The sequence below is a fragment of the Segatella sp. genome (assembly GCF_977051555.1).
The window spans coordinates 1-53,228 of record NZ_CDRSSE010000019.1 but is presented as its reverse complement, the minus strand read 5'-3'; the positions used below and the strand labels follow the sequence as shown (position 1 = coordinate 53,228).

Here is a 53,228-nt window from a genome sequence, read left to right as displayed (position 1 = left end):
GAATACCCCACTGGAAAAATACAGAGACTTACTTCCTGATAGATGGAAAAAGCAGTAACAGCATTTGTTTAATCAGCTGTTACTGCTTTTTTTGAATTATGCAAGGTATAAACGCGGAGCCGCTTACGAGCCGCTTACGGATAGCGTGATGGATTTTCCCGTTTTTGAAGTATCTATCACGCTATTCAAGTATCTGTATATTAGTACGTTAATGGTCGTAAGTGATGTAAATCGTGATGGATGATAGATAATGACATAAAATTTGTTCATATGAAGGCTGCGCTGGGTAACTGATATGGCTGCATCGGGTAACTGATATGGCTGTATTGGGTAACTGATATGGCTGCATCGGGTTACGGATATAACTGCATCGGGTTACGGATATGACTGCATCGGGTTACGGATATGGCTGTATCGGGTTACAGATATTACTGCGTAAGCTAACGGAGACGTATCTGTAAGTTTATCGAGACGTCTGCATCAGCTAACTTAGACGTCTGAACTCGCTTACTGAACTACTTGAATTGTCTTACTGAACTACTTGAGTTGCTTGACTGAAGTGTGATACAGCTACCTTTGGAAATCATTAAAAATCTGAGCAATACATAATAAATATAATAGCGGAGATATTGATTACAAATATCACCATATAATCAAGGGTCTATACGCCACCTTTTCATCGTGGCATATAGCCCATTCAACACTCAATATTCAACAATCTCTAACTTTTTCTGAAACTTTTCACAGAAAACTCTTGCAGGTTTGAAAATAAAGTCGTAACTTTGCGCTAGAGAATTTTAAAACAGATGGTTATGAAGTACTTAGACCCTAAGGCAGACCTTACGTTCAAGAAGATATTCGGCAATCATCCTAAAAGACTGATCAGCCTTCTGAACGCACTCCTGCCACTCAGCGAAGAAGAGCAGATACACGAGATAGAGTATCTGCCTACAGAACTTGTGCCCCAACTCGAAGGGGGTAAGAATACCATAGTGGATGTACTCTGCAAAGATGCCAGAGGCAGAAAGTTCTGCGTGGAGATGCAGATGGAATGGTCTGACGCTTTCCAGCAGCGAGTACTGTTCAATGCGTCTAAGCTCTATGTGAGTCAAGCTAAAAAGGGAGGAAAATACAGTGAGTTGCAACCCGTATATTCCTTGAATCTTGTGAATGATATCTTTGCGCATGATACTCCGGATTTCATCCACAACTATCGCATCGTGCATGATAAGGACAGCAGCAAGGTAATTAAAGGCTTACATTTCACCTTCATTGAGCTCCCGAAGTTCACACCTCATTCTATCGCCGACAAACGTATGATGGTCTTGTGGCTCCGCTTCCTCACAGAAATCAATTCCAACACGAAGGAGATTCCTTCCGACCTGCTTAATGATCCGGAGATAGGAAAAGCTGTAGAGGAACTGGAGATATCCGGCTTTACAGATGCCGAGCTCAGAGCCTACGACAAATTCTGGGATTCCGTAAGTGTTGAAAGAACCCTCCTAGATGACAGATACCAGAAAGGTATGGAGAAAGGCAGAGCTGAAGGCATAGAAGAAGGCAGAGAAGAAGGCATGAACCTGCGAAGCCTTGAGATTGCCAGGAAGATGCTGGCAAATGGAATGGATGAAGCATCGATTATGGATATGACGGAGCTGACGGCAGAGGAGATAAAGCTGCTGAAAGCGGAGATGTAAATAACGAATATCGCCATATAATCAAGGGGCTATACGCCACCTTTTCATCGTGGCATATAGACCCTTGTCGTTTTCCTGTGAAGTGCTGTGAAAGAGGGTGTGTCATTATTCATCAGATTACGCAGAATAAACGGAATGTTCTTGCTCCGCGTGAGGATAAACAAAAAGAGTCACAAGTAAAACTTGCGACTCTTTTCTGCGCTTCAAGATGGGCTTGAACCAACGACCCCCTGATTAACAGTCAGGTGCTCTAACCAACTGAGCTATTGAAGCAATTTGCTATGAAAGAAGATGAGTTACGAGGCTAACCTGAAACTCTCTTGCGCTTCAAGATGGGCTTGAACCAACGACCCCCTGATTAACAGTCAGGTGCTCTAACCAACTGAGCTATTGAAGCGTTTTTTCAGCAAAGAACGTGGCGTTCCTTATTTGCGTGTGCAAAAGTACTAACTTTTCTCCATTCTGCCAAATTTTTCGCTGACTTTTTTCGCTTTTTCTCTAAAAAAGTGTATTTTTTCTTGTCTTTGTGCCACTTTTTGCCTCTTTTATGGTGTTTTTAGCAAAGAAATGAGTACTTTTGTGGTCGAAATCTTCTCTTGATGGCGAATGCCGGAAAGAGGGGAGAAAATAATCAATAAGTTGAATCATATACAATTAAATAAGGTAACAATGAAAAAAATACTGTTCTCCTTGCTTATGGTGCTCCTGGCAGCTCCAACTTTTGCCCAGGTTGACAAAGACCATGACTTCAAAGCTGCAAAGAATATGGAAATATTCAATGCCATCTACAAGAATCTCGATTTGATGTATGTAGACACGCTCGATGCAGAAGTTGTGGTCGGTAATGGTATCAATGCCATGTTGCGTAGTCTCGACCCTTATACTACCTATTATCCTGAGCAGAAGATGAAGGAACTCAAGAACCTGCTCACCGGCAAGTATGCGGGTGTGGGTGCGGTGATACGTTACAACTTCCAGTTGCAGCGCGTCTGTATCAGTGAACCTTATGAGAATATGCCTGCTGCAGAAGTAGGACTGAAGAAGGGTGATATCATCCTGAGTATTGATGATGAGGATATGACCAATAAGGAGGTGAGCTATGTCAGCGATCATCTTCGCGGTGACCCGGGTTCTTCCTTTATGCTGAAGGTAAAGCGCCCAAGTACCGGTAAAACCTTGAAGGTGAAGGTAACCCGCCGTACCATCCAGTTGCCGTTCTTGCCTTATTATGGCATGCTGGAAGGTGGTATCGGTTACATCAACTTCAATTCCTTTACCGAGCAGTGTGCCAAGGAAGTGCGCCGTGCTTTCATCGATTTGAGAAAGCAGGGAGCCAAGAGCCTTGTCTTCGATTTGCGTAATAATGGTGGCGGTTCGGTAACCGAAGCGGTCAATATCATCAATATGTTCTTGCCTAAAGGTAAGACGGTCTTGGAGATGAAGGGAAAGCTGCAGCGTTCTAATCATGTTTATAAGACTACGGTTGAACCGATTGATTCCGTTATGCCGATGGTGGTATTGGTGAACGAGAATTCTGCCAGTGCCAGTGAAATCATGAGCGGCAGTCTCCAGGATTATGACCGTGCTGTAATATTAGGTACGCGCACGTATGGAAAGGGATTGGTGCAGACAACCATGGACTTGCCTTATAACGGACAGGTAAAACTCACTACTGCTAAATATTTCATTCCTAGCGGCCGATGCGTTCAGGCACTCAACTATAAGCACGATAAGGGCGGTTATGTGGAGCATGTTCCCGATTCTCTTACCAAAGTGTTCTATACCGCTGGTGGCAGGGAAGTGAGAGATGGAGGTGGCGTGAAACCGGATGTAGAGGTAAAGCCTGATTCTTTGCCAAACATCGCCTTTTATCTGGCTGGTGCCCGCGACAGTAATGAGGTGATGCTCAATTATGAGATAGATTATATCGCCAAGCATCCTACTATCGCTCCAGCGAAGGAATTCTCGCTGACCGATGCCGACTATGACGAATTCAAGGCACGTGTACTGAAGGCTAATTTCCAGTATGACCGTGAAACAGAAAAGTATCTCAAGGACTTGGAGAAACTCGCTAAGTTTGAAGGTTACTACGATGATGCCAAGTCAGAGTTTGAGGCTTTGAAGAAAAAACTGAGTCATAATGTGGCAAAGGATCTGGATTATAACAAGGATTACATCAAGCATCTGTTGGAAAATGACATCGTTTCTGCCTATTATTTCCAGCGCGGTGCCATCCAGAATTCCATGCGCTATGACAAGCAGATTAAGGAAGCAGTAAAATTGCTGAAAACTCCATCAGAATACGAAAAAATACTGCATCCGGTGAAGAAATAAGTACAAAAACGTGCACAATCAATTAAAAATGTGCACGTTGCGAATAAAAAGTTGCATTTTTTTTGGTTAATCACAAAAATATTTGTAATTTTGCAACGTTCAGTGGAATGAGGGGCTCACAAGAGTTCCTCATTTTATTTTAATAAGGTATATATGATTGATAAAAACGTCGTAAAAAAATTAGTTGAAGAATGGCTCCAAGATAAGGAATATTTCTTGGTGAGCATTGAAATCAGTCCCGACGATAGAATCGTTGTTGAGATTGACCATGCCGATGGAGTATGGATTGAGGATTGTGTTGCCTTGAGTAAGTATATTGAGGATCATTTGAACCGTGACGAGGAAGACTATGAGCTCGAAGTTGGCTCTGCAGGCTTGGGTCAGCCGTTCAAAGTTCCACAGCAGTATATCAATTTCATTGGCAAGGAGGTTGAGGTACTTGATGCCGCCGGCAAGAAGGTAAAAGGTATCCTGAAAGCTGTTGAAGGAAATGACTTCACAGTTGGCGTTGAAGAAAAGGTAAAGGTTGAAGGTAAAAAACGTCCGGTAAAACAGGAGGTTGACCACGTTTACCAGATGGATAAAGTAAAATATACAAAATACATAATTAGTTTCAATTAAGTTATGGCTAAAAAAGAGCAAGAATTGACAGCGAGTATGATTGATACATTCCGCGAGTTTAAAGAAACAAAGAATATCGACCGTACTACATTGGTAAGTGTATTGGAGGAGAGCTTCCGTAATGTACTTGCCAAGATTTTTGGTAGTGACGAAAACTTTGATGTCATCGTAAACCCTGATAAGGGAGACTTCGAGATTTATCGCAACCGTGTAGTTGTTGCTGATGGCGAAGTTGAAGATGAAAATAAGGAAATTACACTTTCAGAGGCTCGTAAGATTGAGCCGGATTACGAGGTTGGTGAGGATGTAAGTGAGACGGTTGACTTCAACAAGTTTGGTCGTCGTGCCATCTTGACTCTTCGTCAGACTTTGGCTTCCAAGATTCTTGAGTTGGAGCATGATTCACTCTACAACAAGTACAAGGATCGCGTAGGTCAGGTTATCTCTGGTGAGGTTTATCAGGTTTGGAAGCGCGAGGTTCTGATTGTAGACGATGAGAACAACGAGCTCATGTTGCCTAAGACTGAGCAGATTCCAGGTGATACTTACCGCAAGGGTGAGACTGTTCGTGCGGTCATCCTCCGTGTAGACAATGAGAACAATAATCCAAAGATTATCTTGAGCCGTACTGCTCCTATCTTCCTGCAGCGCCTGTTGGAGGCTGAGGTTCCTGAGATTGCAGACGGTCTGATCGCAATCCGCCGTATCGCCCGTCTTCCGGGAGAGCGTGCTAAGATTGCTGTTGAAACATTCGATGAGCGTATCGACCCAGTTGGCGCATGTGTAGGTGTTAAGGGTAGCCGCGTTCATGGTATCGTTCGCGAACTTTGCAACGAGAACCTCGATGTCATCAACTACTCTAGCAATACCAAGCTCTTCATCCAGCGTGCGTTGGCTCCTGCCAAGGTTTCTTCAATCAATGTTGATGATGAGAACAAGAAGGCAGAGGTTTACTTGCAGCCTGAGGAGGTTAGCTTGGCTATCGGCCGTGGCGGTATGAACATCAAACTGGCTTCTATGCTTACAGAATATACCATCGACGTATTCCGTGAGGTAGACGAGAATGAGGCCGATGAGGATATCTACTTGGATGAGTTCTCTGATGAGATTGACCAGTGGGTTATCGATGCTATCAAGGGCATCGGTCTTGATACTGCCAAGCAGGTACTCAATGCACCTCGCAACTTGCTGATTGAGAAGGCCGACCTCGAAGAGGAGACCGTTGATCATGTACTCAGCGTGTTGCGCGCCGAATTCGAACAATAATTCCCTTGCCAGCGAGTGCTTGCAGGGAATCTAACTTTAAAAATAGGAGAATAAATAATTTATGAGCATCAGATTAAATAAAGCACTACGTGAATTAAATATAGGACTTCAGACGGCAGTTGAATTCCTAGAGAAAAGAAAAGACCTGGGAGATGTCAAGGCAGAACCGAGCTTCAAACTCACCGACCAGCAATACAAGGCATTGAATGATGCCTTCAGTCAGGATAGAGAGGTTCGTGATCAGGCTGAGAAACTCTTTGCCAAAAAAGCAAAAGATAAGAAGCGTGCGCCAGAGCAGAAGGACAATCGCGCTGAAAGCTTGTTGGAGTCTAATGGACAGCAGCAGTATAAGCCGCTGGGAAAGATTGACTTGGACAATATCGGTAAGAAGCCTGCTGCAGAGTCTGTTGCGGAAAAGCCTGAGACTGCTGCCGTCAGTCCTGAGCAGAAGAAAGACGCTCCTAAGGCTGAGCAAAAGAAGGAACAGAAGCCACAACAGGCTTCTCAGCATAAACAGCAAATGAAACAGGAAAATCATCAGAAATCACAGCAGTCAAACGCTCAGATGAATAAGCAGAATGCTCCTCAGGGAAAGAAAGAGCATCATCATGCTAAGAATGAAACTGCACAGCATTCTGCTGGCGCAGCAGACAACAGCGTGTTTACTCTCAAGAGTGAGAAGAAGTTTACTGCTAATGAGCCTAAGGTGTTGGGCAAGATAGATTTGTCTTCCCTCAACCAGAGCACTCGTCCTAAGAAGAAAACCAAGGAGGAGCGCCGCAAGGAACGTGAGGAGAAAATGGCTCAACAGCACAATGAGCGCAAAAAGCGTGTTCGTATCAACAAAGAACGTGTTGACATCAATGCCGAAGCTAAGAATAATGGCGGAGGCAATGGCAACAATGGCGGTAATAACAAGAAGAATAAAAACCGCAACAGAAATAATAACAATAATAATCGCGGCAATAACAACAACCGCGGCAACCAGCGCCAGATTGAGGTGGACGACGAGGCTGTAGCACGCCAGGTAAAGGAGACTCTCGCTCGTTTGACCAGCAAGAGCCAGAACAAGAAGGGTGCTAAGTACCGTAAGGAGAAGCGTGAGGCTGTGCAGGAGAAGTTGCAGGATCAGGCTCGCCAGGAACAGAAGGAAAGCAAGACCCTGAAGCTCACTGAGTTCGTTACCGTTAGCGAGTTGGCTACGATGATGGACATCAGCGTTACTCAGGTTATCTCTACCCTGATGGGTGTAGGTATCATGGTTTCTATCAACCAGCGTCTGGATGCAGAGACCATCAACATGGTGGCTGAGGAGTTCGGTTTCAAGACCGAATACGTGAGTGCCGAGGTTCAGGAGGCCGTGAGCGAGGAAGAGGATGATGAGAACGACTTGGTTCCACGTGCTCCAATCGTAACCGTCATGGGTCACGTAGACCATGGTAAGACCTCTTTGCTCGACTATATCCGCAATACCAATGTGATTGCCGGTGAGGCAGGTGGTATTACCCAGCATATCGGTGCTTACAGTGTGACATTGAAGAGTGGCCGCAAGGTTACATTCCTTGATACTCCAGGTCATGAGGCGTTTACCGCCATGCGTGCCCGTGGTGCTCAGGCTACCGATATCGCCATCATCATCATCGCAGCCGATGACTCTGTGATGCCTACTACCAAGGAGGCTATCGCCCATGCACAGGCTGCCGGTGTGCCAATGGTATTCGCCATCAACAAGATTGATAAGCCAGGTGCTAACCCAGACCGTATCCGTGAGGACTTGGCAAACATGAACCTGCTCGTTGAGGAGTGGGGTGGTAAGTATCAGTGCCAGGAAATCAGTGCCAAGAAGGGTATCGGTGTTCACGATTTGCTCGACAAGGTGCTCCTCGAGGCTGATATGCTCGACTTGAAGGCTAATCCTAACCGTCGTGCTACAGGTACCATCATCGAGTCTTCTCTCGACAAGGGTCGTGGATATGTTTCTACCGTATTGGTTGCCAACGGTACCTTGAAGGTTGGTGATATCGTACTCGCCGGTACTTCTTGGGGTCGTGTGAAGGCAATGTTCAATGAGCGTAATGCCAACATCAAGTCAGCTGCTCCTGCAGAGCCAGCTATCATCCTCGGTTTGAATGGTGCACCTACAGCAGGTGACCAGTTCCACGTAATCGAGACTGAGCAGGAGGCTCGCGAAATCGCCAACAAGCGTGAGCAGTTGCAGCGTGAGCAGGGCTTGCGTACTCAGAAGCGCTTGACCTTGGGTGATATCTCTCACCGTATCGCACGTGGTGAGTTCCATGAGTTGAACGTCATCGTGAAGGGTGATACCGACGGTTCTGTTGAGGCATTGAGCGACTCATTCATCAAGCTTTCTACCGAGAAGGTTCAGGTGAACGTAGTCAACAAGGCTGTGGGTCAGATTTCTGAGAACGATGTGATGCTGGCATCTGCTTCAGATGCTGTCATCGTTGGGTTCCAGGTTCGTCCATCTGCCGATGCTCGCAAGGCTGCCGACCGTGAGGGTGTTGAAATCAATACTTACTCTATCATCTACGATGCTATCGATGATATCAAGAGCGCGATGGTAGGTATGCTCGACAAGGTGAAGAAGGAAATCGTTACCGGTCAGGTTGAGGTTAAGCAGACCTTCAAAATTTCCAAGGTGGGTACTATTGCCGGTGGTCTTGTTACCGAGGGTAAGGTACACGCTAAGGATAAGGCTCGCGTTATCCGCGATGGTATCGTGATCCGTACTGCTGAAATCGGTGCCTTGAAGCGTTACAAGGACGATGTCAAGGAGGTGGTTACCGGTATGGAATGCGGTTTGAGCCTCGTCAACTACAACGATATCCAGGAGGGCGACGTTATCGAGACCTTCACAGAGATCGAGGTAGAGCAGAAATTGTAATATAGCATATATTATATATAATAAGGTAGGGATGAGTCCTCAGCGGCTTATCCCTATTTAGGGTTAAAATAACGAAAGGTTATTCTAAATAAAATGGCAGAGAAAGAACAAGAAAAGAATCAGTTTGTCAAGCAGGTGGCTGAGCAGAAGTATGAATTCGGCTTTACCACCGATGTACATACTGAAATCATAGAAAAGGGTCTCAACGAGGATGTTGTGCGCCTGATCTCGCAGAAGAAGGGAGAGCCAGACTGGATGCTCGAATTTCGTCTGAAAGCCTACAATTACTGGAAGACGCTCAAGGAGCCAAAGTGGGGGCACGTGCACGTGCCACCTGTTGACTATCAGGAGATTTCATACTATGCAGACCCTTTGGCAAAGAAGCCAAAAAACAAGGAGATTGATCCTGAGTTGGAGAAGACATTCGACAAACTCGGTATTCCTCTGGAGGAGCGTCTGGCTTTGAGCGGTACCGCCGTAGATGCCATCATGGACTCTGTGTCGGTGAAGACTACCTTCAAGGAGAAACTCCGTGAGAAAGGTGTCATCTTCTGCAGTATCGGTGAGGCTGTGAAGGAGCATCCTGATTTGGTAAGAGAGTATCTGGGAACCGTGGTTCCTTATCGTGATAACTTTTATGCAGCCTTGAACAGTTGCGTATTCAGTGATGGCTCATTCGTTTATATTCCTAAGGGCGTCCGCTGCCCGATGGAGTTGAGCAGTTACTTCCGCATCAATGCCCGTAACACCGGTCAGTTTGAGCGTACATTGATTATCGCCGATGATGATGCCTACGTTTCTTACCTGGAGGGTTGTACAGCGCCAATGCGTGATGAGAACCAGCTCCATGCGGCTATCGTAGAGATTATCGTCAAGGATAATGCAGAGGTGAAGTACTCTACCGTTCAGAACTGGTATCCTGGTGATGAACATGGTAAGGGTGGTGTATTGAACCTTGTAACCAAGCGAGGCGACTTGCGTGGCGTGAACTCTAAGTTGAGTTGGACTCAGGTAGAGACAGGTTCTGCGATTACCTGGAAGTATCCTTCCTGCATCTTGCGTGGCGACAACTCTGTAGCTGAGTTCTACAGCGTAGCTGTTACCAACAACTATCAGGAGGCCGATACCGGTACCAAGATGATTCACATGGGTAAGAACACCAAGAGTACCATCATCTCGAAGGGTATCTCGGCAGGTCATAGCCAGAACTCCTATCGAGGTCTGGTTCGTGCTACATCCAATGCTGACAATGCCCGCAACTACAGCTCCTGCGACTCCTTGTTGCTGGGAAGTGATTGTGGAGCGCATACCTTCCCATATATGGATGCCCATAACGACACAGCCGTGTTCGAGCATGAGGCAACCACCTCGAAGATTTCAGAAGACCAGCTCTTCTATTGCAATCAGCGAGGCATTCCTACCGAGGAGGCTGTCGGCTTGATCGTAAACGGTTATGCCAAGGATGTGCTCAACAAGTTGCCTATGGAGTTTGCCGTTGAGGCACAGAAACTCCTGAGTGTTTCACTCGAAGGAACTGTAGGATAAAAAATGAATAGAAAGTGAGGCTTGTGATGAAAAACTGTATCTTGTTATTGCTGTTGGCAGTGCATTTGAATGCTTTTGGTCAGATCCTTTCCAAGATAAGACCTGTAAATTTGACTGCTCAACAAGATTCGATTGTAAGAGGTTTTGCTTCTGAGTATAGGCCGATATATACTGTCGATGGGCATTTTTATGGCTATTTTAAGTTGGATGCTTCTGCTCCATCTTCAACGGCTTCTATCATGCTGCAAAATAACAGTGTTTCAGCTTTCTCACATGATATTATACTCTCTGGTGAATGTAGCTTCGTGGTGTTAGACCCTCCTCCTTTGTTTGAGCAATGGGGGTGGACCAAGCCACCTACATTGTTAGAATCAGTATGTGATTTATTAATTGACACAATTTTATAACAATTATGTTAGAGGTAAAGAATCTGCATGCTACTATTGCAGGCAAAGAAATATTGAAAGGTATCAACCTGACTATCAACGATGGTGAGATACATGCTATCATGGGACCTAACGGTTCCGGTAAGTCAACCTTGAGCGCTGTGCTTACAGGTAACCCTCTCTATACCGTAACCGAGGGTGAGGCTATCTTCAACGGCAAGAACCTTCTGGATATGAAGCCAGAGGACCGTGCCCGTGAAGGCTTGTTCCTCTCTTTCCAGTATCCGGTGGAGATTCCTGGCGTATCCATGACCAACTTCATGCGTGCGGCTATCAATGCCAAGCGTGAGTATCAGGGTTTGGAACCATTGAATACAAGCGAATTCATGAAGCTGATGCGTGAGAAGCGCGAGTTGGTAGAATTGGACAGCAAGTTGGCTCGCCGTTCTGTAAACGAAGGTTTCTCGGGTGGTGAGAAGAAGCGCAACGAGATTTTCCAGATGGCTATGCTGGAGCCAAAGCTCTCTATCCTCGATGAAACCGACTCTGGTCTCGATGTGGATGCGATGCGTATCGTGGCCGACGGTGTGAACAAGATGCATACCGACAAGACTTCTGCCATCGTCATCACTCACTACGAGCGTCTGCTCGATATGATTAAGCCAAGCGTGGTTCACGTACTCTATAAAGGTAGAATCGTGAAGACTGCCGGTCCTGAACTTGCCAAGGAGATTGAGGCTCGTGGCTACGACTGGATCAAGGCTGAAGTAGATGAGAAATAAATAAGGAGGATGGCTATGCTTTCAGAAAAACAATATTTAGACTTGTATCAGTCTTCTTCGAGAATAATCAAGAAGAACAGTGCTGAGGTGCTCAATGCGGTGCGCGATGCTGCATTCGAGGACTTCCGTCGCCTGGGCTTCCCTTCCCGAAAGGTAGAAAGATACAAGTATACAGATATGAGCGCCATCTTCGAGCCAGACTATGGCTTGAACTTGAATCGCCTGGAAATTCCGGTAGATCCATACGAGGCTTTCCGCTGCGATGTGCCTAACCTGAGCACTTCGCTCTACTTTGTGGTGAACGATGCTTTTTATAATAAGGCATTGCCAAAAGTAGAGTTGCCAGAGGGTGTTATCGTAGACTCTTTGAACAAGATTGCTGCAGAAAACCCCGATTTCATCGGGAAATACTACGCTAAGATTGCCAAAACCGATGAAGATGGCATCACCGCACTGAATACTTTCCTCGCACAGGATGGCTTGCTGATTTATGTTCCAAAGAACGTAAAGGTGGAGCGAACCATTCAGGTTATCAATATTCTCCGTTCGGATGTAGATTTGATGGTAAACCGCCGTGTGCTCATCGTGATGGAACAGGGCGCTGAGGCTAAGTTCCTCTTCTGCGACCATGCAGCTGATGACAAGAATTTCCTCGCAACCCAGGTTATCGAGGCATTTGTTGGCGAGAATGCCAGTCTCGACCTCTATTGTCTGGAGGAGACTCATTACAAGAACCGCCGTGTCAGCAACGTTTATATCGAGCAGCAGGCTAACAGCCGTGTAAACCATAACGTCATCACCCTTCATAATGGTATCACCCGCAACCGCCTCGACCTCGTATTCAAGGGCGAGGGAGCAGAGTGCTTCTGCAATGGTTGTGTGATTGCCGACAAGAACCAGGTGGTTGATAACAATACGCTCATCGACCACCAGGTGGGTCATTGCACCAGCAACGAGCTTTATAAGTATGTGCTCGATGGTGAGGCACGTGGTGCTTTTGCCGGCAGAGTATTGGTTCGTCATGGTGCCCAGAAGACTGTTTCTCAGGAAACCAACCAGAACCTCTGTGCAACGAAGACTGCCCGTATGTTCACCCAGCCGATGCTGGAGATTTATGCCGATGATGTGAAGTGTGCGCACGGAAGTACTGTAGGTCAGCTCAACGATGCCGCATTGTTCTATATGCAGCAGCGTGGTGTGAGCCGTGAGGAGGCTAAGTTGCTCCTTCAGTTTGCATTTATCAACGAAGTCATCGACAAGATGGAGCTGGAGCCATTGCGTGATCGCCTACATCATCTCGTAGAGAAGCGATTCCGTGGTGAACTCAATAAGTGTGAGGGCTGCAAGCTTTGCAAGTAGATAATATACTTTTAAAGGAGTTAAGTTCTTAAAATTATGTATGATATCAATCAAGTAAGAGCAGATTTCCCGATTTTATCGAGAAAGGTCTATGATAAGCCATTGGTGTATCTGGATAATGCGGCAACCACGCAGAAGCCATTGTGCGTGCTCGATGCCATGCGCGACGAGTATCTCAATGTAAATGCCAATGTGCATCGTGGTGTTCACTATCTCTCTCAGCAGGCTACCGACCTTCATGAGGCAGCCCGCGAAACCGTGCGCAAGTTTATCAATGCGCCTAAGGTTGAGGAAGTCATCTTTACCCGTGGCACTACAGAGAGTCTGAATCTCGTGGTTTCATCGTTCTGCGATGCCTTTATGAGCGAGGGCGACGAGGTGATTATCTCTACCATGGAGCATCACTCCAATATCGTGCCTTGGCAGTTGCAGGCTGCCAAGAAGGGAATCGCCATCCGTGTGATTCCTATCAATGATAAAGGTGAGATTAACATCGATGAATTCGCTAATTTATTCACCGAACGCACCAAAATCGTGAGCATTGCGCAGGTGAGCAACGTGCTCGGTACGGTGAATCCGGTAAAAGAGATGATTAAGATAGCTCATGAGCACGATGTGCCTGTCATGGTGGATGGCGCTCAGAGTACTCCTCATTTTGCTGTGGATGTACAGGATATGGATTGCGATTTCTTCGCTTTCAGCGGACATAAGATTTATGGTCCTACCGGTATCGGTGTGCTTTACGGCAAGGAAGAGTGGCTCGACAAGTTGCCTCCTTATCAGGGCGGTGGCGAAATGATTGAGAGTGTAAGTTTTGAGAAGACTACTTTCGAGAAATTGCCTTTCAAGTTTGAGGCTGGTACTCCTGATTATGTAGCTACCCACGGTCTGGCAAAAGCCATCGATTATGTTTCTGCACTCGGCATGGATAACATTGCCAAGCACGAGCAGGAATTGACCCGTTACTGCATGGAGCAGATGCGAACCATAGATGGAATCAGACTTTTTGGTGAACAGGAGGGCAAAGATGCCGTTGTCAGCTTCTTGGTTGGTGATATTCATCACATGGATATGGGCACCTTGCTCGACCGTCTGGGCATCGCCGTTCGTACCGGTCATCACTGTGCTCAGCCTTTGATGGACCGCTACGGCATTCTCGGCACTGTTCGTGCCAGCTTTGCCCTGTACAATACCAAGGAAGAGGTTGATGCGCTGGTAGCTGGTGTAAAGCGTGTGGCTATGATGTTCTAAGAAATAAAATATTTTGATATATATATTATATTAGGGTGTGTTGATAGGCACACCCTTTTTTGTTTTATACATGGTCTTGCCTATATGAATAGATATGTATGCTAATGTACGATAGTATATTGCAAAGTCCCGATGAAAAGGCTAACTTTGCACCGACAAATAAACTTAAAAACCGGAAAATGGAGAAAACGTTATTAAGTGTACTTCTGTTGTTCTCTTTGAGCTTGACAGCTCAGAACATCAACAGAAAACTAGTGGTAAAGAGAAACAACCCTCATGTTGAGTCGATGGATTCGCTGAATTCATTGTCTGTAGGCAATGGCGGGTTGGCAATGACTGTGGATGGAACGGGTTTACAGTCTTTTCCTAAGTCATATTCCAAGGGAGTACCTCTTGGAACAATGAGTGATTGGGGATGGCATTCTTTTGCTAACCCTGAGAATTACAAGCCGGAAGAAAGTTGACGTGATTATGATTTCGGGCGTGGGCGAAAAGAGCCTTAGGCTACTCAGATCAAGGATGATCAGCGAAAGAAGGCTGCTGGTAACAGGTTTCGTGTGAATCCTCATCGCCTTCATCTGGGTACATTGGGTCTATCGCTTGATTTCAATCCAAAAGACATCGAGCAGTGAATCAGACCTTGGATATGTGGGATGGCATGATTCGGAGTAGCTTTATATATAAAGGTAAAGCTTACCGGGTTGAGACGGCTTGTGACCCAACACTTGATATGATTGCCACTCATGTGCAGTCTAAGGGAAACATCGCCTTGGATATCCGCTTTGCTTATCCTACAGGCGGTCATGCTGACGATGTCTGCGATTGGAACAAAGATAACCTTCATTCCACAATGCTCGTAGCGCAGGATAAAAAATCGGCAGTTTTGAAGAGAACCGTCGATGAAACCGTCTATTTTGTGATGTTGAGATGGGAGGGTTCTGCAAAATTCAAGCAAAGGGGAAAGAACTTCTATCAGTTGCAGGCGAAGTCTGCCGACCTGAAGTTGACTTGCGAGTATGCCGAGCAAACATCTTCTGCCCGTAAAACTTTCGGTGAAGTGGCGGATGCAGCCAAGGCTTATTGGAACCATTACTGGCAGAAAGGTGCGATGGTAGATTTCGGGCAGTGTAAGGATTCTCGTGCCAAGGAGATGGAGCGACGAGTGGTGCTGAGCCAATATCTTTTGGCTATCCAGAATGCAGGAGAAACTCCTCCTCAAGAAGCAGGACTTACCTATAATTCATGGTTTGGCAAGTTCCATTTAGAGATGATTCTTTGGCACCAGGCACAGTTTGCACTGTGGGGGCATTCGGAACTGTTGGAACGTTCTTTGTCTTGGTATTTCAAGGCAGAACCAAATGCCCGAAAGATAGCAGAACGACAGGGATTCAAGGGAGTACGCTGGATGAAGATGACCGATCCAGATGCAGGAGAGGCTCCTTCTAGTGTGGGAAGTTTCCTAATCTGGCAACAGCCACACCTGATTTATCTGGCGGAATTACTTTATCGTGCTAATCCTTCTCCTGCTATCTTGCAGAAGTATGCTAGATTGGTCGATGAAACCGCGGAATTTATGGGTGACTTTGCAGAATATGATCAAGAGCACGATCGCTATATTCTGCGAGGTTGTATCGCTGCTCAAGAAACCTTGCCTGCTGCAACTACGGTAAATCCGCCGTTTGAGTTGAGTCAATGGCATTGCGCCTTGAAGATAGCTCAAGATTGGCGTGTTCGTCTGGGAAAAACTCGTGAACCCCGTTGGGATGATATCCTAGCCAAGATTTCTCCTTTGGCATCCAAGGATAGTCTGTATCTCGCAGCAGAGACAGAACCTGATACCTATACCAAGGAACGTATGTTCAGCGATCATCCTGCAGTGATGGGTGCCATCGGCTTGTTCCCTTACAACAGTAGGATGATAGACTTCGCCAAGATGAAGAAGACAGAGCAGTGGATTTGGAAGAACTGGAAGTGGAATACCTCCTGGGGATGGGATTATCCGATGATGGCTATGGGAGCCGCCCGCATGGGTGAACCCAAGAACGCCGTGGGTGCTCTGTTGATGAAACAGCAGAAGAATACTTATCTGGTAAGTGGACATAATTACCAAGATGGCAGACTTCGTCTTTATTTTCCTGGCAATGGTGCCCTCTTGATGGCGGTAGCCATGATGTGTGCCGGTTGGGATGGTAGTATTCATCCTAATCCAGGCTTCCCGCAAGATGGCAACTGGAATGTGAAGTGGGAAGACTTGAAGCCTTTGCCATGATGCACAATCTGAGAAGAATCGGTATTGAGTTTCAACGAATTAATAATTAATACAAGTACCTATGAATAGAACAAATAAAATTTTGTTTTCAGCCTTGTTGGCTGGAGGCAGCCTGGCTGCACAAGCGCAGCAGTTGGCCTTTCCTGATGCTCAGGGCTGGGGACGTTTTGCAGCAGGAGCGCGTCAAGGTGGAGCAGTTTATCATGTCACCAACCTGAACGACTCTGGTTCCGGCTCTTTGCGCGATGCAATCAGTCAGCCTAACCGTTTCGTCGTCTTCGATGTAGCTGGTGTCATCAATATCAAAGACCGTTTGGTATTCAAGAATAATCTGTATATTGCGGGTCAGACGGCACAAGGTGAAGGAATCACCGTCTATGGCAATGGCGTTTCCTTCTCTGGTGCAGACAATATCATTGTGCGCCACATGCGTTTTCGTATGGGTCATAAAGGTAGCTCGGGTAAGGATGCGGCAGGTATTGCTTATGGTCAGAACATGATCTTTGACCACTGCTCTTTTTCTTGGGGATTAGATGAGACATTCTCTATCAATCCTGATGACAAGGGAAAACATCCTGATTACATCACCATCTCCAATTGTATCATGGGGCAGGGACTGATGCCTCATAGCGCTGGCGGTTTGATGCAGTCAGATTATATTTCCCTTTATCGTAATCTGTATGTTGACAATGCTACTCGTAACAATAAGATAAAAGGCATCAACCAGTATGTGAATAACATCGTGTATAACTGGAAGAATGGATGCTATATCATGGGTGGAGACTCCAAGGGAGATTCCTTTGTGAACATAGAAGGAAATCTTTTCATCAATGGTCCTGCCAATGGTGGCAATGCCTTCTCTGGTGGCGCTGGCGAGGGTGCCTTCAACTTCTATGGAGAGGACAATTGGCAAGATAGCAATATGGATGGCAAGTTTGATCCAAAGGAAGTAACCAACTATGCTGCCGGTGTACGCCAGTCAACCCGTTATGATTATCCTGAGATGCCTAAGTGGGCAGGAAATACATTGTTGGAGAATCTTCTTCCGATAGTGGGTGCTTCTCTGCCTTATCGTGATTACAGCGATTGTTACATGGTTGATGAGGTGAACTCCTTGGGCAGGCAAGGAGAGTTATTGGCAAATGAGGAAAATCTTCCATATGGTACGCCTGACAAATGGACGGTTTGGGGCGGAAACAAGAAGATAGATAGCGATGGCGATGGTATGCCTGATGCTTGGGAAAAGGCTAATGGTACCGACCCTAATAAGGATGATGCCTTGGTGATTGCTGCTAATGGTTATGCTAATATTGAGAATTATATCAATAGCATTACCGTAGCTGACCGCGACTATTTCCTCCGTATGCCCATGTGCGTAGAGTTTGTTTCTTCTACCAGTTCTTCCATTAAGTTGAAATGGTGTGACTATACCTATGCTGAAGATGGATTCTGCGTTGAAATAACTAAGAAAGATGAGATTCTGTGGAAGGAAGTGGCTCGCACTGCTGCCAATAGTACTTCTTGCACCATCGAGGGCTTGGAACCAGGTGTAGCTTACATGGTAAGAGTGAGAGCTTTTGCTGATGCCGGCAAGTATTCTGAATATTCTCCAGAACTCACCATGGCAACTCGTCCTGTGGAGACGGGTATGGTAGATATTGATTCCTATCAGCCAGACTTAACCTGGAATCCGTCTGCTACCGATTGGGATTTGAAGAGTAAGAGTTGGAATAAGGGACAGGATGCCTTTGTTAATGGCAAGAATGTGCTTTTTGATGCCGCTGGTGACGTTAATGTGAATTTGAGTGAGACTGTTTCGCCAGCCGTTGTTGTTGTGAAAGGCAATGGCAGGGTAGCTGTTGAAGGCGCAGGAGCCATTAGTGGTGAGGCTTCTGTCAATAAGGGAGGCGAAGGCACGTTGGTTTTGAATACATTGAATAGTTATACCGGTCCGACGGTTCTTCATGAAGGCATTTTGGAGATTAATTCTCTGAAGAATGGAAGTGAGCCTAGTGCGATAGGAGCAAGTGCCAACTTTGCTCAAAGTTGGATTTTCGATGGTGGTACCTATTTATATACAGGTGGAACAACCTCTACAGATAGAGCAGCACAGGTTAAGAGTGAAACGGAACTGAACATAGCAGAAGGGGATGCAACTGTAACTCTGAATGGTATGTTCGAGGGTGATGGCGATTTGGCTTTCAATGGTGAAGGTCAGGTTACCATCGGTACCAATAAGTTCTTTGGCTACAAGGGAGCAACCATTCTTCGTGGTGGCAAGCTAAATCTATCAACAACAGATATATCCAAGGCGGGTATCGGCTCATCTTCTAAACTCGTAATGGCTGGTGGAGAACTCAAGACCAAAGGAGAGTCTAATGGTTATGAAACCTATTCTTTCCCTATTGAGGTGAAGGAAGGTACTACCTCCCAGTTCTCGCCTAACCGCCTTTGCTACCTGAAAAACAAGGTAACAGGTTCCGGCAACTTACAGTTGAACATTCCTTATCTGCGTGAGTATCTTCAGGGCAACTATGCTGAGTTTACGGGCCGATTGATAGCGAATGGTGTATCTTCTGAGAAAGACGGCTCGTTGCTCTTGTTCAACAGTGGCAGTGTTACGCTGCCGAATGCTGTGATTGAGGCAACGGGTAATACCCGCTTGGCTTCATGGGAAACCAACTCGAATTTGAAGATTGGCGGTTTGTCGGGTACTTCGAAAACCTATCTCAGTGGTTCGAGCAAGAAAACCAAGGGCTTCACTTGTACTTGGACGGTGGGTTCGGCAAATACCAACGAGACCTTTGCAGGAAAGATTAACAACTGGGCTGCGGGTGGAAGTGGTTACCAGGGAACTGTTTCTATCACGAAGACGGGTACTGGTTACTGGCGCTTGACGGGTAACAACGATTATAAGGGAATTACCAATGTATTGAAAGGTAACCTTATTGTTAATGGAACGAATAGTGGCACAGGTGCCGTGAACGTCATGAAAGATGCCATCCTTTCTGGTAAGGGAAGCATTGCGGGTCTTGTAAGGATTTATGAAGGAGGTAAGCTCCAGGCTGGCGATGTAGAGGAAGGTGCCAATGGTGCGAGATTGACCTTGAAGGGAAATCTGGAGGTGAGAACCGGAGGTGTCGTAAGTCTTCTGGCAGATGGTTCTTCTTATAATACAATCACTGCCGGTTCGGTAACGTTGGAAGATGGTGCCGTGATTCAGATAGGAGAGGAGGCTGATGCTTTGTGCTTCGTGGATGCCGAGACGATTCCTGTCTTCTCTGCCGGAGTAAAGGTGAATGGCAAAGTGCAGATGATTCCTGAAACTCCTGGCGATGGTCAGACTTGGGATTTATCAAAACTCGCCACGGAAGGTGTGGTGAAGGTTGTTGGCAATCCCACATCCATCAAAGGTGTCTTGGCGGGCAAAGATATCAAGAAGATAGAATGCTTCGATATGTCGGGTAAGAAGATAGCTGCGGTAGGTAAAGGTACTTTTATGTATCGTATTACAACCAGGAATGGCGAAGTGCTTACTCGTAAAATAGTAAGATAGCCAAAGGTTTCTGAGGCAACAAGCTGGTGGGAATGTACGATTTGTGTACATTCCCACTAATATTGTACACCGGGGTACGATTTGTTTTCAGGTTATTCATTTCTTTCTCAAAAAATGAGTAACATTGCCATCGTATAAGCCTCTGAACGATAGTTTTTATACAGCACTATTGTTCTTATAAAGAAGCCTAACCAGAATATGAAGCTGCTTAACAAACAATAGGAATCTAAAGACTAATTTATGAATAAGATTTATTGGCAAAAATGCGTGTTGGGCGGACTTTATTCTTCAAAGAATATAAAAATACATCTGATAGAATAGAAATATATGATAGTGTACAATTTTGTATAGCAATAATATGTGAAAAGCACTAATTTTGCCATCGAAAAATAGCTAACAATAAAAATAAATGAAAAAATTAATCTTAAGTATTTGCCTGTTGTTTGCTTTGAGTTCTATGGCTCAGCAACCCATCGATAGAAAGAAGGTGGTAGAGCGTAACAATCCACATGTTACAACAATGGATTCGCTCAACTCGCTCTCTGTAGGTAATGGTGGTTTTGCCATGACAGTTGATGGCACAGGCTTACAGTCTTTCCCTAAGTCTTATTCTCTTGGTGTGCCATTGGGAACAATGAGCGACTGGGGTTGGCATTCTTTTGCCAATCCAGAGAACTATCAACCAGAGGAAAGCTGGCGTTATTACGATTTTGGCAGAGGCCGTAAGGAACCTTATGCCACACAGGTAAAGGACAACAAACGAGCCAAGGCTGCCGGCGACTGGTATCGTGTAAACCCTCATCGTCTGCATTTGGGTACATTGGGATTGTCGCTGGGTGCAGATCCTAAGCAGATCAAGCAGATAGACCAGACTCTGAACATGTGGGAAGGTATGATCAAGAGCAGCTTTATATATAAAGGTAAGGCTTACCAGGTAGAAACAACCTGTGACCCTGTTCTCGATATGATAGCTACTCACATACAGTCTAAGGGAACCATCGCTGTGGATGTACGCTTTGCTTATCCTACTGGTGGACATTGTGATGATGCCTGCGACTGGACTAAGGATAAGTTGCATTCCACGACACTTGTTGCTCAAACATCCAACTCTGCAGTTTTAAAGAGAATAATCGATGAAACCGTATATTTTGTGATGTTAAGATGGCAGGGCTCTGCTAAATTGAAGCAGAAGGGAAAGAACTTCTATCAGTTGCAGGCTAAGTCTTCCGACCTGAAACTTACCTGCGAATATGCTGAGCAGACATCTTCTGCCAACAAGACCTTTGCCGAGGTGGCAGATGCAGCCAAGGCGTACTGGACAGGTTATTGGAAGAAGGGCGGCATGGTCGACTTCTCCAACTGTAAGGACCCACGTGCCAAGGAAATGGAGCGTCGCGTGGTGTTGAGCCAGTACCTGCTTGCCATTCAGGATGCAGGCGAAACTCCTCCACAGGAGACGGGTCTTACCTATAATTCATGGTTCGGAAAGTTCCATTTGGAGATGATTCTCTGGCATCAGGCACAGTTTGCCTTGTGGGGACACCCCGAGATGTTGGAGCGTTCGCTTTCTTGGTATTTCAAGGCCGAGGCCAATGCCCGCAAGATAGCCGAGCGACAGGGATTCAAAGGAGTGCGCTGGATGAAGATGACCGACCCTTGGGTAGGAGAGGCACCTTCAGGAGTGGGAAGTTTCCTGATCTGGCAACAGCCTCACCTTATTTATTTGGCTGAGTTGCTCTATCGTGCCAACCCAACACCTGCACTCTTGCAGAAATATGCACGTTTGGTCGATGAAACCGCCGAGTTTATGGGTGACTTTGCTGATTATGACAAGCAGAACGACCGCTATATCCTTCGTGGTTGTATAGCAGCTCAGGAAACTCTGCCAGCAGCAACAACCATCAATCCTCCTTTCGAGTTGAGTCAGTGGCATTGTGCCCTTCAGATTGCACAGACCTGGCGTGAGCGATTGGGCAAGGAGCGCAATGCACATTGGGATGATGTCATTCAGAAGATATCTCCATTGGCATCCAAGGACAGTCTGTATCTCGCAGCAGAGACCGAGCCTGATACCTATAAGAATGAAAAGATGTTTAGCGATCACCCAGCAGTGATGGGAGCGATAGGTCTGTTCCCATATAATAGTCGCCAGATTGACTTTGCCACGATGAAGAAGACAGAGCAGTGGATTTGGAAGAACTGGAAGTGGGAGACATCCTGGGGATGGGATTATCCGATGATGGCTATGGGAGCCGCTCGCATGGGAGAGCCCGAGAATGCAGTAGGAGCCTTGCTGATGAAGCAGCAGAAGAACACCTATCTTGTAAGCGGTCATAACTATCAGGATGGTCGTCTTCGTCTTTATCTTCCTGGCAATGGAGGTTACCTGATGGCTGTAGCCATGATGTGTGCAGGCTGGGACGGAAGTGTTCATCCCAATCCAGGTTTCCCACAAGATGGAAACTGGGATGTGAAATGGGAAGGCTTGAAGCCCCTCTTATAGTTGGTAGGAAATGAAAAGCCCCAACGCCAAATACTATTGTAAATACAACAATAAACTTATATAAACTTAAAAAAATCATTTTATGCAAAACAAATCACTTATGTTCCAGGTTTGCATGGTATTGTTCATGCTGCTGGTAGCTCCTGTGAAAGGTCTCGCTCAAGGGGTGACTATTTCAGGACAAGTGACGGATGACATGGATGTAGTTATCGGTGCGACGGTAAAAGTTGTTCCCGGTAATACAGGTACTGTTACCGACGTAGATGGTAACTTTAAGCTGACCGTTCCTTCATCTGCCAAGTCTTTGGTTATTTCTTATGTAGGTTACAAGACCAAGACAGTAGACATCAAGGGCCGAACACAGATTAATGTACAGCTCGAGCCCGAGGCTCAGATGCTCGATGAGGTTGTTTCTATTGGTTATGCCAAGGTAAAGAAAAGAGACCTGACTGCTGCTACAGCTTCAGTCAGCGGTAAGGATCTTGCCAATATACCTGCCACTTCTGCCGCTCAGGCTTTGACAGGTAAGGCTGCCGGTGTGAACATCATTACTCAGAGTGGTGCGCCAGGTGCCGATATCAACATTACAGTGCGTGGTGGTACGTCTATCACACAGAGCACCAAGCCTCTCTACATCGTGGATGGTTTCCAGATGGAAGATGGTTTGAGAAATGTCGATATCAACGATATCGAGACCATCGATGTGATGAAGGATGCTTCTGCTACAGCTATTTATGGTGCTGCTGGTGCCAATGGTGTAATCCTTATTACTACCAAGAGCGGTAAGGCCGGCAAGACAGAGGTTTCTTACAATGGTTATGTAAGTTTCCAGCGTCTTGGCAAGAAGCTCGACCTGCTTGGCGTTCAGGATTACGTGAAGTATCAGTATGAGTTCCAGACTCTTCGTGGCAACGAGGATGCTTTCGCAAGCCTTTTTGGTGGCAGCGTAAGTGACGCCGACTTCTATACAGGTGCTTATGACCGTATAGCAAGCGAATATGGCAACCGTGCCGGTATCGACTGGCAGGACGAGGTGTTCGGATCTACAGGTGTGGCTCAGACACATAATATCAATATCTCTGGTGGTAGCGAGAAGACAAAGTATATGCTCAGCTACAACTATACAGGCGAGGATGGTATCATGGCAAAGCATGGTTACTATAAGAACAGTGTCCGTGCCAAGATCAATCACGAACTTTGGAAGGGCGTACGCTTCGACTTCTCTTCTGCCTTGCAGATGACCAAGCTCGAAGGTGGCGGTTCTCTTGGTGGTACTTTGAAGCAGACTATTCTTCAGCCTGTAACTGGTGGTGTTCGTTTCACCAATGAGCAGATGCTCGGCGAAGACCTCACAGATGCCTTCGATGCCATTCCTGGTAGTAACAACTACGACTCTAACAACCCAATTCTTACCAATAACGCTATCACAAACGAGAAGTTTACTCGTCTTGCTACTGTGAATGCTGGTATTGAGTTCGACATCATCAAGAATCTTACATGGCGCACTGCTGGTAGCTATCAGTGGAAGCAGACTCGCACAGACTATTGGGATGATGGTTCTACCAAGACTGCTGCTGCCAACAAGAGCCCTTATGGTTATGGCAAGCGCAACAATGCAGAGGCTTACCAGTGGCAGATTACCAATACATTGAACTATTCTTTCGACCTCAACAAGGAGCATCACTTCTCAGCTCTGCTCGGTCAGGAGACTACTTACTGGGAGACCATGAAGCTCGACAACGAGTATCGTGAGTTCTCTGATGGTAACTTCGGTTTGAATGATGTCAGCATGGGTATTCCTGCAGTTTGGTCATCAGGCAAGACACGTCGTGGCCGTGTATCTTGGTTCACCCGTGTATCTTACAACTATCTGGACCGTTATCTTGTCAACGCTACTCTTCGTGGTGACGGCTCTTCTAAGTTTGCTAAGGGCAACCAGTGGGGCTACTTCCCATCTGCATCTGCTGCATGGCGTATTTCAGAGGAACCATTCATGGAAGGTTTGAAGGATATCTTCGACAACTTGAAGCTCCGTGTAGGTTATGGTACCGCCGGTAACGATAATATCGACGACAACATGTATGCTACTTCTTATGGTTCAGGCCATTATGGCATTGGCGGTAAGGACTATATCACTTATGTTCCAGGTAAGACTCTTGGTAATAAGGACCTCAAGTGGGAGAAGACAGAAACTGTCAACGTAGGTCTTGACGTTTCGGTATTTGGCAGCCGCCTCAATGTAGGTATCGACTGGTACAACAATACCTCTAAGAACCTGCTTATCAAGAACCAGATTCCTTCTTCTACAGGTTATACAACACAGTATCAGAATGTAGGTTCTATCCGCAACCGTGGTGTGGAAATTGTTATCAACGCAACACCAGTTCGTACAAAGGACTTCACATGGTCAACAGACTTCAATGTGGCTTTCAACCGCTCTAAGGTGCTCGATATCTATGGTGGCAGCAGTGAGTCAGACTACTTTATCCAGGAGTACGAGTCTCGTATGGGCTTCAAGATCGAAAAGGGCAAACCTCTCGGACAGTTCTATGGTTTGGTATATGATGGTCTTTACACCACAGCCGACTTTATCCAGAACGAGGATGGTACTTACAAGTTGAAGGACGGTATTGCCAGCCTGAAAGGCTTCGACCGAAAGGCTGTGAAGCCAGGTGACGTGAAGTATAAGGCTTTGGCTGGTGACACTGATGCCAACGGCAACCCAGTATGGAGTACCAATGACCGCACCGTCATTGGTAATGCAGCTCCTGACTTTACAGGAGGTTGGAACAATACCTTTACTTATAAGGGCTTCGACTTGACGGTCTTTATGAACTTCTCGGTAGGCAATGATGTGTTCAACATGAGTACTCAGCGTTTCGTTGGTCCTTACCTGGCCAACCAGAACACTATCTCAGACATGGCTAACCGTTACACCCTCATCGATCCACTCACAGGTAAAGAGACAACCAACCTTGCCCGTTTGGCAGAGTTGAACCCAGGTGAGGATAATGGCAGCCGTATGTGGAATATTTCTTCCAATAACAAGTATGCTATCTCCGACCATAGCAGCTATTACATTGAGAATGGTTCATTCCTTCGTCTGAACACCATCACTTTGGGTTACACATTCCCTAAGACATGGTTGAAGAAGATCTACTTGCAGAAGGCTCGTGTCTATGCGACAATGAACAATATCTGCACCATTACTGGTTACTCAGGCTACGACCCAGAGGTGTCTGCTTCAGGAAGCGCCCTGACTCCAGGTGTGGACAATTCTTCTTACCCACGTGCTAAGAGCTGGGTAGTAGGTGTAAACTTAACATTCTAATCAATTCATTCTAACAAGAGTAATATATGAATAAGATATTAAATATATTAGGTGTTACGGCCATAGCTTTGACCATGACATCTTGCCAGGAGTGGTTGGATATGCCATCTGAGTCATCTGCTGACAGCGGTTCTGTCTTTGAGACAGTATCCCGTGCAGAACTTGCCACAGTGGGTGCTTATGCCAGCCTCCATACTCAGGAGCTGGGCTATCAGCTGCTTGAGGGTACAGACGAGTGTGCCTCAAATGAGAGTAACTCAAAGTATGACGTTTCCAACTACAATTTCACCAACGTTGCAACTATGCTCAGCAGTACATATACTTCTATGTATGCAGCCATCGAGTATGCCAACGTTTGTATTCAGAAGTTGCCCGGTATGAGCGTTTCTGAGAGCGAGAAGGGTAAGGTGAACGCGCTTCTTGGTGAGGCGTTGGCTATCCGTGCCTATGCTTACTGGAATCTGATTCGCTTCTATGGCGACGTTCCTTTCACAACAGTTCCAACATCTGAACTGTCAACCTTTTCTTCTTCACGTACCGACCGTGATGTGATCTACGATCAGTGCATTGCCGATTTGCAGAAGGCTGTAGAGCTCCTGCCATGGCAGGGTGAGGCCAATGCTCCTGCTACACCTGAGCGTTTCTGCAAGAACTCTGCTTATGGTATCTTGGCCCGTGTGGCTCTCTATGCAGCAGGCTACTCTCTGCGTTGGGACCTCAACACTTATGATGCTTCTACTCTTCACATCGCACAGCGTTCGGATGCTGCTCGTGTAAAGGAGCTTTATCAGATTGCAGCTGATGCCTGCAAGGCTGTTATCGAGAAGCGTCAGAATGGCTTGCTCGACAACTATGACCAGTTGTTCAGAGATTTGGGCAACCAGACTTACAACAAGGAAACTATGTTGGAGTATGGTTGGTATGGCGAGAATGCTACCGATGTAAGAACAGGTTATGTCAATGGTATCCCAACTTCAGGTAACGACAATTCTGAAGGTGGTATGGGTAAGGGTGGCGCCCAGATGATGGCGTTCCCAACTCTGTTCTTCGATTTTGACAAGGATGACCAGCGTCGTGACGTGTCTGTCAGCAACTATGGCCTCGTGCTTAGTGCCAAGGGCAATAAGTATCAGATGAATGTATACAACGGTATGGGTGTGGGCAAGTACCGCATCAACTGGAAAAAGGAGATGGGCGCAACCAACAGCAAGCGTAACATCAATTTCCCATTGCTTCGCTATGCCGACGTACTGCTGATGTATGCTGAGGCTCTGAACGAGGTGAACAATGGTCCTACTCAGGAGGCCATCAATGCTGTGAAGGAAGTACGCAAGCGTGCCTTCCGTGGCGACGAGACCAAGGCTGCCGCAGGTATTCCTACTAACCATGACGACTTCCTCACCTTCATCCAGAAGGAGCGTAAGCTCGAGCTTTCCAACGAGGGTCTGCGTCGTACCGATCTTACTCGCTGGGGTAAGCAGTATGAGATGCTGATGGCTGCCAAGCAGCGCCTGATAGACTTGGCCAAGCGTGATGGCGAGTTTGCCAACGTGCCAGTTTATCGTGCTTACTATCTCTCAACCACACCTAAGTTTGAGGATCCAACCATCGCTTTGAGCTATATCGACCTCTCACAGGCTGAGGTGGAGAATTTGGGACTTACTGCCGATCAAATCAGTGGTCTTAAGATTTTGAACAGTAATACCACAGGCAAGGGCTCTACTACTGCCGACCTTTACGAGAAGGACGGCAAACTGTACAGCGAGGCCAACAAGCCTGAGGGTGCAGTGAAGCATACCTACACCATCCTCAATATGTTCAGTGTCGTTTCTATCAAGCAGAAAGGCAACTTGTGTGTAGAGGACGTAACTGGAGTGTCGAGCAACAATGCCTGGCTCACAGGTAATTCTGGTGTATTCTATGGCTTGCAAAAGAATATGACAGAGCTGATGCCGTTCAACACCTCTAAGATTCTTGATGTAAATGCAGGTCTTGAAGGTCAGCAGCATCCAGCTTACAAGTAAGGATTGTTTTTAGTACAGTACATACATTTTGGTAAATAAGAATTATTTTTAGTAAAAAAAGGACGAACTCGTGATGAGCTCGTCCCTTTTTCTGTTTGGTATAAATGCTGTTATTACAGCAGGTTGAAGAGGCTTTTGCCCGTGTTGAGCAGGTTCTTCATCTTTTCTTTTGAGCTTTTCTTTTCCGTCTTGTCCGATGAGTCGCTGTCGTTGTTTCTCATATTCTTCATGTTTATATGGTTAGTGATTGCAAATATACGCTAAAGCTGACAAACAAGCAAGAATATTGCGATAATTTTTTTATCGCCCTGCCATAAAAATCTTTTCTTATAGAGACAAACTTCCGAGAAGTCTGCTCCCAACTGCTTCGCCTAACCTTTATTTAGTTAAATATATGTCACATACAATGAAATATAGCTTATATTTGACTAAATATAGGAAGTGGCTCATGCTTAGGAGCAGTCTTCCATGGACTTTGTGATAGGCTTTCCATGGTTTTGTGGTAGGGTGAAGTGATTTTTGTGGTAGGGAAATTTGGTTTTTCCAAGTATTTGGCGTATCTTTGCACCGTGTTAAGAACTAATCTGAATAATGAGATACAGTAATTTTTTTATGGCGGCGGCTTTTGCCTTGCTCGCCAGTTCCTGCCATGATGGCGGACAGCGTGGCGTTGGTACGGAGCCTATGGCACAGATAGCGGTGGAGAAGCATGCTGAGATTCTTTCCCTTCCCATAGAGGTGAAGGCGAAGAGGGTAACCATTCAGGAAGGATTGCCCTCTAATGTCGTTAGCGATATGCAACAGGACCAGAAGGGCTTTCTGTGGTTTTCCACGCATAATGGACTTGCCCGCTACGACGGTAACGTGGTAACAACCTATTTGGACAACGACAGTACTGGCGTCTCTGCTTTAATCGGTCGTACGAAGAAGGCTTTGGAGGATGTTACCTATAAGAAGTTGTGGGTGTATTCTTCTTCTGAGAGATTAACTTGCCTGAATATGGTGGACGGCAAGGAGGAGAAGTACTATCAGGAAGTAGAGAAACTTCATTTCACTAACTGGAAGCTGGTCTGTGACGGAATGTTCTGGCTTTGGGGAGCCAAAGATGGAGCCATGTTGGTAGATTATCGCAGTGGTTCTTTCTTGACACGTAGGTTTGCCCAGGCAGAAATAGGTTCTTCCCGAGTTCCCCTGATAGACAGTCTGGACAAAGACAATGTGGTGCTTTGTACTACGGACAAGGTTTTCCTTTATTCCGAAGGTCGTCTGTTCTGCATAGCCAAGGGCATGAGAATGTCGCGTACGCGCCCCTTCCATCATAAGATGCTGATGGTTTCGGAGAAGGGCGATGTCTATGTTCTTCGACAAGGCAAGCTGCAGCGGTTTTCCCATGTAGCCTATGTTGACGGTGAGGTAGCTACCGGAGATTTGCTCATGGGCAACAGATGGATACTTTTTACCAACCGCCGCTCTTTCTCTATCGATGTGCGTACGGGAGAGGTTGCGGAATGTGAGGGCGAATGGCTTATCCCCAATGGCAGGGTGTTGACAGACAACAAAGGCAGAAAGTGGATATACAACAAGACGGGCGTGCTGCGCTTGGTAAGACAGGACAAGCTTGTGCCCCTGATTCTCTTCCCCCAGCAAACCACCAATTACATCGACCATGAGCGATTCCATATCGTAGAGGACAATCATGGGCTCATCTGGATTTCTACTTATGGCAAAGGACTTTTCGTGTTCAACCAGAACCTGACCCAGAGCCAGCATTTCGTGGCAGACAAGTTGGGAGAGTCGCCTATAGCCTCCAACTATCTTCTCGGCATTATTGCCGACCGTCACGATGGTGTGTGGGTAAGCTCGGAATACGGAGGCGTGTCGCACATCCAGGTGATGGACAAGGGTGTGGAACGCATTTATCCTAATGGTGAGGGCAATATGGACTTTTCGAATGTCGTTCGAATGGTGAAGAAGATGAATGACGGCACAGTCATGGTGGGCACCCGTGAGGGAAGTCTTTACCACTATAGTGCCGACATGAGCCAGGTTTTGGGCAAGAGCCACTTCGACTCGAATGTTTACGGCATAGTCCAGATGCCTAATGGTGAAACCTGGATAGGCACCCGTGGCAAGGGAATCTATGGAGCCAAAGGACTCGACTTTAAGGACAGAAACGTGTTCTGTATGGCTTCCGATGCCAAGCATCGCATGTGGATAGGAACCTTTGGAAAGGGATTGAGCCTTGTCTATCCACGTAAGGATGGCTATGGTGTGAAGACTTTCTTTGCCGACAGCGTGGGGCTTAACGAGGTGAGATGCATGGTGATAGATAAGCATGGCGTGCTTTGGTGCGGAACATCGGGAGGTCTTATCCGTATTCCTACCGATGAGTTTGTGAAGGATGCCAGCCGATATAAGACTTACGTGCGTGATTATGAAATACGTGATGTAATTGTCGACAGACAGGGACGTCTGTGGCTCTCTGCATCGGGTGATGGACTGGTACAGGTAGAGCCGGGGGATGGTGAGGCAGAGCCTAAGTTCTACGTCTTCAATACCTCTAATGGACTGGTCAACAATCTGGTTCAGTCGGTGGTGGACACACCTGATGGCAATCTTTGGATTTCTACTCAGCAGGGAGTGACAGCCTGGAATGCCCGCAAGAAGTCGTTTGAAAACTATATGTTCTCACGCAACCCTATGGGCAATGTGTATAACGAGAACTCGGCAGTATGTCTTGATGACGGCAGAGTGGTGCTGGGTGGCAACTATGGTCTTACCATTATCCAGCCTTCACGTCTTAGTCATGTCAGCGGGCTCACCGACGTGGTCTTCACCTCTTATCCTTATTCAGATGAGATAACGCTGACCTATGAGCAGCGTTCGCCCAACATACATTTCTCTACGCTCGACTATTCCGATGTGCGCAATGTGAAGTATACCTATCGTCTGGAAGGCTTCGACCAGGCATGGAGCAAACCTTCGTCCACGCCCTGGGCGGCTTATCAGAAACTACCAGCTGGCAAGTATGTTCTGCATGTCAAGGCATGTACGTCGGATGGCACCTGGGGTAAGGAGAGTACGTTAGTTATTCGTGTCAAGCCTCCTTTCTATCTTACGTCCTGGGCGATAATGATTTATGTGCTGCTTGTTCTGGGTGTCATCATCTTGGTGGTGAAGTTTGTACACGACAAGAATGTGCTTCGCAACCGAATCCGTCTTGAGCAGGAGCTCACTCGCTACAAGTTGGTCTTCTTCACCAATATAGCCCACGAGTTCCGTACTCCTCTCACCCTGATGCAAGGCTCGCTCGAGAAGGAGAAGCGCATCATGAAAGCCAACCGCTGGCAGACAGAGTTGGAGAAGACTATACGGGTGATGGACAAGAGTGTGCAGCGTATGTTGCGACTCATCGACCAGCTATTGGAGTTCCGCAAGATGCAGGCTGGTAAGCTGAAGCTGTCCTTGCAGGAGACCGATGCCGTGATGTTTGTCAAGGGCATCTGCCGTATGTTCGACGATGCAGCCGAGTCGAAGGAGATAGCTTACAGTTTCGAGTCGTCGGAGCCGGCACATGCGATGTTCCTCGACCAGCAGATGATAGACAAGGTGGTGTTCAATCTTTTGTCCAACGCCTTCAAGTACACCCCTGCCAAGGGAACCATCTCTGTAAGCCTCTCTTTCACGGATGTGATGACCATCCGTGTGGCTGACACGGGAGTGGGTATTCCGCAGGAGAAGCGAGAACAGCTCTTCAGCCGATTCATGCAGAGCAGTTATACGGGCGAGAGCTTTGGCATCGGACTCCATCTTACCCATGAACTTGTGAGGACGCATCATGGCGAGATAACTTATCAGGAGAACGAGGGTGGAGGTTCGGTCTTTGTGGTCACGATACCTCTGCAGAAAGACTGCTACGAGGCTTCCGACTTCTTGGTAAAGGACAGCCCTATCCTGAAGGCCGATTTGACAAAGGAACGGGACGGACAGGAAGAAAAAACAACTGATGCTGTGCCTTCTGCACCATCTGCTCCGCTCAACCGTCGTACCGTTCTTCTGATAGAAGACGACAACGATGTACGTGAGTTCCTGCTCTCTGAACTGGAGAGCTGTTTCGACCTGAAGGTGGCTTCGGATGGCAAGGCGGGTATTGCCATGGCAAAGGAGTTGGATGTCGACTTGATAGTAAGCGACGTGATGATGCCTGGAATGAATGGCTTCGAGCTTACTAAACGTCTAAAGAACAGTTTTGAGACGAGTCATATCCCCATCATTCTCCTCACAGCCCTCAGTACTGACGAGAATGTGCTCGAAGGAACAGAGTCGGGAGCCGATGCTTACATTACCAAGCCGTTCAGCCCGCAGTTGCTCATGGCTCGCATTCTGCAGTTGCTCAACCAGCGTGAGATACTTCGTCAGAAGTTTGGCAAGGTGCCACAGGAGATTCGTTCTGCCATGCTCAGAAACGAGCAGGACAGCTTGTTTGTCAAGCGTCTTGACAGTATCGTCTATTCTCGCCTTGGCGAACAAGATCTTTCTGTCGACAAGGTGGCAGGACTGTTGCACTTGGGACGCACCATCTTCTATAAAAAGGTAAGGGGAACTACGGGTTATACACCTAATGAGTATATCCGTGTCATCCGACTGAGAAAAGCTGCCGAACTGTTGAAGGAGGGCGAGAAGAATGTGTCGGAGGTGGCTTATGCTGTAGGTTTCGACAATCCGTACTACTTCAGCAAGTGCTTCAAGGAGCAGTTTGGTATGCCGCCATCGCAGTACAGAAGTTAAAATGGTTTTTAAAGGAGATTTTCTTTAGGAGTTAAAGAAGTTAAGACAATAGTCTATTTGGATAAGACGCAGGACATTAGTCCCTTACCTCCAGAAATATACGTTACCCACTAAGCATTTGTCTTAACTCCTTTAACTTCTTAACTTCTTCTTTTTTAAAAAGAACTACTTAATGGCTTTACCATTTAGTTTCACTTTGTTGAGCTTGCAACTGCCCAATACCGATGTGTCCATAATTCCTACAGGGTCGGTGACATCGATGTTTTCGAATGAGAAACTACCCAAGTCGTAGTTTTCTGAAGGTATCATTGTGTAGAACTGTTTGGTGCTCTTCACCTTGATATTCTTCATCTTCACGTTGTTGATGACTGAACGGGGCATGTCGTCTCTGTCTTTCTTGTCGTAGAACTGGGTCCAAATACGGGTTCTGATGCCGAAGGTAACTACTCCTGTACAGTTTTCTGCCAGTACATCCTCGTATTTCTGTGGTGTGTCGGGGCGCATCTTGAAGAGCAGAATGTTGCTGGTTCCGTTGAACTGGCAGTCTCTTATAATCACATTCTTGGCATCATAGCATTCGCTTCCGAAGGTGACACCTCCACCGGCTTTCTTGAAATAGCAGTTCTCTACAATGACGTTGCGGCAGGGAGCATTGGTGCTGTCCTTGTCTACGAAGGTTCCCTTGCCGCCTTTCAGACACACACCGTCATCGTTCACGTTTACCCAACAGCCTCTTATCAGCATATCCTCGCATCCATCGATGTCTATGGCGTCGGTGCTTGGACCTTTAGGATAGCCGCTTGTCGGTGCGTAGATATACAGGTTGAGGTATTTCACGCGCTTGCACTTGTACAGATGGTTGGTCCAGAAACCAGAGTTCACCATTCTGATGCCGCTTACCTTCACGTCGTTGGAGTTGGAGATGTAGACCAGTCTTGGGCGGAGAGCCTCCAAGTTGGTACACTTCTTGATGACTTTTCGGCGCAGCCAGAACTCATCGTAGAATTTATGTCCGTTGCCGTTGAGGGTTCCCTTGCCTGCAATGGTGAAACCATCGTGATGATCGGCATTGATGAGTGCTGCAAAATAGTCTAAGGTCTGACCTTCCAGTCGAGTCTTCACTATCTGATAATGGGTGATGGCATCGCTTCCTTTCAGTGTGGCGTTCTCTTCCAAATACAGGTTGCAGCCTGGTTTGAAGAAGAGAGAGCCTGTAAGATAAGTGCCTGCAGGCACCACGATGACTCCGCCACCATTGGTATGACAACGGTCTATGACTTCCTGAATCTTCTGGGTCTGAATGATGGTTGAGTCATTTACCACTCCATAATCGGTAATGATGTAGGGCTTGCCCATGTCCTTCAGTTCCACACCAGTGGTGTCGGCAAACCATGAAGAGATAGGTGTGCCGTCGGGGAAAGTGCTCGTCTGCTTCTTGGCTGAGCAGCCGAGCGAGATAGCGATAGCTGATAAAAGAATACAAATTGTTTGTTTCATATTTACTTGTGATTAGTTTTTTGCAAAGATAATGCAAATCGAATGCAGAGCATCTAGCTTGCTTGAATGTTATGCTGAGATGCCGCTTATTTTCTGCAAAGATACAGGTTTCATCGTCCTTCTTTCCTATAGTTTCATACGTAATCCTAAAAAATAATCCATCAAGATTTGTTGGAGTCAATTATTTGTACTACTTTTGCATCAAATAGTTTTTTTTTATTCAGTAAAACACCATTTAGAAGATGTTAGAAAGTCATTATTATAAGGATATGGTAGAGGCTGGCTGCGATGAGGCTGGCAGAGGATGTTTGGCTGGCAGCGTATATGCTGCAGCCGTCATTCTTCCTCCCGGTTATCAGAATGCCGAATTGAACGACAGTAAGAAGCTCACGGATAAGAAGCGCAAGGCGCTCCGCGAGCAGATAGAGCGTGATGCCGTAGCTTGGGCTGTGGGCATTGTTACTCCCGAAGAAATCGATAAAATCAATATCCTCAACGCCAGTATTCTGGCGATGCACCGAGCCCTGGACCAGCTCAAGGTTCGTCCGGAAGCAGTTATTGTGGATGGCAACCGTTTCAAGCCCTACAAGGATTTGCCTTATACAACCATCGTAAAAGGCGACGGCAAGTATCTGTCTATTGCAGCTGCCAGCATCCTTGCCAAGACCTATCGTGATGATTACATGGATGCGCTGGCAGAAGAATATCCGCAGTACGACTGGAAAGGCAACAAGGGTTATCCTACCAAGAAGCATCGTGCTGCCATCAGGGAATTTGGAGTCACTCCATATCATCGCATGAGCTACAATCTTTTAGGCTCAGGTGAATTGAGTATAGATTTCAAGGATTAGAGGCTACAGATATGAGGGTGTGTCATAAGTCTGGAATAATAGTTGGCGCATTCAGGTAGTTCAGTCAAGCAACTCAAGTAGTTCAGTCGAGCAACTCAAGTAGTTCAGTAAGACAATTCAAGTAGTTCAGTAAGCGAGTTCAGACGTCTCAGTTAGCTGATGCAGACGTCTCGGTAAACTGATACAGTCGTCTCGATAAGCTTACAGATACGTCTCCGTTAGCTTACGTAGCCACTTCAGTTACCCGATGCAGCCATATCAGTAACCCAGCGCAGCCTTTATATGAACAAATTTTATGTAATCATCTATCATCCATTACGCTATCCAACGCAAGGCGTTAGAGGGAGATACGCGAGCCCGTATTATAAACTTATGACACACCCTCGATTCATTTTTAGGGCAGTTTTGATAAAAAAAGTAAGAGGACGAACCTTCACAGGCTCGTCCTCTTTGTTTTTTTATTAAATATGTATATCTGATAATATAATTTAGTAAGTCAGATCACCACTCTTTACAGTGTGGTTCTTGCCACCATCCCAAGACTTACCAGTGCGCCAACGTGGGTCACCGATTTCCTTGGTATAGATAGGATGTTTCTTCACCTTGTCAGAAGCATTGTAGTAGAAACCACTGATGTCTGAATAACGGTAAGCATCCTTCTGGAACTTCTCCTTGGCATTTACTGTACCGATAGTCCAAGGGCTCTTGAAGAGCTCGCCAGCCTCAAGCTGGTAACCTACAGCGTCAGCCTCATTCTCGTTATGGTTGTCACCAAACTTAATTTGGGTTTCACCCATACCACCGATGTTGAGGGCTCCCTTGTTGTAGCCGGCACCAGTCTTTGAGTTAGAGAATGCGTTCTGCATGAACATACCATCCAGGAGGTTTGACTTAGGGTCTGTAGATGTCTTATACTTGTCGTAAGCAGGAACTACGGTAGAGTAGTTGTCTGCGAAGTCGTAAGTAATATCCTTGGTATTGATGATCATACCCTTCTGGAAGTAGTCACGGCCACCATCATTCTTGTTACCGGCAAATACGAAGAGGTTCTTCTTGCAGGTAATCTTAGAACCACCTGGAGCATACTGAATCTCGAACATCAAACCGTGGCTCTTGTTGTTAGAGCGTGGTGAGAAGTTAACGAATGTATTGTTAGATACATTGATGTTCCATGTTGTACCATCAGGCCAAGCCAGGTTCTTTGCCTCTGTAATCAAGGCGTGGCGTGGACTGTTGATGATGGTATTGTTGGTAAAGGTCAAATTCTTGTAGAAGTTTGACTTACGGTTGTTTCCTGGACCTGCGAACCAAGAATAGCCACGGCCATTGGTATCATAACCACCTTCATCATAGAATACACAGTCGTTGATGGTCAACTTTTCAATAATCTGACGGTTAGGACCCTGGAAACGGATGAAACCACGAACGTGACCGCTGAATGTACATCTTTCGATACGCAATTCAGAGAGTGAGAATGACAATCCCTGACTGTACATATTCATGAAGTAGTTCTGGGTAATAGTACATTGTGGATTACCGCCTTCTCCCTTCTGGTCAAAGTAGTTGAACCATGCCATTGGGTGGAAGTTGATGTCCTGCATGATGATAGGCTGGATAGCCAATGTCACACCGTTCTCAGCACCTGAACGTGCATTACGGCACAAGCCCCAGTTCACTGCATTTGCTGCGGTCTTTGCCTCGCTGTTGTAACCGATTCCCTGAAGAATGGTTGCACGACCCTTACCTGCAGCAATATCCGCAGGATTGGTTGCAATGGTAAAGCCCTTGGTCATTTCAACTGTTGAAGAGCAGTAGTAGGTCTTGCCACCTTCCAGATAGAAGATCTGACCTTCTGCAATCTTATTGTCAGACATATAGTTGGTCAGGATGGTATCGATACGGGTAGCAACAAGGTCCTCGCAACCGAAAATCTTACCCTTCTGCAAGCCCATGTTCTGCAACAAGGTATCGCGCTTAGCCTCTTCTGCAGTGTTTGCCTTGATGAGGATTGGTTCACCAGGATCACCTTCCATACGTACCATGGTAGAGTTGTACTGGCGGTCGTAGTAGCGCTTGATATTGTTGTTCTGTCCGCTTACGATATAAGCAGCGTTAGATTCCAGACCTTCAATATGAACACGACCGGCAGCACGCTGTTCTGCAGTAGGTTTGATGATGTGTTCTGGAAGCTGTGCGTTATCTGCTGATGGAACTACGCGGATTTCATCGAATACCCACTCTCCATCCTTTACTTCTGCACCAGCCTTGAAGAACTCCTTGTAATCTTTCTCGTAATCGCCTTCTGTCTGTGGCATGAAGCACACATCCATAGAGGTCTTGGTTACATTCTCTGTCCAGAATACACTAGGTACATCGTAGCGCATACCAGTTGTCAATGAACCAGTCTGGTTACGGCTGTCGTCACGAGACTGGTCATTCTGGTGAGAACCATCACCCATACCAAACCACTTGGAGTTATGAGGATTGTTCAAATCGTTTTTGTCAACGAGTGCACGGATAGCATACAGGTAACCTGTGCTATACTGCAAGTCTTCGTGCAGGAAAGAAAGCTGGTCAGCTGTCAATATGGTATCCAGAAGATTTGGATTTTCCTCTTTTTCCCATGAGGTTCCTGCTACTTTTGCTTTCAATTCGTATGCATCTGCACCGTCTACACCATACCAGAACAGGCGCATATCATTCACGTGCGTACTTGCCTTATAGCCGTGCTGCTGCAGGTAGAGTGCGATGTTCGGATCCACTCTTGAAGCAATATCACAATAATAAGGAGTGGTTGATGATGCCGTGTTCGGTGTAGTACGGAACATAGGCATAGGCAGACGGTCAGCGTCTGCATCGTTGTAACCATCGTCGTCTTTGCACGAAGCAAAGAACGACATGGTTGCAGCTAATATCATTGAAAATATAAATAATTTCTTCATATCTTTTATGATTCTAAGTCATTGATTAATAACCATAATAATTCTTGTACTGTCCGATACTGCGGCTAATCACATCTTTTGGAATTGGCAGGATGTATCTTACAGATGGGAGAGTAGACAAGTCAACTTCGCTACTGTACTCAGGAATGTTGGTAGTCTGCATTACTCCCAACTGGTCGATGTAGATGTAACCTCTGATAGAGCATCTGCACTGAGCCTTAGCTATACCAGTGTTCTCATCGAGCCAGTCGAAAAGATATGCTTTCTTCCAGTCGGCTTCTCCACCTTCCTGAGGCATAAACTTACCGTTGAGTCCCCAGTTCTCCCAAAGGTTATCGATGCTGAAGTCATCGCCCTCAGTCTTGTAAACCTCAATGATACCAAGGCTACCATCTGTATTGGCGAAGTTGAATACCTCTGGATAGTTGGCTGCATTATACTTCTCTGGATTTTCTGCTACCTGCTGGTTCCACTGGGCTCTTGTACGGGTTCTGTAGAAGAAGTCGTTTGGTAAATCATTGAAGATGCCATCTGCGTCGTAGCTGTCGTCACGGTCGCATCCCATACCATAATACTTCCAGAAGTTCTTGTAGAGCACCTGGCTGTAGAGGTTCCAGCGAACGAGATCCTTCCAACGGATGTTCTCACCGCCAAACTCCCAGGCACGCTCGTCAACGATAGCCTTGAAGAACTCATCCTTGGTACCGAGTGCACTTACATAGCCGTCTACCTTTTCAGCCTTGTTGGCTGCACCACGGAATGCACGCTCACGAACCTGCTTCAATGCATTCTTGGCTGCATCTGTAGGACCGTTCAACTCGTTTTCAGCCTCTGCAAACATCAGGAGAACGTCTGCATAGCGCATATAAGGGAAGTTGATACCGGTATTGCCTTCAGAGGTGTTACCCTGAGTATGGCTTCTATCCCAAAGCTTAGACCACTTCAGACAGTAGTTGGTATATGAATTCTGTAAAGCAGCAATACCGTTGTAACCGTATGACCAGTAGCCTACAGTATTGAGGCGTACATCTTCCTTGTCGAATGTGAAGCGATAGAAAGCATTCAAACCTACGCTACCACTCATCTTACCCCAAGGGTGATCGGTATCACCGGCACTAGAGAAGTCTGCCTTAGGACCTTGGATATAACCGATATTTCCGTTTACATTCTGTACGAATGGGATTTCGAAGATGACATCATCGTTGCTGACAACGGTATAGTTACACTCATCGTTGAACACCTTCATATAGTCGTTGGTCAACGCATGAGTACCTTCCTTGATGACAGAATCAGCGTATGTACGGGCAATCTTGTAATACTCCTCATAGTCAGCAGCACGCTCCATGGTACCTGCAGCCTTTGTATCTTCGCCATGGCGGAGAGAATAACCGGCACGGAACATAGAGATACGTGCAATGAGAGACCATGCAAACTCCTTAGAGCAGCGTTCTACGCCTTCTGTGATTTCCTTAGCCTTCTTCATCTTAGGAGCAGCCTGCTTCAGGTCGTTGATAAGAGCTGTAAGAATCTCATCACGGGTTCCCATAGGCATGATCAGTGACTCCTGATCGTAAGTACGGGTGAAGGTGAAAGGAATATCTCCCCAGAGAATCACCAGGTCGAGATAGTTCATAGCACGGATACACTTAGCCTCACCAATCATCTGGTCGAGGTCTGCATTGCCGTAGAGTGATGACTTCTCTGCTGCATTTATAAAGTTGTTCGCACGCTCAATAGTCTGGTAAGCTGCATCCCAGGTGCTCTTGATGCTGCTACCGTCAGCCTCACCGTCAAACTGCTTCCAGTCGTTGTGGCTTACGCTCTTCTCTTCTGCTGAAGAAGTAGAGAATTCTACATCGCTGCTGAAATTGAAGGTGGTGAGGTATGCATTGCCGTATGTATTACCGCTACAGGTAGACTGATATACTGAATTCAGCAAACGGTCGGCCTCTTCTGTACTGCTGAACACTTGTTCGTCGGTCACCTTAGAAGGAGCGTCTACATCCAAGTAGTCGTTGCAGGAAGACAAGCCTGCCAGCAACAGACTGCACATCAATATATTTTTAATTTTCATATTGTATTTCCTTATTATATATTATATACCTAGTTTAGAATGAAAGGTTCACACCGAAGAGGTAGCTGTGGCTACGTGGGTAGCGGTTCCAGTCAACGTTAGGTGTCAAGCCATTCTGAATGTCAACTTCTGGGTCATAGCCAGAGTAGCCTGTGATGCAGAAGATGTTAGAGCCTGTAACATACAAACGGAGGCGAGAAATACCCCACTTCTTTGTAAGGGTTGTAGGCAATGTGTAACCGATTGTCAAGTCGTTGAGACGGAGGAATGAACCATCTTCTACGAAGTTAGAGAGGGTGTAGTTCTTGGTTACATCCTGTGGGTTCCACAATGTCTTACCGCTATTAATCTCTTCGTAAATATCGAGGTAGTCGATGTGCTGTGAATTGCCCAACAGGCACTCGTTGAGGTTGTAGATACTCTTGGTTCCATCTGCATTCTCGATGTAGATATCTCCATGATAAACCCAACGGTTGTTGTAGTCAAACTTCTTCAATACGTTGCGAGGGTTGGTCTGGCTGGCACCCTTTGCTGATGAAAGCTGGTATGCGGTAGCGTTGATTACGTCGAAGTCGAGCATATAGGTGAAGTTGGCTGTGAAGTCGAAGTTCTTCCACTTTCCTGACAAACCGAAACCACCCTGTACCTTAGGGTTGGTATTACCAACTACAGTACGGTCGTTGATGTCGATCTTGCCATCACCGTTGATATCTTTCAACTTGATACGGCCAGGAGCTGTACCAAACAGACCTGTTACGGTTGGCTTCTCCTGTACGCCTGGGTTCTCTGCCAGGTATGCCTCATCATTGACAGCATAGCTATAGCCATTTCTGTGGAATTCGTTGAAACCGTAAAGACCTTCGTATACATAACCATAGATAAGACCTACTTCCTTACCCTCTACAAGGCGGAAGTTATCCTCTGAATCCCAAGACTTGCCAGGGATGTAAGCGTCTGTACCATTAATCTTCTCTACCTTGGTCTTGTTCATACCCATGTTGAAGTTTGCAGAGAGAACATAGTCCTTACCGCGGAGGATATCACCATTGATAGAAAGTTCGAAACCCTTGTTGGATACACGACCTACGTTCTGCCACTGCTGTGAGTAACCGGTTGTGGTAGGAATCTGGCACTTGTAGAGCAAGTCGCGTGTGGTGTTCCAGTAAACTTCAGGAGTAAGCGTAATGCGACCTTTGAAGAGAGAAATATCAGCAGCCAGGTTGCGGGTTACTGTAGTTTCCCACTTGATCTTGTTGTTAGGGAACAAACCGTCTGATGCATAATACTTGTCACCATTCTGGGTTGTTGTGCTCTCGCCCCAGCTAGGACCACCCTGTGCATTGATGTTATACTGGTAGCGCCAACGGTCATCACCGATGTTGTTGTTACCAGAAAGACCGAATGCGGCACGGATCTTCAACTGGTCGATAACGTCCTTGTTCCACCAAGACTCCTCAGAGATAACCCATGCACCAGAGATAGAAGGGAAGTAACCCCACTGGTTACCTGGAGCAAATCGGGTAGAACCATCGGCACGCATGGTACCTGAGAGCAGGTACTTGTGCTTGTAGTTGTAGTTCACCTGACCGAAGAAAGATGCAATACGGTTAGGAGTTGTTACGCTTGATGTGCTGGCGTATGCAGAACCCAGACCCATGTTGTTGAAAGCATATCTTGGAGATGTGCTCTGTGGGAAGTAGCGGGATGCCTGATAATTGGTTGTGGTTTGGGTATGCTGAACTTCCTGACCGAGCAAGAAAGAGAGATTATGCTTCTCCTTCAAGGTTAAGCTATAGTTCAGGGTATTTGTCCATGTATACTTGAAACCACGGGTGTTTGTAATCTGAGCCACAGGCATGTTCTCGTTCTTGGCAGCCTCGTCAGTCAGATAACCATAGAAACGGTTGTTGTCTGAGAATGACCAGAACTGGGCGATGTCTGAACGGAAGGTCAGGTTAGGAATGATTTCCCATGTGAGACTAGCCTGATTGGTGAAACTGTAAGAATGCTTCAGCAGATAATTCTGATTGATGTCGTCCATAGGACTAGCCAACTTCCAGTAACGCTCTACAGAGAAGTCCTGCCACTCATCATCATAGCTGGTAAACTCACGGAGACCATTGGTAGGCTTATAGTTCAATACGCCCACCAAACCACCTGTACCGATGCCGCTGGCACCTGCACCGAGGTCACGACGATAAGTAAAACGAGGGTTTACTAAGAGGTTTACGTTCTTAGCCAACTTGACATTAATCTTGGTGTTCATGTTGGTACGGCGAACACCAGAGTTAGAGATGATACCATCCTGGTTGTGCTGGGTGAGAGAGGTGCTGAAGCGCAACTTCTCGTTACCACCATTTACGGTAACATTGTACATCTGAGTCAAAGCAGGATCGCCCATCAACTCATCTTGCCAGTCGTGGGTAGTCTTTGTCTTGTAGATGTCAAGGTCGTTAGGGTTACCGAAGTCTCGGCGGAAGGCGTACTTCTTGCTGTTGCTGTCATATGTACCATCCAACTGATACTTAACGAATTCGTAAGTATCCAGCATATCCTGCTTGCCTGCCAACCAAGAGAGCTGACCGTATGCGTTGAAGTCAACCTTTACCTTACCAGCCTGTGCAGATTTTGTAGTAACGATAACTACACCATTACCACCTCGTGCACCATAAACAGCGGTGAGGGAAGCATCCTTCAATACATCGATACTCTGGATATCGGTAGGAGGAATGTCGTTGATGTTGTCAGCCTGGAAACCATCGACGATAAACAAAGGTTTAGAGTCCTGGGAACTAGAGATGGCTGAACCACCACGAATACGGATGTTGATGTCGGCACCAGGAGCACCATCGACTGTGGTAACCTGTACACCGGCAATCTTACCTGCCAATGCCTCAGCAGCAGAAGCCACTGGAACAACAGCAAGCTTTTGGCCAGAAATAGAACCTACAGAACCGGTGAGGTCCTTGCGGGCTTTACTTGTATAACCGACAACGACAACTTCGTTGAGCTGACTGTTGTCATCCTTCAAAACGATGGTTTGGGCTTGCCCCCCCCACTTTTATCTCTTGTGCCACCATACCGATGTAAGAGATAACGGCAGTCTTGCCGGCTTTCAGGTTGAGCGTAAAATTACCATCGATGTCAGTAACTGTGCCATTCTTAGGGTTTCCCTTTTCAATGACAGATGCTCCGATCACTGGCTCGTTGTTTGCGTCCAGCACGGTACCTTTCACGACATTCTGTGCGAGGACAGAAGATGGTGTAAGAACCATCGTCGCTACTAGGCAGACTTTACACAATTTTTTGATTGCGTTCACCATGTAACTAACTTTTTAAATTTTACTAATTGTTTTTGTTTATGTAAATTAGGTCTTTAAGCATGCTACACATTATTATATAATATATAGGAGCCTATTACCAGAATTTTCTAAAATTGTCTTGTTGCGTCATCTAACATCTGAAAAAACTTCGGCTGAATCTATATAAAAGAATCCAAGAGGAAAGTTTTTATAAGTTTATGTATTTCTAGGTTGCATCTTTATTTATCGCCTACAAAAATATAAAAAAGATTTAAGACTTCCAAGAAAAAACTGAATTATTTTAAGGAAAGGCGTGATTTTTTTCTTTTTTGGTTAAAAAGTGTAGCTTCGTAAGGGAAATGTAGTTGATAAAAACAAAAACAGGCTATTGGAACTTTCTGCTCCAACAGCCTGTTTCTTCTTTGTTGTTTCTGACAGATACAGCGGATATTCTTATCTGTCTCTTATTGTCAGGACGAGATTAGAAATCGAGGGTGATACCCTTCTCGTCAATCTTCTTGTATGTTTTGTCGTTGACAGTCACATTCTTTGAGTTCTTGGCATCGAAGGTGTGGGTCTTTGCACTTACCTTGATGTTCTCAAGCTTCACACCATCGGTACGGTTGATGACGATACCCTGCTGGGCATTGTTTACCTCCAGGTCCTTGATGTGGATATTGCTTACCGGCATCTCTGGGAGACCGTTGAAGTAAGCAGCACGACGGGCTGTGCGGCAGATGACATGGTTGATGTCGATGTTGCGGAAGCAAGGTGTTGTTTCGTCTACCTTGAACTTCTGTACCTTCTGGTTCTTTGCCTCATCGCCATCGTTGAGAACCTCAACGGCTGACTTGCCGCCATAATAAAGGTCGAAGGTGATGACATCTGTCTGAATATCAAACATAGACATGTTGTCGATATAGATGTTCTCTACTACGCCACCACGACCGCGGGTACTCTTGAAACGGAGACCTACATCGGTGCCGAGGAACTGGCAGTCGCTCACCTTGATATTCTTCACACCACCGCTCATCTCGCTACCAACAACGAAACCACCGTGCCCCTTGAATACGGTACAGCCGTTTACGATGACATTCTCGCAAGGAATGCCGCGCTTTCTTCCGTCAGCATCCTTACCGCTCTTGATGCAGATACCATCATCGCCTACATCGAAAGTAGAGTTGACGATGAGTGCATTCTTGCAGCTCTCCAGGTCGAGACCATCACCATTCTGAGCGTATGAAGGGTTGCGGACCAATACATCTTCTATAAGAACGTTCTCGCACATCAGCGGATGAATGTTCCATGCTGGTGAATTCTGGAAGATAACTCCATTGAGCCAAACGTTCTTGCAGTTAACGAGGCTGATCATTACAGGACGGAGGAAACGCTTGATCTCGTTCCACTCTTCTTCTGAAGCTGGAGTCTTAGGCACATTCATGTTGGCGCTGTTGTCTGCCTTCAATGCACCCTCTGTTGGGAACCAGTAGTCTGCTCTCTTGAATGCACCGCCACGTGAAGTAATCTGCTTCCACTGAGCTTCGGTAACCTTCTGCTTCTTCAAAGGACGCCAGAATTCTCCGTTTCCGTCGATGCAGCCCTGACCGGTAATAGCCACGTTGGTAAGATTATGGCCAGAGATAGGCGACTGGCAGCGGCGTGTATCCAAGCCCTCGAATGATGTGTCTATGAAAGAGTAGAGGGCATCATCTGGTGAGAAAAGGATAACAGCACCTTTTTCGAGATGCAGGTTGATATTGCTCTTCAATACGATAGGACCTGTGAACCATACGCCCTGTGGGACGATGAGTTTGCCGCCGCCCTTCTGGGTCAGCGCATCGATAGCCTTGGCAAAGGCTGTAGTACAGAGAGAAGAGCCATCTCCAATGGCACCAAAGTCCTTGAGATTAACCTCATTGGCTGGGAATTGTGGACGGGTCACCTTCTCCATCTGGAATGGTAGATTCTCGTAAAGAGCATCATACTTCTTGATGTCGGTTGCCTGGGCACTTAGCGCCAACAAGCAAGCACATACCATGCTAAATAATTTCTTCATCTATTTTCTTGGTTTGTTGGGTTATTATATATAAGCTATTTCTTCTGCAAAGATAAGTATTATCTTTTGAAAAGCCAAAAATAGTAAGGCTTATTCTAAATAAATCGTTGTAAACGTTTTCGTGGAATGGGGAATATGATAGGATGTAAGTGGGTAGATATGCAGGGATAAATGTGTATATATACTAAGGTATATAAACGAAAAAAGGAGAGAAACGAACTTCTCTCCATCTTGGTACCCAGACCCGGGATCGAACCGGGATGGATTGCTCCACTGGTGTTTGAGACCAGCGCGTCTACCGATTCCGCCATCTGGGCAAATACCACTTTGCTTATTTGCGGTTGCAAAGGTACTAATAATTTTTGAACTGACAAACTTTTTGGGAACTTTTTTTTCTAAAAATGCGTTTTTGATGCAGAAACATTAAATTTTTGTTGTTTTTATAGTCCACTTTATTAAATTTCAAGAAAATCTTTGGCACTTTCACAGATAATCACTAACTTTACAGATGAATTTTGAAAACAAACAAAATATTAGACTCAAGATATGAAGAGTAACGGAAATAATTATTGTGTGATATTGGCAGGAGGTAAAGGCCGCAGACTCTGGCCTTGCAGCCGCAGCAACTATCCGAAGCAGTTTGTCGACTTCTTTGGAGTAGGTCGCACCCAGCTTCAGCAAACCTTTGACCGTATGGCAAAGATTGTGCCTGCCGACCATATATTTATCAACACAAATGAAGAATATGTTCAATTGGTAAAGGAACAGTTGCCTGAGGTTCCTGCAGAACGAATATTGGCGGAACCTATTCATCGCAACACAGCCCCTAGCATGGCATGGGCTAATCATCGCATCTCGATGCTCAATCCCGATGCCTGCATTATCGCAACACCTTCGGATCAGGCCATCTTCAATGAAGATGCTTTCCGCGAGAACGTATTGGAAGGTCTGGCTTTTGTGGCAGAACATGACCGCTTCCTGACGATGGGTGTGAAGCCAACTCGTCCTGAACCTGGATATGGATATATTCAGATGGGTGAAGCTATCGGCAACGGATTGTACAAGGTGCAGTCGTTTACAGAGAAACCGGAAAGAGAGTTTGCCAAGATTTTTGTAGAGAGTGGAGAGTTCTATTGGAATACGGGTTTATTCCTTTCTAATGTGAAGTATCTGCGTGAGTGTTTCTGCAAGATTCTGCCCCCTGTACTCCGTGATTACGATAAACAGTATCCCGAATTCAGTGTGGAGACAGAGAACGCTTACATGAAGGAGAGCTTCTCTTCTTATCCTAATATATCAGTAGATTTCGGAGTGCTTGACAAACCTAGCAATGTCTATATGATGAAGTGTGACTTCGGCTGGGCTGATCTGGGTACCTGGCACAGTATCTACGAGGCGATGCAGAAGAGCAGCGATGACAACGTGGTTGTTGACAGCGATGTGATGATGGAGAATTGTCACAACAATGTAATCAAGTTGCCTAAAGGAAAGCTGGCTGTATTGAACGGACTGGATGGTTTCATAGTAGCCGAGAATGACAATGTATTGTTGATATGCAAGAAAGAAGATTCTTCTGCCCTGGTGCGTAAATATGTAAACGAGGTGCAGATGAAGAAAGGCGATGAGTTCGTCTAAGCAAGAGCTTATGAAATAAAGATATAAAAAGAGCTGCGAAGCATATTCGCAGCTCTTTTTCTGTTTGAAACTTCTTGCATTTAAAGTTTCTTGAATTCTGTATAAATCTTATCAGCAATTTCCTTGAACTCTTCCTCTGTGAGTTTGAGATGCTCCTTGCGGAAGTTTACATCAGCTTCGCTGTTCATTGGGATGAGGTGGATATGGGCATGAGGAACCTCCAGACCCAAAACAACCTGCGCCACTTTCTTGCATGGGAAGGCTGCCTTGATAGCCTTGGCTACCTTCTTGGCGAAAACCTCAAACTCAGCCAGGTCTTCGTCTTCCATATCGAAGATGTAATCCACCTCCTTGCGGGGAATCACCAAAGTATGACCTTTGCCGATAGGGCTAATGTCGAGGAAAGCATAGAACTTGTCGCTTTCTGCACACTTGTAGCTAGGAATCTCTCCTGCTGCAATCTTTGAAAAAATGCTTGCCATAATCGCTAATCAATTTATAATTAATAATTTATAATTTACAATTCATATTATCTTATTCTCTTTTTGATGTCGTTGCATCGGCTACTTTCATTTTCTGTAGAATATATCGGGTAGGCTTACATATAACATAAAAGGAACCGTCATACGGGCATCGCTGCCGATATGATAGTTCCTTTTATTCCGTTTTATTCAAATGAAATCTTGTCGATGCGAAGGTTGATGGTGCCGCGAGGAATCTTGATTTCTGCAACTTCACCTACCTTCTTGTTGAGCAATCCCTGTGCAATAGGAGTCTTGATGGAAATCTTGCCTTCCTTCAAGTTTGCCTCGCTCTCGCTCACGATGGTATAAGTCATCTTTGCCTTGTTAGCCATGTTGGTCATCTCTACCTTCGACATAATCTGCACGCTGTCGGTGCTGAGCTGCTTGGTATCGATAATCTTGGCCTCGGCAATGGTGAGCTTCAGGCGATTGATCTTATCTTCCAGATGAGCCTGTGCCTCTTTAGCGGCATCATACTCAGAATTCTCACTTAAATCACCCTTGTCGCGGGCTTCAGCAATTGCGGCTGATGCCTTAGGGCGCTCTACAGATACGAGCTGTTTCAGCTCAGCTACGAGTTTGTCGTAGCCTTCTTGTGACATGTAAGCCATAATTTTCTTGTTGTTTTAATGTTATTAATAATCGGTTGGCAAGTAGCATAAAAAATAAAGAATTCCAGTGCCAGTGGAGCACCGGAATCCTATATCTGTATTTATGTCTCTTGTTTATCCTTTTGTGTATAATCCGAATGCAAAGATAGGACTTTATTTCCGTATCACCAAATTTTTTGGGGGAAATTTTAAAAATATCCTCCTTTTTCCTTCACATAGTTCATTAATTCGCTAAAAATCTGATTATTGCGCAATATCTCCGGGTTGCCTGTCATAATCATCTGCTTTCGGGCACGGGTGATGGCTACGTTCAGCTTGCGGTCGATGATGGCGCCGTCTTCTACGAAACTGTTGCCGGCAAGGAAGTCGAGCTGCCAGATGTTCTGGATGGTGAAACTGTAGATGATGACATCTCGCTGGCTGCCCTGGTACCGCTCTACGGTATCGATACTGATTTTCTCCAGTTCCGGAATACCGAGCTTTTCGATGCCTTTGCGCACCATGGCTATCTGGTTGCGGTAAGGAACGATGACGCCTACCGTCTTCTTGGCATCGAAACGCTCTCCATAGAAGCGGTGGATGCGGCGAAGCAGGTCTACCACGATTGCTGCCTCGTTGGCATTGATCTTATCGGATACATTCGGTTCCTTGCAGAATTTGGATGGGAGGAATATCATGCGGTGCTCCTTCAGCAGGTCGTCGAGCGCATCTTCTGACGGGAGAGTATATGACAGCTCCGTCTCCAACTGGTGTGGACATGGCACGGGTTCCAGTTTCTCCCGACGGTAGAACATCCGGTTAGGAAACTCTGCAATCTCGGGATGCATTCTGCCTTGGCGGCGCAGAATGCCGATGAATTCGCTGCGCTCTTCGTGATCTTCCCAATGAATCAGACGTTCGAAGAGGGAATTGCGGCAGTTGGTAAGACAGATGTCCTGCAGGATGCTCATGTCGATGATGCCACCTTTCTGACTGTCGTTGATGGTAGGAATACCTGAATCCTGCTCGCTCTGCTGCACCACGGCTGGCAACTGCTTGTAGTCGCCAATGAGGATGAACTTATCCACGGCAGACAGGAGACCGATGAGATTAGGCTCCAGTATCTGGCTCGACTCGTCGATGATGGCAAGCTTGAAGTGCTTCAGCGAGAAGATGAACGGCTTGGAGGTCATCATCGAAGTGGTGCCCACGATTACACGCGTTCCTATTATATATTGTTTGATGGCTTCGAGTTTCGGACAGTCGCTGATGGCTTTCTCTATCAGATAAGGGCGGAACCGCTCGTCGCAGGAGTACTCGCTGCCGAGGCGAAGGAATGGGATGCCCGAATCTACCAGCATCTCGCAGATTTCATCTACGGCTCGGTTGGTATAGCTCATCAGAAGAATGGAGGATGCAGGCTGCTGAGCCGTCTTGCCTCCCGAGGCGATGCTTTCTGCTGTCGGCATTCCCGTTCCATCGTTCAATGCTTCTTCTACCATAAACTTCAGGGCACGACTGGTCTTTCCTGTTCCCGGAGGTCCCACGAGCAGGAAGTAATCCTGTGCCTGCTTGGCACGGAGAATGATGTCATCCAGTACATCATCGTAATGTCTGGTCAATGTAAGCGAGGCATCTCTTTGCGGAGCACGCTGCCCTAACAGCAGGTCGCGTTTCTCCTTGGGTGCACAGATAAACTGGTGCAGGTTACGTATGCTTCCGCCTGTTGATGCATCGCTCGTTCCATGTTCTATGGCGTAAGGCAGATTCATCTCGAAGATATCGGCATTCTGCTGTCCGTCGGTGAGATGCACCACAATCTCATCGCTGTGAATCTCCTGTAGTACACCTTTATATAATATAGCCTTTCTTACATCGGGTTCTTCCTTCAGCTTGTAGGTATAGAGATACACCATGTCGCCGATACGGAAGTTGGGCAGGAAGTCTTTTCCCTGGTCGGGCACGCTCAGGGTGATGGTATCATATCCGCTTCCTGCGCTGCTCTGTTCCTTTCGGATGATGTGCAGGTCGGTATAGATATTGCCGGCATCTTTCTTTTCGGCGAGTGGCATGGTCCAGAGGTCGGAACTGGATGTGTTCGTTCCTTCCTGTGCGCCCACCTTGCTGATCATCTGTTCCCGCAACACGAAGGTCATCATGCGGCAGAAGTAAGCCTCCTCTAATGGGGTGAGGTTGTGGAGCGGACTGGTGATGGCTTCTATCTGCGGCTTCAGATACTTGTTGTAAAAGAAGTCCTGGGTACCTGCCACATTCAAAACTTCGGGGGTAAATTCATTCAGTGCATGCTCGAATCCCTCCTTGGCTATCTCGAAGGAGGCGGCAACGAGCTGGTTGCGGTATTCGATGGCCTCCTTGAAGAGCTTTTGGTAGTAAGCTACCACCATCAGTCCGTCTTGCGGCTGATACTTGGAATAGAGCAGACGGATATTCACGCGGTCGTTGCTCAGCTTGAAGTTGTGCTGCAATACGCCATAGTAGAGCAGCAGCTGTACATAGTGGGGCTCCAGCTGATAACTGTGATAACCCGGATCTACCTGATGGGTTTCGATATTCATGTTGCGTCCCGATTTCTGCTCCACCAGCAGTTTGCAGTCGGTGGTCATCAGGTCCACACGTCCCTGTATGCCGAGTGCTTCGCAGACGAACGAAGGTTCGAGGATGGCTTTCTTCCTGTCGTAAAGACTTTCGCCACGGAAGGCTGACATCTGTGCCTGCGATGCGGTGCGGGGAAAGAGAATATCCACTACCTGCTGCAGATTGAATGCCTGCTGGTTGGCATCGGTATAGAATTTCTTGGCATCAAACCAGGGACAGGTGCAGAACTCCAGGGCTTTCTCCCTGAAATTCGTCTTTATGGTTTCGTTCATCTGGTATTTGCCGTTTGTATTGATGATGTCATCCAGCGCAGCACCGGCAAAGTTACCGAGCAGGGTTGCCTGGGTGTTGGCGCGGGGCTTCATCTGGTTCAGCAGATAGAGTAGGGGATGATGACCGAAAGCCGTGAAGCAGGTGGCGATACTACTGATATCTACCAGATAATCGGGTTCCACCACGATGAGTCGGGGGGTGATGACGGGCTGTTTCACCTGACAGTCGAGCAGGTTGAGCTGCATACCTTCCTTCAGGATATCCCAGAGGTAGGTATGGTCGATATGGTTTTCTTCGTCTTTCAGTTGAACGAGATATTCCTCTTCGTCAGCATCCTGGTCAATATCCACGCGGATGAAATCGCTGTCCCAGTTCTTCACGATGCAGCGGATGCGGCGGTTGTTGATTTCCAGTCCTTTCTGATAAGGGCGGTTGGTATGGGGAATGAGCACGTTCAGCTCGTGGGGAACATCCACTCCGAATACGGCAGAGATGAAGATGGCTAGGGCACGTGCATCATATTTCAAATCTTCGCTTGAGAGTGGTTCCTGCGAATTGCTGTGCCGGCGCATGGTCTGGATGGCAATCTTGTCTGCCACCTTGATGCCGTGGACCTTACAGAGATAATCCACCTGGGAGAAAAGGTTACCGAAAGCCTGTTTCGTTTCCTTCACTCCTTCGTGGCAGCAGAGGATGAGCGTATCGTGCATCATCTTGTTGCGTGTCTTCGGCTCCAGTTCGGGGAGCGTCAGGAGTTCCCTTACTCGCTGGAAAAGTTCAGCGGTGCTGATATTGTTTTGATTCATGAAATATTGCTTAATCTTGAGAGATGTTTACCTCATCTCTTTCCTCGAAAATGCGATTATTGGCTGTTTTTATTTCCATTATGGTAAAATGTTGTATTCTCTCTTCAGCCAAAGCTCGAAGACAGGATCGACGAATGAGAAATCCTGAAGATGTTTCTCAACGAGATCTTTCTCTACTAATACTTTCTTGTTACGTGTGATGCTCTGTGGCTGCCCCAGACCATACGTCTCTACGACATCCTTGGCATTGAAGTGCTTTTCGCCAGAAGCGATGGCTTTCAACATGCCGATTTGAGTGGGAGTGAGCTCGTCCATCTCTGTCAAGAACAAGTCTTCGTTGGTGTCCAAAACCAGTTGGAGCTGGTTGTCGAGGAGTTCTTGCGTCACCTCTTTGTCTGTGTGTGACCATAGGAAGAAGCAATATTGCTGTACGTACCAAGAGTTATACTTCACTCTTTCGCATAGACATTCTGCTTGGCTCTCAGAGATAGTTTTTCCTGTCTTCTTAAAATTGCTTATGATGTATGGAATCCAATATTCCTTGGCTATTCTCTTCAGGTTCATCAGTTGTCCGAACTTAAAGAAAGGACTGTTCGCCTTGTTGAAAATATCTTTCATCATGTGCATCTTGCTGCCGTAGAGACAATAGGTGGTATGGTGCTGCAACTGCCATTCAGCCCTCAGCATAGCTTCAAGGTTCTTCCATTTTGGCAGGTTGGCGAGCTGCTGAAACTCATCGATGCAGACGATAATCTTGATGCCTTTAGCCTCGGCTATTCTTTCGGGGAGTTGCAGAATGTTTTCAGGACTTTCCTTTACAGGATTCACCTTTAGGTTGACCTCTACACTATTCATTGGGTCGGAAGCTATCGTGATGCTTGGGGTAAAACGATTGATAAATTTCACCAAGTCAGATAATTTCTGTTCCAATGTGGAAGAAACTCCTTGTATCACGATGGAGGCAAATTTGTTGTAGAATTCCTCCTCAGTATGAATCTTGGAGGCATCCATGAAGCAAACCTTTGTTTTGGATTCTTCCTGCATTAATTCTTCCATAGAGGTTCTGACAAGCGAAGATTTTCCCCATCTTCTTGGAGATACCAAGATGACGTTGATGCCGTGGCGAAGGAAATTTTTCAGTTCCCTTCTGTCTTCTACTCTGTCGATAAAACTCTCTTTCTCAGCGAGTCTTCCATAAATAAAGGGTATATCCATAATCAATTTTTTATAAGTGATGGCACAAAGTTACAAAAATTATAAATACTCTTATAATAAATGCATTTATAATTATGGATAATTAACTGTTTAACCATCCTAAAGTGCTGCCCCTCAAAAAGTAGACACAGAAAGGTGGAAAACTGATGGAAAATGATTACCTTTGCAAGCAGATAGAGTTGTGCGCCCTGTAGAGAGGGCGTAGCCCGAACGTAAGGGCGCACAACTTG

Annotated in this window: 25 protein-coding genes, 3 tRNA genes and 2 pseudogenes; 18 read left to right on the top strand and 12 right to left on the bottom strand. The window is 46.3% G+C overall.

Annotated elements, in window-relative coordinates; translation table 11 throughout:
* The first annotated feature begins 806 nt into the window (after positions 1-806).
* A complete protein-coding gene (locus ACWJAO_RS06530) occupies positions 807-1,697 on the top strand; it encodes an Rpn family recombination-promoting nuclease/putative transposase (RefSeq protein WP_449139672.1) in 891 nt (296 codons plus the stop codon).
* A 199-nt stretch (positions 1,698-1,896) separates the two neighbouring features.
* On the opposite strand, the gene ACWJAO_RS06525 is transcribed toward ACWJAO_RS06530, so the two are convergent.
* Positions 1,897-1,970, bottom strand: a tRNA-Asn gene (locus tag ACWJAO_RS06525).
* 50 nt (positions 1,971-2,020) lie between these two features.
* Positions 2,021-2,094: transfer RNA gene (locus ACWJAO_RS06520), tRNA-Asn, on the bottom strand.
* 272 nt (positions 2,095-2,366) lie between these two features.
* Between ACWJAO_RS06520 and ACWJAO_RS06515 the strand changes: the two genes are divergently transcribed.
* From ACWJAO_RS06515 to ACWJAO_RS06445, 15 genes and pseudogenes are all read left to right on the top strand, one after another.
* Positions 2,367-4,031: a S41 family peptidase gene (locus ACWJAO_RS06515; RefSeq protein ID WP_449139671.1), complete on the top strand. Its 1,665-nt coding sequence runs from the start codon at positions 2,367-2,369 to the stop codon at positions 4,029-4,031.
* 153 nt (positions 4,032-4,184) lie between these two features.
* Entirely contained in the window at positions 4,185-4,652 is a 468-nt protein-coding gene (rimP, locus tag ACWJAO_RS06510) for a ribosome assembly cofactor RimP (protein ID WP_449139670.1), read from the top strand.
* 3 nt (positions 4,653-4,655) lie between these two features.
* Complete coding sequence (gene nusA, locus ACWJAO_RS06505; protein WP_217312965.1) at positions 4,656-5,918, top strand: transcription termination factor NusA; 1,263 nt, start codon at positions 4,656-4,658, stop codon at positions 5,916-5,918.
* A 61-nt stretch (positions 5,919-5,979) separates the two neighbouring features.
* The gene (gene infB / locus ACWJAO_RS06500; protein WP_449139669.1) at positions 5,980-8,823 is read left to right on the top strand and encodes a translation initiation factor IF-2; all 2,844 of its coding nucleotides are present in this window, start codon (positions 5,980-5,982) and stop codon (positions 8,821-8,823) included.
* Between the two features lie 93 nt (positions 8,824-8,916).
* The gene (gene sufB, locus ACWJAO_RS06495) at positions 8,917-10,368 is read left to right on the top strand and encodes a Fe-S cluster assembly protein SufB (RefSeq protein ID WP_294700358.1); all 1,452 of its coding nucleotides are present in this window, start codon (positions 8,917-8,919) and stop codon (positions 10,366-10,368) included.
* A gap of 26 nt (positions 10,369-10,394) precedes the next feature.
* Complete coding sequence (locus ACWJAO_RS06490; protein WP_449139668.1) at positions 10,395-10,775, top strand: hypothetical protein; 381 nt, start codon at positions 10,395-10,397, stop codon at positions 10,773-10,775.
* 5 nt (positions 10,776-10,780) lie between these two features.
* On the top strand, positions 10,781-11,536 hold the full coding sequence (sufC, locus tag ACWJAO_RS06485; protein WP_022120772.1) for a Fe-S cluster assembly ATPase SufC: 756 nt from the start codon (positions 10,781-10,783) through the stop codon (positions 11,534-11,536).
* Between the two features lie 15 nt (positions 11,537-11,551).
* A complete protein-coding gene (gene sufD, locus ACWJAO_RS06480; RefSeq protein WP_449139674.1) occupies positions 11,552-12,895 on the top strand; it encodes a Fe-S cluster assembly protein SufD in 1,344 nt (447 codons plus the stop codon).
* 36 nt (positions 12,896-12,931) lie between these two features.
* Positions 12,932-14,146: an aminotransferase class V-fold PLP-dependent enzyme gene (locus ACWJAO_RS06475; RefSeq protein ID WP_449139667.1), complete on the top strand. Its 1,215-nt coding sequence runs from the start codon at positions 12,932-12,934 to the stop codon at positions 14,144-14,146.
* A gap of 179 nt (positions 14,147-14,325) precedes the next feature.
* Positions 14,326-16,415, top strand: a pseudogene (locus ACWJAO_RS06470) (hypothetical protein).
* 61 nt (positions 16,416-16,476) lie between these two features.
* Positions 16,477-19,971, top strand: a complete 3,495-nt coding sequence (locus ACWJAO_RS06465; RefSeq protein WP_449139666.1) for an autotransporter-associated beta strand repeat-containing protein — start codon at positions 16,477-16,479, stop codon at positions 19,969-19,971.
* Positions 19,972-20,380: 409 nt separating this feature from the next.
* Positions 20,381-22,474 (top strand): hypothetical protein, encoded by a 2,094-nt coding sequence (locus ACWJAO_RS06460; RefSeq protein WP_449139665.1) that lies wholly within the window; start codon positions 20,381-20,383, stop codon positions 22,472-22,474.
* A 127-nt stretch (positions 22,475-22,601) separates the two neighbouring features.
* The gene (locus ACWJAO_RS06455) at positions 22,602-25,805 is read left to right on the top strand and encodes a SusC/RagA family TonB-linked outer membrane protein (protein WP_449139673.1); all 3,204 of its coding nucleotides are present in this window, start codon (positions 22,602-22,604) and stop codon (positions 25,803-25,805) included.
* Between the two features lie 26 nt (positions 25,806-25,831).
* Positions 25,832-27,829, top strand: a complete 1,998-nt coding sequence (locus ACWJAO_RS06450) for a RagB/SusD family nutrient uptake outer membrane protein (protein ID WP_449139664.1) — start codon at positions 25,832-25,834, stop codon at positions 27,827-27,829.
* Between the two features lie 591 nt (positions 27,830-28,420).
* The gene (locus ACWJAO_RS06445; protein ID WP_449139663.1) at positions 28,421-32,617 is read left to right on the top strand and encodes an ATP-binding protein; all 4,197 of its coding nucleotides are present in this window, start codon (positions 28,421-28,423) and stop codon (positions 32,615-32,617) included.
* A gap of 165 nt (positions 32,618-32,782) precedes the next feature.
* Here ACWJAO_RS06445 and ACWJAO_RS06440 read toward each other — a convergent pair whose 3' ends face one another.
* On the bottom strand, positions 32,783-34,114 hold the full coding sequence (locus ACWJAO_RS06440; protein WP_449139662.1) for a glycoside hydrolase family 28 protein: 1,332 nt from the start codon (positions 34,112-34,114) through the stop codon (positions 32,783-32,785).
* A gap of 242 nt (positions 34,115-34,356) precedes the next feature.
* Between ACWJAO_RS06440 and ACWJAO_RS06435 the strand changes: the two genes are divergently transcribed.
* Complete coding sequence (locus ACWJAO_RS06435) at positions 34,357-34,965, top strand: ribonuclease HII (RefSeq protein ID WP_449139661.1); 609 nt, start codon at positions 34,357-34,359, stop codon at positions 34,963-34,965.
* Positions 34,966-35,453: 488 nt separating this feature from the next.
* Here the strand turns inward: ACWJAO_RS06435 and ACWJAO_RS06430 are convergent, their stop codons facing one another.
* From ACWJAO_RS06430 to ACWJAO_RS06410, 5 genes and pseudogenes are all read right to left on the bottom strand, one after another.
* Positions 35,454-37,907 (bottom strand): hypothetical protein, encoded by a 2,454-nt coding sequence (locus tag ACWJAO_RS06430; protein ID WP_449139660.1) that lies wholly within the window; start codon positions 37,905-37,907, stop codon positions 35,454-35,456.
* A gap of 25 nt (positions 37,908-37,932) precedes the next feature.
* A complete protein-coding gene (locus ACWJAO_RS06425) occupies positions 37,933-39,981 on the bottom strand; it encodes a RagB/SusD family nutrient uptake outer membrane protein (protein WP_449139659.1) in 2,049 nt (682 codons plus the stop codon).
* Between the two features lie 34 nt (positions 39,982-40,015).
* A pseudogene (locus ACWJAO_RS06420) lies at positions 40,016-43,304 on the bottom strand (SusC/RagA family TonB-linked outer membrane protein).
* 460 nt (positions 43,305-43,764) lie between these two features.
* Complete coding sequence (locus ACWJAO_RS06415) at positions 43,765-45,339, bottom strand: glycoside hydrolase family 28 protein (protein WP_449139658.1); 1,575 nt, start codon at positions 45,337-45,339, stop codon at positions 43,765-43,767.
* A gap of 232 nt (positions 45,340-45,571) precedes the next feature.
* Positions 45,572-45,656, bottom strand: a tRNA-Leu gene (locus ACWJAO_RS06410).
* A 229-nt stretch (positions 45,657-45,885) separates the two neighbouring features.
* Between ACWJAO_RS06410 and ACWJAO_RS06405 the strand changes: the two genes are divergently transcribed.
* Positions 45,886-46,974 (top strand): mannose-1-phosphate guanylyltransferase, encoded by a 1,089-nt coding sequence (locus tag ACWJAO_RS06405; protein ID WP_118151110.1) that lies wholly within the window; start codon positions 45,886-45,888, stop codon positions 46,972-46,974.
* Between the two features lie 80 nt (positions 46,975-47,054).
* Here the strand turns inward: ACWJAO_RS06405 and ACWJAO_RS06400 are convergent, their stop codons facing one another.
* The 4 genes from ACWJAO_RS06400 to ACWJAO_RS06385 form a co-directional block, all read right to left on the bottom strand.
* A complete protein-coding gene (locus ACWJAO_RS06400) occupies positions 47,055-47,456 on the bottom strand; it encodes an HIT family protein (RefSeq protein ID WP_022120766.1) in 402 nt (133 codons plus the stop codon).
* A 185-nt stretch (positions 47,457-47,641) separates the two neighbouring features.
* Entirely contained in the window at positions 47,642-48,109 is a 468-nt protein-coding gene (gene greA, locus ACWJAO_RS06395; RefSeq protein ID WP_006847697.1) for a transcription elongation factor GreA, read from the bottom strand.
* A gap of 188 nt (positions 48,110-48,297) precedes the next feature.
* Positions 48,298-51,783 carry a DEAD/DEAH box helicase gene (locus ACWJAO_RS06390; RefSeq protein ID WP_449139657.1) on the bottom strand — a complete coding sequence of 1,162 codons (3,486 nt, stop codon included), beginning with the start codon at positions 51,781-51,783 and terminating at the stop codon, positions 48,298-48,300.
* 78 nt (positions 51,784-51,861) lie between these two features.
* Entirely contained in the window at positions 51,862-52,998 is a 1,137-nt protein-coding gene (locus ACWJAO_RS06385; RefSeq protein WP_153083529.1) for an AAA family ATPase, read from the bottom strand.
* Positions 52,999-53,228: the final 230 nt, after the last annotated feature.

Bases quoted from the DNA above. Each gene is read 5' to 3' on its own strand.
- ACWJAO_RS06530 (WP_449139672.1), top strand. From the start codon at position 807: ATGGTTATGAAGTACTTAGACCCTAAGGCAGACCTTACGTTCAAGAAG.
- ACWJAO_RS06515 (WP_449139671.1), top strand. From the start codon at position 2,367: ATGAAAAAAATACTGTTCTCCTTGCTTATGGTGCTCCTGGCAGCTCCA.
- rimP (WP_449139670.1), top strand. From the start codon at position 4,185: ATGATTGATAAAAACGTCGTAAAAAAATTAGTTGAAGAATGGCTCCAA.
- nusA (WP_217312965.1), top strand. From the start codon at position 4,656: ATGGCTAAAAAAGAGCAAGAATTGACAGCGAGTATGATTGATACATTC.
- infB (WP_449139669.1), top strand. From the start codon at position 5,980: ATGAGCATCAGATTAAATAAAGCACTACGTGAATTAAATATAGGACTT.
- sufB (WP_294700358.1), top strand. From the start codon at position 8,917: ATGGCAGAGAAAGAACAAGAAAAGAATCAGTTTGTCAAGCAGGTGGCT.
- ACWJAO_RS06490 (WP_449139668.1), top strand. From the start codon at position 10,395: ATGAAAAACTGTATCTTGTTATTGCTGTTGGCAGTGCATTTGAATGCT.
- sufC (WP_022120772.1), top strand. From the start codon at position 10,781: ATGTTAGAGGTAAAGAATCTGCATGCTACTATTGCAGGCAAAGAAATA.
- sufD (WP_449139674.1), top strand. From the start codon at position 11,552: ATGCTTTCAGAAAAACAATATTTAGACTTGTATCAGTCTTCTTCGAGA.
- ACWJAO_RS06475 (WP_449139667.1), top strand. From the start codon at position 12,932: ATGTATGATATCAATCAAGTAAGAGCAGATTTCCCGATTTTATCGAGA.
- ACWJAO_RS06465 (WP_449139666.1), top strand. From the start codon at position 16,477: ATGAATAGAACAAATAAAATTTTGTTTTCAGCCTTGTTGGCTGGAGGC.
- ACWJAO_RS06460 (WP_449139665.1), top strand. From the start codon at position 20,381: ATGAAAAAATTAATCTTAAGTATTTGCCTGTTGTTTGCTTTGAGTTCT.
- ACWJAO_RS06455 (WP_449139673.1), top strand. From the start codon at position 22,602: ATGCTGCTGGTAGCTCCTGTGAAAGGTCTCGCTCAAGGGGTGACTATT.
- ACWJAO_RS06450 (WP_449139664.1), top strand. From the start codon at position 25,832: ATGAATAAGATATTAAATATATTAGGTGTTACGGCCATAGCTTTGACC.
- ACWJAO_RS06445 (WP_449139663.1), top strand. From the start codon at position 28,421: ATGAGATACAGTAATTTTTTTATGGCGGCGGCTTTTGCCTTGCTCGCC.
- ACWJAO_RS06440 (WP_449139662.1), bottom strand. From the start codon at position 34,114: ATGAAACAAACAATTTGTATTCTTTTATCAGCTATCGCTATCTCGCTC.
- ACWJAO_RS06435 (WP_449139661.1), top strand. From the start codon at position 34,357: ATGTTAGAAAGTCATTATTATAAGGATATGGTAGAGGCTGGCTGCGAT.
- ACWJAO_RS06430 (WP_449139660.1), bottom strand. From the start codon at position 37,907: ATGAAGAAATTATTTATATTTTCAATGATATTAGCTGCAACCATGTCG.
- ACWJAO_RS06425 (WP_449139659.1), bottom strand. From the start codon at position 39,981: ATGAAAATTAAAAATATATTGATGTGCAGTCTGTTGCTGGCAGGCTTG.
- ACWJAO_RS06415 (WP_449139658.1), bottom strand. From the start codon at position 45,339: ATGAAGAAATTATTTAGCATGGTATGTGCTTGCTTGTTGGCGCTAAGT.
- ACWJAO_RS06405 (WP_118151110.1), top strand. From the start codon at position 45,886: ATGAAGAGTAACGGAAATAATTATTGTGTGATATTGGCAGGAGGTAAA.
- ACWJAO_RS06400 (WP_022120766.1), bottom strand. From the start codon at position 47,456: ATGGCAAGCATTTTTTCAAAGATTGCAGCAGGAGAGATTCCTAGCTAC.
- greA (WP_006847697.1), bottom strand. From the start codon at position 48,109: ATGGCTTACATGTCACAAGAAGGCTACGACAAACTCGTAGCTGAGCTG.
- ACWJAO_RS06390 (WP_449139657.1), bottom strand. From the start codon at position 51,783: ATGAATCAAAACAATATCAGCACCGCTGAACTTTTCCAGCGAGTAAGG.
- ACWJAO_RS06385 (WP_153083529.1), bottom strand. From the start codon at position 52,998: ATGGATATACCCTTTATTTATGGAAGACTCGCTGAGAAAGAGAGTTTT.